Raw genomic sequence first — 57,671 nt, 5'->3', positions numbered from 1 at the left:
GCGCTCTATCCCTCATATACACTTGAGGCACAGTGATATATAAACGTTGTAAGCCAACATCAAATTTTGATGTTGAATCAGCAATCAATGTATTTAAAGGCTGACAAGTGTCCTTAGAGATTGTCTCGACATTTGGAATGGCCAATGTCTTCACACCCATTTTAGCTAACTCACCAAGCGTTAAACATGGCGACAATTCTTTGCTACTCTTATCGATAGTAAAATGAACATCTCGAATCGATAAATATCCATCATTGAGATACACATCAACACGATAAGTGCCTTCAGGTACTTCTTGACCTTGTTCAAAAGCAGACAGGTCAGCAACAGCAGAAGGATCATCAGACAAAAAGCGTGGGTTAAAGTATAATTCTGCCTCAGCCCAAGTAGGGTATAGGCAGACACCAATAAAGAGTGCCAATGGAATTAAGGGAAAATGGCGCTCGGGTAGATTGCCAAAAAACGTTTTCTTCTCCAAAATTAATGGCTCTTTTCCAGATGCCAGATATGACATGTTCCCTCCGACCCGATCTGCTAAATCGCTCAGTAAGTTATTTAATTCAAAGTGATAGTTAGCTATTTTTTATAAGTAAGAAACCCGCTTTTACAGAGTACGCCCCGTCATTTTGGGGGTTAATGCGCCGTAATCATTGATGGTTTGGAAGGAAATCTCACCATTTGCATTAGCCGGTACGGTTACTGACGCGTCACCGAAAGGCGGTACTAGCACATTATCTAGCTTCACCGAGCCGATTTTTAGTTCAGCTACCGTGGCAAAATATGGTGTTGGATTAGTGACAAACAGTGTTCCGGCTTGCCGCTTAAAACGTAATTCTTCAGCCACTTTATCTGGCGCAATCGCCAAATCAGTAGGACGATAATAAAGTTTGATACGGCTGATAATCGCTAATTGCAGGGTATTTTCATTTTGCTTTGACTTATCCATAGCAGGTATCGCTTTGACATTTAACCAAAACAAGCTTTCTCTATCATTAGGCAATTGATTATTGGTTGCATCAATAATTCGTAAGGTATTTTCTTTTTTACCTTGCATAGAAAACAGCGGAGGTGTGATAGCAAATTGATTATCTTTTTGACCGTTAGCATTTTCTACCCATGATTGGATAAGAAAAACGCCCTTTTCATCATTATTGGTGACAGCAAGTTGAACCTGTTTTTGCCCTGCTGGGTAAATAACCCGCGTAGCGCCCAAAGCAACTCCTGCGTATACCTGAGTTGATATACTTGAGCAGAGTAATATAAATAACGCAGTAATTAGTTTACGAGTTGTTCCTGTTCTCATGGTTACATCTGTCCTTCTTTTACTAAAAACATTAAAAATACGCGCAGACATTTTTTTGATCTTTTTATTCATTCATATGTGAGCGAAAACAGTGCTTGAGCATCCGCTTTTCCGCCTGTAATTTGGTCGCTAGTCGCACGATACTTCGCGACAAAATGTAAAGTCATATCACCGTTACTGACTCGCTCTATTTTTCGTGGTGAACTATTTATTGGGATCAACGTATCTTTTGAGTCAAAAATAGCCAGTCCCACACCTGTTGCCGTATTAGGTCCATTATCAATAGCAAAGATCGCTGGGTTTTTATCGTTAGCAATACCCGCAAAAGTGATTGAGACGTATTCACTAGCAACAGCACTACATTCTCGGAGATGAATATCAAAGATCACGGGGTCTGTATCTTGGCCTGATGCATTGAGCATATTGGTGCGCAACTGCCCCATATTCACGATCAAACTTCTATCTGAAGTTTCAACACTACAAGCTTCAGCAATCAGTTCCCCTTGAAAGCGCATTCCTCCGCCTGGAAGTTGGACTTGCCACTTATTTCCAGCTTCCATAAGCGGAGAAACCAAAAGTAGTAGAGCAAGTATCAGCCCTCTCATGAGCTTTCACCTTTTTAGTTTTGTTTATAAAAAGCCGTCCATGGCCTATTGGGTTTTTCACCCTTCATCCATCGCGCAATAATTACTCGTACTGAACCGCAAATGTTGCGTCAGCATTCGCAATACCTGCTGTTGTTGCACCAAGTGCATAGTAACGTGCTTGGAATGGCAGAACGTTATTACCATCATTCAAAGTGATAGCACTACTAAATGTTGCACCATCGAGCTCTAGAGGTACGCTTTTGGAGTCTAAAATTTGAATACCAACGTTAGTCGCAGAACCTGCTGCTGAACCCGCAACAGCTAGAACCGTTGGGTTAGCGGCATTTGCGGCTACGCCTCTAAACGCGACTTTTGCAGACGTTGCAACAGTGGTATCACAATCATTCAATTGAATGTTGAAACCAACTGGAGAGCTGGTGTCACCTGCTTGTGCTAACTTAGCAGTACGGAATTGGCCAAGACGTACAGTTTGTTCTACAGAGTTAGCATCAACAGCACATGCTGCGTTCACCAACTCACCTTTAAAGTGCACAGTACCGCCATTAACTGTTGTCGTTTCTGCAACAGCAGCAACTGAACTTAAAGATAGAGCCGAAACAATAACAAGTGCTAGTGATTTAACTTTCATAAAATTTCCTTATGTTTATTTATTGCAAAAACTTTGACAATAGAGGAGGGTTAGTACCATTTAAATAAAGACACAGTTAAAATGTTCGAATTTAATTAAATTACAAAACTGTAATTCAATTAAATTTAAATATCTGCCATGCCTTATTACTCTCTGCGTGTGTTTTTATATTTATCAGAATCAAAAAAACGCTTTATTTTTTCGAAAAACATTTCAACATCTGCCCCATCCATTTCAAGCGCATTAAAAAGTATAATTAATTTGTCGAATGTTATATTATTAACCCCATTTTCATAACGGGATATTTGTTGCTGACTTACATTAATTTTTTTGGCTAATTCGCTGCCTGTTAATCCGGTTCTTCTACGATAAGACTTCAGCATTCTGCCAATATTATTAGATAACGAATCATATTTTCGCTCTCGCATTCTAAACCTCTCTAACTATTATTAGCGGATTTATTCTATGTATTGTTTATAAGAGAAACATTCGTCAACTCACATTAGGATATAGAATCATTTTTCGAGTTAAAAATTGTTTTTTTCGATCGAATTGTCTAATTTTGATAGTCGAAATCTATTGTATTTTTGTTTTCGATCGGTTTTTTCGATTAAAATAAGAGGGGATCAAAAGAAAAATCCCTTATTAATTAATAATATAAATAAAGTTAGATTTTAATTTAAAATAAAAAGAAATATTTAGGTGAATAATACGATAAATAAATTACATGTAATACATGTAATTTAGAAACAATAATTTACAATAAATAGCTAAAGTAGGCATATATTAAAAAAACAAAAAAATCGCTGAAGTAAAACTAAAAAACACGATCAACAAACAAAATAAAGAAAACAAGAATTTTATTTCAATAAGAATATCAAAAAACGTGACCAAAACATTATCCACTAAGAAAATTTAAAATACTAACCAATACAGAAATTCTATAAATCTAATAATTTTTTCACGTTATTGAAAATAAAAACAGTTAAACACCCACCGTTAAGATAATTAGCCAAAAATTATTTACCCAACAGAATAGTGATTATTTACTCCTGTAATTTCAAACTCAATCTCAAAGAACAAAAAACAATCAAACACATAAGAAATACAAATGAATGATTGAAAACTCAGTATTATTTACACATTATAATAGAATTTACTCGTATTAATTCACCTTCTCCCTCTTCCGCAATAAAAATAAAAAACCAATATTGATCAAAAAAAGATTGATTATAATTGATAATAAACTTTAAAAATAAAATAGGAAACAAATTACTCTAAAAATGATAATGATTAATGTCAACTGAAGTATTATGGTAAGTTTTAGAAAGGATAATGTAGAGAGTTACTATAAACGCCAGTAATCCTCTATTTGACAACTTATTTATAATTGGATCTTTTGCTACTTTCTCAGCGATTTCAACAGATAAGTCAATCTAAGCACAAGGGGCCTAGGTTCCTTTGATTTCATCGCTGCTAAATGTCGCTAAGATAACCTCATTCTAAACTAGGTAGTATAAAAACCTTCACCGTCAACAGCGGTTTTAATCGATTTATCATAAAGCAATGAGAGTGCTTAACCTCACCTATCGCTTCACGTTTCGCGGGGATCATCTACTTGGCATTATCAAAATCAATTTCATCCCAACGGGCAAAGCACAATTCACTAGAACGAATAAAGACTAACAAAGTCAGTGTATAACCTTTCCCGTCCGGTTTAGCTGCACGAACTTTTGTATCGGTTAATACCATATTCTTTGTTCTCTTCACCTCAGAGTGGGTATATACGAGATATCTCAGATGATTTCGCGTTGTCCACATCCCCTAAAATGAGACAGCTATAATTAGATTTTCTGCCCTAAAAATAGCAGAGATCATGATGAAAAAAGTTCGTTTTACTGAGGTAATCCCCCCGTTTTTAACCGAGGTTATAAGTAGAATCAGGTCATTCGTTGTAGATGTTGCATTGGGGTATAGCCATTCAACGCCATGTTCGGTCGTTCGTGATTATAAAACCATTGCCACCGTGTAGCATAGTCTTGTAATTCATCCAGTGATGAAAACAAGTATTGCCCTAACCACTCATAGCGGACTGTCCGATTATAACGCTCAATGTAAGCATTTTGCTGCGGATTACCCGGCTGGATAAAGTTTATTTTGATATCTTGCAGATTAGCCGATGATATCAATATATTACTGGTGTATTCTGGCCCATTATCACAGCGTATGGAAACCGGTTTTCCTTTCCACTCAATAAGTTGCTCTAGTACTCTTACAACCCGACTCGCCGGCAGGGAAAAATCCACTTCAATAGCTAATGCTTCACGATTAAAATCATCGATGATATTCAATAAACGGACTGAGCGTCCATCCGACAGTTGATCATGCATAAAGTCCATTGACCAACATTCATTGCTCGTTTCGGGTACCGTCAGTGGCTCGGGCTTATCCCGTTTTAGGCGTTTCTTCGGCTTTATTCGCATGTTCAGTGACAACGCACAATAAATTCGGTAAACCCTTTTGTGGTTAAATCTTAAGTTTTTTACGTTTCGAAGGTATAAAAAGCACAAGCCAAATCCCCAGTTGCGCTGGCTATCAGTGATGCGTATCAGCCAGTCAGCTATTGCTTCATTTTCTTTACTCAGTTTAGCTTGATAACGATAGCAACTTTCGCTCACTACAAATAACTGGCAGGCAAAACGTACGCTGATATTCCGTATTTTGACAGCTTCTTGCGCCATCCGCTTTCGATGCGATGGCTTCACCACTTTTTTGCCATAGCTTCCTGAATGATCTCAGCTTTCAACCTTTCTTCTGCATACATTTTTTTGAGGCGGCGATTTTCCTCTTCCAGTTCTTTCAAGCGGGTCATCATGGAAGCATCCATCCCACTAAAGCGTGAGCGCCACTTATAAAAACTGGCGTTGCTCATACCATGTTCGCGGCACAGTTCAGAAACAGGCGTTCCCGCCTCAGCTTGCTTAAGGATGGTGATAATTTGGCTATCGGTAAAACGTGCTTTTTTCATAGAGATTTCCTCAGTTCAGATTACAAGAAAATTCTACTTATTAATACACCGATTTTTCGGGGGGATTACCCCTCAAAAAGGAATGACTCATGACACAACTTTTCCATTTTGATAAAGCACTAAAAGCACTTCAAGAGGGGCCGGCTTTGACTGGTAAAGACGGCATCCTGCCACAACTGAGTAAGCAATTTACTGAAGCTGCATTATCCGCTGAATTAGGCTCTCATTTGTTGAATGATGTTGAGGCTCGTCGTCGAAATGGAGCAACCAAAAAGACGATTAAAAAGCCAGAGGTAACGTTGAGCTAGCAACCCCAGGCGACCACAATGGGTCTTTCGAACCGTAGTTTGTGAAAAAACACCATACTACGCTATCGAATGAGATAGAACACAAGATCACACGTCTTTTTACCTTTGGTATAAGTTACTCAGTTGTTAGTCAGGATATTGAAGACCTATATACTTTTAGCATATCAGCCGCCATAATTAGCGCAGTGATCAATAAAGTTATCCCTGAACTTAAGCCGTGGCAACAGCGATCTCTGGATGCGCCTTATTCTTCATCTGGCTAGATGCCATCCACTACAAAGTGAATCAAGACGGTCGCTATGTGAGCAAGACGATTTATACGGTTCTTGTCCTTAATTTAGAGGGTAAAAAAAGATATACTAGGTCTGTATCTTTCTGAAAGCGAAGGGGATAGTTTTTAGCTTAGTGTGTTGACTGACCCGCAAAACTGGGGGGTAGAAGATATATAAATTGCCTGTGTTGATAGGCCAATTGGCTTCCATGATACAATTAACAGTATCTACCTTCAAATTGAGGTTCAGTTGTGTGTTATTGATTAAATTAAGAATTTAATCAAATGCATAGAATCAAGACACCGTAAAGTATTTATGACAGATCTCAAGCTAGTTTACCGTGCAGTTTCAAAGGAAGTGGTAGAAATCGACACACCGGCAGTTCCGCAAACTTACGAAAACCAAAGGGGCATTTCCAAACGAAAAAGCATATAAAAAATACTGTACTCTGTGTTACTTTGTGTGCAGGAAAAGTGGATGATACCAATCCCAAATTGGAACCTAGTCTTATCACATTATCGAGATATTTTGAAAGGGTTCGATAATGTGATGGCTTTGTGTATTTAACCCTATATTTCCAGAAACTTTTTATCACTTATATGAGTTCGACACCGCTTGTACTCTTGCGGAGAACGATAACCGAGAGTACTGTGAGGATACCATTCATTGTAATGCTCGAAGACTGCCGCAAGATTTTTTACTGCCGTTAATCCATTAGGTTTTGGCATTAAACTTATGTAGTCTCGTTTCATGATTTTTACAAAAATTTCTGTAATACCGTTACTTTGGGGACGACCTACCGCCAGATGTTTAGGGGATAAACAAATTTGTTTACCGAACCACTTCGCTTCATGGGATCGATGCGCTGAGACATTGTCGGTCAATCACTCTACTGACTTTGTCGGTAACCAGTTTAGTATGGTGCTGGATCGCCATCCAGATAGCATGGGCATCCATGACGTCGGTTTTATTGTCGATCACGAAGGCTTTGATGAATTTTCCCTGAAGTAACCTGACATTATGCTACATTTTTTCAGCTCCCGCAGCTAATGCAGGGAGTCGCCGCAGGCTTCCATACAGATAAGGTAAGGTTCACAATTGCTGAGGTATTCCAACAGGGCACCGCACTTTATATGTTTATCGATGATTTCACCTGTATATTCATCAATGAAGTAAATCTGCATAAGATGTTTTGAGATATCGATGCCAACGGGGATATATTTCATGTTGTGGATTCTCTAGTTACCAGGGAGCTTTATTCATCCCGTATTGGGTACAATCATGCCAGAAGCTTGCTAGGATCAATACCTCATCTGCCGATCCCCTCACCACTCTCAAATAGTTGAGATGCGTTCAAATCATTTTTTAAGAACTAGTCTAAAAGCTAGTATTAAGAGCCTATCTCAATAGGACTTTATTCCAGACGATCAGACCACAGGTAAAATGCAACATGGCCTCGTAATTTTCGATCTTCTTTTCCCATCGGGTCAGAATTCGGCGAAAACGATTCATCCAACTGTGCATTCTTTCGACGCCCCAATGATGGGCTTTGAAGTCCGTGTTTTTACTGGCGTCAGACTCTTCTTTACGGGACTGGATATACAGCTCGTAACCGCGGTTTTGTAGATAGGTTTTCAGCCAGCCTGCATCGTAACCTTTGTCCAGACAGAGTCTCAGTTTTTGTCCCGGACGCCCCGTCTGAAGGGCATCGAGTGTATCTGCAACCAGTTTGATATCATGCATGTTTGCTGCTGCAACAACCAGCGACAGAGGAAGCCCGTTGGCATCCGTAAGCAGGCTACGTTTTACGCCTTGTTTTCCTCTGTCGGTTGGATTGCGGGCCTGTTTTTTTGTTCCAGACAGTGGTGATTTGGTCATGCAGCCGTCCATTGACAACCATGACCAGTCAATACCGTCCAGATATTCACAGGTAAGCAAACCATTCTGCCAAAAGCGCTCAAAGACACCGGCATCACGCCATTCCTGAAAGCGCCGGTGTGCAGAACTCGAAGAACATATCCCGTGGCATTCAGGGCGTTCCACTGACAGCCAGTTCTGAGTACAAAGAATATGGCATTCATGGCAGCACGGTTATCAACTCGTTTGCGGTGAGTGCCGAGCGGATGATTAGTTTTGTGTTCTGGGATAAGCGGTGCTAATTTTTCCCAGAGTTCATCGCTGATCCGCCATCTGCTACCTGTCATATTTTCACCTTCAGAAATTACCTGTTACGACATTCTGACAATCCCTTTTGGGGTAAGTTTTAGTCTTTCTTACAAAATAATTTATGATAGGATAAGGCCTAATAAAATTAATTAGGTTGGAGCCTATTCCGTGTTTTATATCCATCAGGCCAGCTTCAACCCGTAGAGATGATTGAGTCATTGTGGATGAATAACAGCGTTGAGCGGATCAGTTTAATGTTATTATGCGATGCCAGTCATTACTTGATAAACAGAGTATTAAGACATTGGTTGAATGGGATAAACAAGACGCATGACAAATGATGGTCTGAAACAAACAGTAGTGGCGAAGCCAGATAGGCTTTCGCAGATAGCGCAGTTGCCACAAGCAACCAGGGATCGCATTGCCCACATCGATTTCACCTTATTGTTTAAGGGAGAAGCGGTGCGGGCGGATTTAGTCGATCGCTTCAGCATAGCCGCTGCGCAAGCAACGAAAGACTTCACCATGTACCGAGAGCTTGCACCAGGCAACATTGAGTATGACCAAAAGCTCAAGTTGCATAAACGTGGTGAAGCATTTGAACCCTTGTTCGACTATGACGTTGTTCGAACACTGGCGACCATTAGCCAAGGTTACGGAGATGGCTTTACTGGCAAGGTAAAACCACCCCTTGCTTGTGAAGCGCCTTATCACCTTAACAAGCCAAGTTTATCGATAGTAGCGAAAGTCACCGAGGCCATACACAAAGGCAAAGCCTTGCGTATCACCTATGTGTCGTTATCGAGTGGTGAAACAACGCGTGAAATTGCGCCGCATACGCTGGTGGACAATGGCCTGCGTTGGCATGTTCGTGGTTTTGACCGCAAGCATAATGAGTTCCGTGACTTTGTGTTGACCCGAATTAAAGCAGCGGGTGTGCTTGAGGATTCCACTTTGTCTGAAACGGAGCTCGAAAGCCAGGACAGGCAATGGAACCGATTTGTGGAGCTTGAGTTAGTACCACACCCACGCATAAAGCACAGCGAAGCGATTGAACTGGATTATGGTATGACGGGCGGCGTTCTAAAGCTTGAGATTAGAGCTGCAACGGCAGGCTATTTACTCAGACAATGGAATGTGGATTGTTCTTCCAACGCCACACTAAAAGATGGTGGAGCTCAATTGCATTTAAAGAACAGAGCAACACTTTATGGAGTTAAAAACATCATGCTAGCTCCAGGGATTGAAAAAGAACTTGGTAACTAATGCACAAAAACGAACTTGGCGCAGGGAATAAATTTTGATGAAAATAATCGATAACCTTAACAACCTATTAGGTGACGAGCTTCAACAGACGCTGACACCGAATACAAAGTTAAAGATTGCTGCGTCTTGCTTTTCTATTTATGCGTATGAGGCTCTCAAAAAGGAGTTAGCGAAGATAGACTCACTTGAGTTCATCTTCACATCACCTACTTTTGTCGCAGATGAAGTTACCGATAAATTCAAAAAAGAAAAACGAGAGTTCTTTATCCCCAAAGCTGGGCGTGAACGCAGCCTTTACGGAACTGACTTTGAAATACAGTTAAAGAATAAGCTCACTCAAAAAGCGATCGCTAAAGAGTGTGCAAACTGGATCAGAAAGAAAGCGACATTCAAATCAAACAAAACTGATTCTCCAATGCAGTCGTTTGTTGTGACGGAAGCATCTAGACAGCAAGCAGATGCAATAAGTGCAGTTTTTGCTCCGGTTAGCGGTTTTACGGCGGTTGATCTAGGGTATCAGCGAGGCAATGCTATTTCGAATTTTGTGCAAAAAATCGATGAGCCAAATTTCACAGCGCAGTACTTACAGTTATTCGACCAAATTTGGAAAGATCCTGCGAAGCTTCAAGATGTTACTAAAACCATTTGCGAGCATATAGAATCTGTCTACCAAGAAAACTCGCCCGAAAAAGTCTATTTCATTATTTTGTATAACATTTTTAATGAATTTCTTGATGATATTACAGAGGATGTATTACCAAATGATCGAACAGGCTATCAGGACACCTTGATTTGGAACAAGTTATTTAACTACCAAAAAGATGCCGCGACTGGGATTATCAATAAGTTAGAGACCTATAACGGCTGCATTCTGGCTGATAGTGTTGGTCTTGGTAAAACATTTACAGCGTTAGCCGTCATCAAGTATTACGAGCTCAGAAACAAATCTGTGCTGATTCTATGTCCGAAAAAGTTAGCGGATAACTGGCTCAACTTTAATCGAAACTTAAAGACAAATATCTTTGCTAAAGACCGTTTTAGTTACGATGTTTTGTGTCACACAGATTTGAGCAGAACCTCTGGCGAATCCTTCGGTACTCCGTTGAATAGAATAAACTGGGGTAACTATGACTTGGTCGTCATTGATGAGTCGCATAACTTTAGAAATAATGATGCAGTGAAAGATCGAGAAACTCGATATCAGAAACTGATGAATAAAGTTATTCGGGCTGGCGTGAAAACCAAAGTTCTGATGCTATCAGCGACACCAGTGAATAATAGATTTACTGACCTAAGAAACCAGCTCGCGTTAGCTTATGAAGGCGAGTCGAGCAATCTCACAAAGCATCTTAAAACCACAAAAAGCGTAGAACAGATATTCAACCAAGCACAAGCCGCATTTAACGCTTGGTCCAAACTAGACCCAGAGACGCGAACAGCTAAAGCCATTCTCGATGCCTTGGATTTTGACTTTTTTGAACTGCTTGATAGCGTCACTATCGCTCGCTCACGAAAGCACATCACAACATTCTACGATACGACAGATATTGGCCATTTTCCTGAACGTAACAAGCCAATCTCGTTTCATTGTCCGCTTACTACTCGTTCGGATGTAGTAAGCCTGAATGAGATCTTTGAACAGCTTAAGCTACTCAAGCTATCTGTCTATGCGCCAGTGAGTTATATCCTCCCGAGTAGATTGAAAAAATACGAAGAGATGTATGATACGCAAGTTGAAGGCGGAAAAGGTAAGTTAAAACAAAGCGACCGTGAAAAAAGCTTGGTTGCATTGATGACAACGAATCTGCTGAAGCGTCTTGAGAGTTCTGTATACTCGTTCAGAACTACCTTGCAATCCCTTCATGATAACCATGTTCGTGTTCTTGCAATTATCGACGAGTTTTATAAGCGAGACGGGCAAACCGAAGTGAGCAGTCTGGTTGAAGCGCTTGAGTCTATTGAAGCAGATGAAGACGATATGCCTTCTTATCACGATATGGAAATCGGCAACAAAATCAAAATTAAGCTAATGGATATGGACCTTCCATCCTGGCAGCAGGATTTAGATGGTGATTTGGAACTGATCAAAGGGTTACTAGATTCTGTTCGCAAAATTAAGCCAGAAGAAGATGCTAAGTTGCAGCATCTAAAATCACATATTGCAGCAAAAATAAATAATCCGATAAATCCTGGAAACAGGAAAATTATCGTGTTCACGGCGTTTGCTGACACCGCTCAATATCTGTACGAGCAGTTATCACCTGTGATGTTAAACAAGCATACAATCCATACTGCGATGATCACTGGTGGTGCCAGTTTACCTAAGACCACCTTAAAAACCGGACGAAAAGGTTACGACACACAAGAAGTACTCACCTTGTTTTCTCCAGTTTCCAAATCGAAAGCCAGTGTATTACCTGACGAACCCGCTGAAATCGATTTGTTGATTGCTACAGATTGTATCTCTGAAGGCCAGAACTTACAGGACTGCGATTACTTAATTAACTTTGATATTCACTGGAATCCAGTTCGAATTATCCAACGTTTTGGGCGTGTTGACCGTATTGGTTCACCGAATAAATGCATTCAGTTAGTTAACTACTGGCCTGATATATCGCTGGATGAGTACATCAACTTAAAAGAACGTGTTGAAAGTCGAATGACGATTGTTGACGTGACAGCGACCGGTGATGATAACGTCTTAAGTAGTCAAGCTAACGATGTGTCGTATCGTAAAGAGCAGTTAAAGAAGCTGCAAGAAGAAGTCATTGAACTTGAAGATTTAAAAACGGGGGTTTCTATCACCGATCTAGGTCTAAACGAATTTCGGATGGACCTACTTAATTTAATGAAACTCTACGGCGAACCAAGAAATGCACCAAGTGGCATGCATGCGGTGGTTGAAGCTAAGCCTGAATTAGGGTTATTGCCTGGCGTGGTGTTTGCGCTGAAAAACGTCAATAACAGTATCGATAGAGATCTGCAAAACAGGCTCCACCCTTATTACCTTGTCTATGTATCGAATGAGGGGCACATCGTCGCTAATCATTTTGAGGTAAAGAGACTATTAGATTTAATCCGCAGTAGCTGTAAAGGGCAAACAGAGCCGCTCAGTGAGATTTGTGCGTTATTTAATCGCCTAACACAAGACGGTCGAGATATGCAGCGTTACTCTCACCTTCTAACAGATGCCATAAAAAGCATGGTTGAAGTTAAGGAAGAAAAAGATATTGATAGTTTGTTCAGTGGTGGCGCTACCTCAGCTTTAGTGAATACATTTGCCGGGCTTGATGACTTTGAATTGCTGGCATTTATTGTGATCCAGCAAAAGCATCTGATGGAAAACAGTGATCAGGATGAGGTTAGCTAGTTTATGAACTCACCTTGGATATTTCCTGACAACGCAAAGTTCGGTCGAGTCGTGCCTAAGAACAAAATATATGAGCACAGCGCGGCAAGCACTGGGTTGAAGTCACTTTTTGTAGAGCAAGTAGATCAAATTCTTTGGGCTTACAAGCTATCGCCTAGCACGCTGAATATTCCCCAAACCAGTGAGGTCAGTGAAATACAGGTTTTCAGTGTGAAGCTTAAAGGTGACTCAATAGACGACAGCGTACTAAAAGCGATTGATTTGGCCATACCTTTTCCCATTCTATTTGAGGTATGGGGTGCTAGTGGTGAGCAAGGCCACTACGCCGCTTGCTATAAGCGTAAGGCAGAGAACGATCAGGCCAAATGGGTTTGTAGCCGATATTTGTGCTCAGAAACGTTCTATTTAGGTAATGTATCAACAGTAACTTCTGAAGTTTTGGGTTTGCCTACCGCAATCGATATGGCGGAGCTGTATCAAAAGCTTCTTACACGCTTGTTACCCATATCCAAACGAACTGCCGAGAGTATTGAAGAGGTCATTGAACGCTTGGCAGCAATTCAGGCATTGGAAAAGCAAATCTCGCAATATAAGAAGAAGGTTCATGCTGAGAAACAGTTTAACCGAAAGGTTGAGCTCAATAAGCAGTTAAAGAATTTAAGGTGCGAGCTTGAAGAGTTACTCGCATAAAGAATAAACAATTTCAATAAGTTAAATAGTGCCACATGCTTTTTATGCAAGGCATCACGCAAAAGGTGAACACATGAATAAATTAAAAATGCACAGCCCCGACATGACGCAGCAAAACATAGAGAAAATTCAGGCGTTGTTTCCGAACTGCGTGACGGAATCAAAAGGGGCTAACGGAGAACTAAAGCTAGCCATTGATTTTGACCAACTTAAACAAGAACTATCAAATTCAATCGTTGAAGGCCCGCAAGAGCGCTATCAGCTGAACTGGCCCGGTAAGCGAGAAGCACTACTAACAGCGAATGCACCTATTGCCAAGACCTTAAGACCTTGTCGAGAAGAGAGTGTCAATTTTGACACCACTAAAAACCTGTTTATTGAAGGCGATAATCTCGATGCTCTGAAACTCATGCAGGAGACTTATCTCGGCAAGGTGAAGATGATCTATATCGACCCGCCGTATAACACTGGGAAGGATTTCATTTATGCCGATAACTTTGCTGAATCCACGGAAGAATACCTGTTGGATTCGGGACAGAAAGATGAAGGAGGCAATCGTTTGGTGGCTAACACCGACTCCAATGGCCGCTTCCACTCCGACTGGTTGAGCATGATGTATTCGAGGTTGAAGCTGGCGATAACCCTGCTGAAGGATGCTGGGGTTATTTTTATCAGTATAGATGACAATGAAGTTTCCAATCTTCGGAAAATGTGTGATGAGATTTTTGGGGAAGATAACTTTATTGCAAACATCATTTGGTCAAGAAAAAGGGGGAAGGATAATTCAGCTAAATTTTTCAGTCGCAATCATGAACACTTAATTGTTTATGCAAAAAACATTCGGACTACTGAGTTTGGCAGACTTGATATGCCTGAAGAAACGAGAAAGGCTTATAAAAATCCAGACAATGATTCCCGAGGAGACTACCGATTGCTAGGAGTCTGGGCTAGAGGTTCACAAGGTGGTTCTTTATATGATTTTAAATCTAAAACAGGTGAATATTTTACTGAAAGAAAATGGCTTGTTGGTAAAGGTACTATGGAGGCTTTAGATTCAGATAACAAGTTAAAGTTCAATGGGGATAAGGTATACAGGAAGTTATTTCTCACTGAATATAAAGGAGATATCCCAGAAACTATTTGGCTGGATGCTTCAAATGCTGCCAATGCTGCTGATGAAATAAAAGCGTTATTAGGGACTCAAGTTTTTGATACAGTAAAACCAATTCCATATTTACTAAAAATGATAAAATGCGGCCTTGAAAAAGATGATGTTATTTTAGATTTCTTTGCTGGCTCCGCCACCACCGCCCATGCCACAATGCAGTTAAATGCAGAAGATGGCGGTAACCGAAAATTTGTCATGGTTCAGTTGCCCGAAGAGTGTGATAAAAAGTCAGAAGCCTTCAAAGCTGGCTACAAAAACATTGCTGAGATTTCTAAAGAACGCATTCGCCGAGCTGGCGCAAAAATATTAGAAGGCGAGTGCCACAAAGACTGGAATAAGGACGTTGGCTTCCGAGTACTTAAAGTGGACTCATCCAATATGGCAGATGTTTACTACTCGCCAGATCAGGTTACTCAGGGTTCGTTAGACTTATTGGTAGATAATATTAAAGCAGACCGCACTGATGAAGATTTACTCTTTCAAGTTCTCCTTGATTGGGGCGTCGATTTAACCTTGCCAATTAGAAAAGAAACGATTCAAGGTAAATCGGTATTCTTGGTCGATGATGATGCACTGGTGGCCTGTTTTGATCTGCGCATAAATGAAGCTTTGATTAAAGAGTTAGCTGCAAAAGAACCACTTCGTGTGGTGTTCCGTGACGACGGCTTTGAGTCTGATGCAGTAAAAATTAATGCCGAGCAGATTTTCAAGCAGGTGTCGCCACATACTGAAGTTAAAGCGATATAAGGGGGGAGCATGAAGTTAAAGTTCAAAGTCCAACCTTATCAAACTGTTGCCGTAGAGTCGGTTGTAGATTGCTTTGCGGGGCAACCTAATACCTCCGGCGTAACCTACCGAATCGATCCTGGTGTTGCCAAAGATAAATTTGGTAATGCTGGTTGGGATATGAGCGACCAGGATGGTTTTAAAAATGCTGAACTTGCGATCACTGAATCGCAGTTATTGCAAAATATCCATGGTGTTCAAAGTAGACAGAACCTCCCTGTTTCAGAAGCGTTAGTCAGCAATGCTAGCTCTAAGATTAATCTCGATGTCGAAATGGAAACCGGTACTGGTAAGACATATTGCTACATCAAAACCATCTTTGAGATGAATAAGCGCTATGGCTGGAGCAAATTTATTATCGTTGTGCCTAGCATCGCCATTCGTGAAGGTGTTTACAAGTCGCTGCAAATCACCGGTGAGCATTTTGCTCAGAATTACGACGGTAAAAAGGCTCGGTTCTTTATCTATAACTCGAAACAATTGCACCAGTTAGAGAGTTTTTCTTCTGACAGTGGCATCAATGTGATGGTCATTAATATTCAAGCCTTTAATGCGTCAGGAAAAGACAATCGACGTATTTATGAAGAGTTGGATGACTTTCAGTCTAGGCGTCCTATTGATGTTATTAGTGCAAACCGTCCAATCCTGATTTTGGATGAGCCACAAAAGATGGAAGGTAAGAAGACATTAGATGCCTTAGCCAAATTCAAACCACTGATGGTACTTCGATATTCGGCCACGCATAAGACAACACATAATAAAGTGCATCGCCTGGATGCGCTTGACGCTTATAACAATAAGCTGGTTAAGAAAATTGCCGTTCGTGGTATTTCAGTAAAAGGCTTGGCGGGAACGACAGCCTATCTATATTTGGAATCCATCGAGATCTCGAAAAAAATGCCAGTGGCTCGCATTGAGATCGAAGTTAAACAACAAAATGGCATTAAACGCATACCCAAGAAGGTCACTAAGGGCGATAATCTTTTTGATCTTAGCAATGGTCTGGACCAGTACCGTGACTTTGTAGTTACTGATGTCAATGCGATTAACGACACGGTTGAATTCAAAAATGGCCATGTATTAACCGCGGGCGATGCCACGGGAGACGTGACCGAAGAGACCATTCGCCGAATACAGATCCGCGAGACAATTAAAGCGCACCTTGAAAAAGAAAAAACACTTTTTAGCCAGGGTATAAAGGTTCTCTCTCTCTTTTTTATTGACGAAGTCGCAAAGTATAGGGACTACTCTCAAGCCGATGAAAAAGGTGATTATGCTCGCGTCTTTGAAGAAGAGTATTCCTTGCTTGTACAGGAGTATCTTGATGAGTTGTCCCTTTTGCCAAGTGAGCAGACTGATGCCTATAAAGCCTATCTATCGGCCCTTGAAGGCTCTAGAACGCATAATGGTTACTTCTCAATTGATAAGAAATCAAATCGTCTTCAGAACCCCGGCTTTAAAGTCCGTGGTGAAGATGCCGGCCTATCAGACGATGTAGATGCCTATGATTTGATTTTAAAAGACAAGGAAAAGTTACTCTCTTTTGAAGAGCCTACTCGATTTATCTTTTCACACTCGGCTTTGCGCGAGGGGTGGGATAATCCAAACGTATTTGTCATGTGTATGTTAAAACACAGCGACAACACTATCTCTCGTCGTCAAGAAGTTGGGCGTGGTTTACGTCTGGCCGTCAATAAACATGGTGACAGACAAGACCATCCGGCAACTGTGCATGAAATTAATGTTTTGTCGGTGATTGCAAGTGAAAGCTATAAAGACTTTGTCACGAATCTGCAAAAAGAAATCAGCGAGTCTCTCTCAGCGAGACCTAGAAAAGCAGATGAAGCTTATTTTACGGGTAAGACAATTACAACGGCTGATGGCCCGGTAGAAGTAACACCTGTCATGGCTAAGCAAATTTATAAGTATTTGCTTAAAAATGATTATACCAATGAAGCAGACGATTCAATTGCGCCATCATTCCACCAGGCTAAGGCTAATGGACAGTTGGCCCCAATGCCTGTTGAGTTAGAGCCATACCGAGAACAGATATTAACCCTGATTGACGGTGTTTATAGTGAAGCACAACTTCCTGGTGTTGGTGATGATCGTAAACCTAAAAACAATCCGTTGAATGCTAATTTTGATAAGAAAGAGTTTCAGGAGCTTTGGCACAAAATCAATCGCAAAGCGGTTTATAAGGTTGATTTTGATTCATCTGAGTTGATAAAAAACTGCATTCGGGTTCTCAACAAAGAACTTAAGGTAACGCCTCTTCAGTACACGATTCAAGATGGTGTTCAATTGGATGGTATTACCGACGAGCAACTAAAATCTGGACAAAGTTTCAAGGTGAAAAACACCGAGACCGAAACTCACCAATCGAGCATTCATTCTGCTGTTCGTTATGACTTGGTTGGTAAGTTGGCTGAAAATTGTGTACTGACTCGCAAAACAGTCGCTGAAATTCTGATGGGTATAGAACCTGTTGTATTTGCACAATTTAAGCAGAACCCTGAGCATTTTCTCGCTGAGGCTTCACGCCTTATGAAAGAGCAAAAGGCGTCTGTGATTATCGAGAAGCTATCATATGATCCAACGAACGAATCTTATGATGTTGATATATTCACGGCAGAGCAAAAAATCACTGATATGACAAAAGCCGTTAGTGGCGTTAATAAGCATATTTATGATTATGTTGTCGTTGATTCACAAGGCATTGAACGAGACTTTGTTACCGAGCTTGATACAAGCAAAGAAGTCGTGGTTTATGCAAAACTGCCTCGTGGTTTTCTGATACCAACGCCTGTTGGCGACTACAACCCTGATTGGGCGATTTCTTTCAAAGAAGGAAGTGTTAAACACATTTACTTTATTGCAGAGACTAAAGGAACGATGTCTTCGCTTAAATTACGTGGCATAGAAGATCGCAAGATTGAATGTGCTAGGAAATTCTTTGAAAAAATTAATGCAGAGATCACGAGTGAAAACGTCAAATATGATGTTGTAACGAGTTACTCGAAATTGATGGAAGTAGTAAGCGGCTAGTTGTTTCCGTTTTTATATCGGGCTGTCAGTTCATCTGACTGACAGCTCATTTTTAGTTTCATAACAATAATTGGAAAATTGAGTCAGCAGATTGAGTCTAAATGTCGCTCACTCATGCGGCTATATTTTAAGTATGGTTGTTTACATGACGGAGAAATAGCATGAATCCTGAAAAATACAATAGAAGTATAAGCTTGCTTTGCCCGACTTGTAGCTGTTCAGACTTTTCCTACGAAGACGGTTGCGATGAAACAATACAAGTAATGACTTGTGCATCCTGTGGCCGAGAACTCAATAAAGATGAGCTTATTCAAGAGAATAGCGAAAATATTGACGAACACCTTTCTGAAATCAAGGAAGAAGTTTTAAAAGACGTTCAAGACGAACTACGTAAATCTTTGAAAAAGGCTTTTTCTGGTAGCAAGAATATAAGGATTAGGTAATGCCAGTAACTATTGATGCAGGTGATGTGATAGCTGGATTAGCTTTCCTTTTATCTGGCTACGCAACATGGCAAACGGTCAGCTTTAATAAGAGGCAGAAGTCACTTGTCGAAAGCCAAGAAAAGCTAAACACCATTCTCTTGGAAAAAGAAAATGAAGATGCTCTGAAAGGAAAGCAAGCTGACCTTGGTGCATCAATTATAAAACTTGGCAGCAGTAAGTATCGGCTTAAGGTTTGGAATAAAGGAGCTGCTACTGCAAGAAACGTCAGAATTGAGTTCCCTGAAGGTAACGATTTAGTTATTGAATCAGAAGTGACTGACAAATTTCCGATGGAAAGCCTCGAAAAGTATCAAGCCGTTGAGCTAATAGCCGCTGTTCATATGCAAACGAAACGAAAGCATGTTGTTCGGCTAGTTTGGGAAGATGATGCCCAGTCTTATAATGAAAAGCTCTCTTATCCTACATTGTAATGTAAATATCAACTGTGGAAAGGCTAAGGAAGATGCGAATAAGTCCCTGATGTGAGGTCATAGCTACATAGTAAATCACAGCCATTACCGCCCATGTACCAACAGTTAACTTTTGCCGATAGTGAATTTTCCAGCAAGTGCCACCGGAACAATAGCGTGCTTTTCTTGCTGTGATTGCGCATTGGCCCACTAATGTGGGGCAAAGTATCCAAGCCTATTCTGAACAGCTTAAGGCCCAAATCGTGGCGGTCTGGGGTGGTAACCCTGAAGAGGGCAACCAAAAGCTGAAACTGCAATGTGCGCAAGGCCACCTGATTAACACTCGTCCACTCTACTTACACCAAGGGGTATAGTGCATAGGGTGTTATGTTGAAAACCAATATGTGTCTATCTTGCTTCTACTAGTGCATTTGTCACTATAGGAAGATAAGTATCCATTTAATAGTTTGAATTAAATAAAAAAATACCACAATAGCCATCTTTACGGATATCCGTGAAGATGGCTTAAAATAGAGTTTAGTTTGATTAACGTTCTAGCTTATGGATTTCATTGGGGTACCTCGACATTCTTTATTTCCCGCCTTGAGGGATGAAAGCGGTTTGACTCTCATGTTGTTGTCCTATCTACCCACCCGTATGATAAACATATCCTCCACTGTGAAAAATTCCGCCTTGTTCAAGGCAAACATCACGTCCATAGCGTTCATAGTCAAAGTAATGGGATAAATGACCCAGTTGTGCTAAATCATAACAACCACTTTCTTCTATCCAGTAATAACCTAAGTCATATTCATTATTGACCCCCGCTAATTGCTGGAAAGAATCCAAGTTATCCGCTAAATGAATTAAATCATGGATTGAACTCGCTGAAGAACCGATTTCAATTGCCGCCTGATAAAGGTCAATTTCATCAGGCGATAACATGGCTAGTTGTGTGGCTAACTCGTTCAACTCATCTAAAAGGCTGTATTCTGAAATGTAGGACGAAAGTCCATCAATTGAGGATTCATAGTCGGTCAAGAAATACTCTTCATAGTGAATACCATCAATGCCAATCCGCACTAAACAGTGTTCGATCTCTTTTGAGGTTGCCGGAAGCTCAAGCCACTCACCAACCAGTTCACCTTCGTTATATTTTCCTAAGTTCGTAATAAAAACAGAAATCATCCCCGATTTTAGGCATGGGGAAGCCGTCGCTGTTATGCGCATATTCATGTCCTATTATTGATGTATTGTGATTTAATTAATGGCGATATTTTGATAAAGGGATCTATTTCCCTTTAGAAGATGATATTGATATAAAAAGCCAATCAGCTGAAAAATAGGCAACTCGCTTTAAAAATGATTAATGACGTTTTAGAGCAGGATAATGAGTTGCCTTACAATCCCGATAACATGTTATGCTTTCTATCATGATCTCAATTTGCGCGGGTTAAAACGAAAAAAGCCCCTGTCCATCAGGACAGAAGCTATTGCTTTGGTGGAATATGGGCTACACACTAAAATGCATTATAATAAAGTGATAATCATGATTACGTTTTTAGGCATAAGCTATTCCGAAATCACTTTATTTTGGCTTTCCAAAGAATCCATGTAGCCTGCATATTACCGCATTACTTGACTTCTCGTATTGCAAATGGATCTCCTATATGACATGGCTAAAGTCTTAGTGATTGATTGGATTATTAAACTTGGCAAAATCGAATGGCGAAATAGTTTGTTCACGATTAGCATCCAAATAATCCGCCCACCACTGCACCATCAGTCGCCGTTCCTCTATATGCTCTGCCTTATGAATATAAGCCGCACGCACTGAGTTGCGTTCTTGGTGGCTCATCTGCCTTTCTACAGCATCCTTCGACCATAACCCTGACTCAATCAACGAACTACATGCCATCGTTCTAAAACCATGTCCACACACTTCTGTCATAGTGTCATAGCCCATCACACGTAGTGCATTGTTTACCGTATTTTCACTCATTGGTTTTCTTGGGTTGTGATCGCCGATAAAGATCAGCTCATGAATACCGCTGAATTGATAGATCTGTTTTAAGATCTCAATGGCTTGTCTGCTTAAAGGCACTAAATGAGGGGTTCGCATTTTTGAGCCGCGATGTGAGTGTTTAACCCCTTCTATCGCTTCGCGTTCAGCAGGGATCGTCCACATAGCATTTTCAAAATCGATTTCATCCCAACGAGCAAAGCGCAATTCACTGGAACGAATGAAGACTAACAAGGTAAGTTTGGCTGCAAGTTTAGTTAAAGGTCTTCCCTTATAATCATCGATGCGTTGTAAGAACTCAGGTAGGCGTTTAAGTTCTAAAGCTGCTCTGTGCACTCGTTTCCCCGTGGCAACTGCACCAGCCATATCTTGCGCTGGGTTATAGTCGATTAAACCGCTTTGTACGGCATAGCGCATTATACCTGTCACACGTTGTTGTAAACGAGCCGCCACCAAAAGACGTCCAGACATCTCTACGGCTTTAATCGGTTCGAGTAGATCACGAGTTTTTAGTTCAGCAATATTACGTTTACCAATAGCCGCAAAGATATTGTCTTCAAGACTTTTTAATACTCGATGGCTATGGCCTTATGACCACTTTTTATTGGTCGCGTGCCAATCACGAGCAACTTTCTCAACGGTATTGAATTCCTTTTGCTGCTCTTCCTTTAATTCTTTCTTGTGTTCGCGTGGATAAATACCTAAAGTAACTTGCTTTCTGGCTGCATCTCTTCTTTCTCTGGCATCTGCTAAAGAGATCTCAGGGTATACACCAAAAGCCATCAAATGTTGTTTACCGCCAAAGCGAAAACGGAAACGCCAGTATTTAGAACCATTGGGGTGAATATACAGAAACAAGCCATCACTGTCTGTCAGTATGTAAGCTTTCTCGTCTGGTTTACCTGCACGAACTTTCGTATCAGTTAATGCCATATTCTTTGTTCTCTTCCCCCCCAGACTGGGTATATATACGAGATATCTCAGATGATTTCGCGTTACATAGATAACTACGTGCCTACGCTACAGGATGCGCCTGCATGTACTATCATTAGCAATGCCATCAATAATGCATAATAAATATTATCGAAGCGACAGATATACTCACAAGGAGGCTAATACGGGTTGGCCTGGATTGACATTCATTGACTAAAAATGCGAGGAAAGCCTTGTAACCTTAAGATTCAGGCATAAAAAAAGACGCCTTGAGCGTCTTAATTTTCACTTTAGTGGTGCCGAAGGCCGGACTCGAACCGGCACACCCGAAGGCGGTTGATTTTGAATCAACTGCGTCTACCAATTCCGCCACTCCGGCACGAAGTGATGTGTTTCTTGGAAAACGTGGCTATTATACTTGCCTTGTCTCGACTAGCAACATTTATCTTGATTATTCAGTTTGTTCGATTAAAAAAAAAGCATGTTGCTTAATATCTCCCTGATTGATATACCGTCCTGCCTTCTAAAATTGAATAACTACTCTCTCTATTAGCCATTTAATGCTTTTTGCTTAATGATCAGCCTAGACATATGTTACTTTAGTCAAATATTTGATTTAATCATTTGCTTCATCAAGGCTGCTGGCGACTTCATACGATTTTTGCTAGCGTATGCACATTGTTGAATTAGTAAAGGTATTTATACATGGGTTTTATAGGCTGGATAGCGACTGGCGTAGTTATTGGCATCCTAATAGGTGCATTAATGAAGGTCTTCGCTAAGAAAAAATAACCTTGGTCTGCTCGACCATCTGCAAAATTACCTATCGGCTGGCTCCTAAACATGAAGAGATCGTTTCTAAAAATTCTGTCAGTGTCTGCATTGTCTCTCGCATTAGCAGCTTGCTCAACGACGACAGAAAAACAACCTAAGTTTTTACAAGGCAATAATGACGCTGAGTCGAATGACTGGCGAGTGTTTGAAGGCGATAGAAGAACCTATGAGCGGGTTGCGAAGATTGTCGATCTGTATGCAAATCGCATTTTTAACGAAAGCGATGCTCGGGGCATGGCAATCATTGTTATTGATAATAACCAAACACTATCACGCTATTATGGGGAAACCGCCCCCGGAAATGGTAAAAAACCTGGCCCTCATTCGCTAGTTAGGATTGCCTCTATCACTAAGTTAATGACCAGTGAGATCTTAATTAAGCTGGAGCAGGATAAAAAATTACTGATAACGGATCCTCTACAACAATACAGTTATCATGGCGTCACTGTACCTGATAATAGTAGTGGTCACCCTATCCGTTTATACCATTTAGCAAGCCATACCAGCGGATTACCACGTGAGCAGCCGGGGGGGAAATGGGGTAGACCGGTTTTTATTTGGCCAACGCAGGATAATCGTTGGAACTGGCTAAAAAATGGTAAACTCGATGCGACACCGGGAACCGAAGCTGCTTACTCAAACCTTGCTTATGATCTGCTTGCTGATGCAATGGTTAAAGCATCGGGGCAGTCCTATCCACAGTTGTTCAGTCGTTATGTAACTTCTCCAGCCAAAATGACCGAAACAACCTATACGCCTAACGCCTCTCAATGCGCAAGGTTGATGGAAGGCACTAAGCCAAGCCCATGCCATAACACTTTAGCGGCGGCAGGAAGCGGCGGTGTCTATTCTACGCCAGCGGATATGCAAAAGTGGATGCAGCAATTTTTATCGACGGATAAAAACCTAAGAAAAGCCACAGCAGCACGTGAGCAAGGTATTTACTTCCCAAGAGAAAAATTACTTGATGTCAAAGGCATGGATGTTGCAGGTCATGCGGATGGTATTGGCCTTGGCTGGGTTTATATGAAGCCACAAAATGGTCGGCCGGGGATTTATCAGAAAACGGGTGGTGGAGGTGGGTTTAATAGCTATATAGCTATGATCCCACAACAAAATATCGGCGTTTTTGTGGTGATGACCCGCAAAGACAGCAGTAAGTTTAGTAAGTTAACCGTGGGGGTTAATGATATGGTGGCCGCTCTATCGGCTAACCATGCGTATGGAAAACATTGAAAGCGTACCGCCGACGCAATGAATGCACTGGCGAGTTATGCCCCAACCCTAAGACACTATTTTATTCAACTTGTTGCCCTTAAATTAGCAATAGGTTGATAAATAACCATTTGTTGTCATTGCTAAACAGCAAATTTTCTCAACTGTTACCGAGCGATTTTGGTCGGTAACAGTCCTTGCAGCGCTAAAAGAGCCAGATGCGCTTAACTTTTATCCTTTGTTATCGCCAACCATAATGTATTGAATGCACGGCGAGTGATACTAACTCTAAATGTCCTTAAATTAGCAATAGGTTGATAAATAACTGCGTGTTGTCATTGCCAAACAGCAAATTTTCTCGACTATTACCGAGCAATTTTGGTCGGTAACAGTGCTTACCCGCTTAATTTTTATCCTTTGTGATCACGATAATAACCAGTAAGAACCTATTTAATAGAGTGACAGCACGCATCACGGCACAAATCTTTTTATATTATATTGATGGCTTATTAATACTGTTCTTACTGTATAACTATCAATCATTGGTTTTTGCAAGCACCAAGACATATTCATCGCAATACTAGTGACATAAACAATTCAAGGAGAGAATTTTATGTCATCAATTATTATTAAAACGCATGGTGAGAAAGGGTTGCTGCAAATGCGAGATGGCACTTTTGCGAAAGTGACTAACGCCAATTGCCATGCGCTGCTAGCGGATAAAATTAAAGGCATAAAACAGAGCCCTTCGCTTATAAAACTATGCAGTTGTCATAGTGCTGAAGGGGGGCGATTCTCAAATGCACAAGTCATGGCCAATCAATTAAAACTCCCTGTAATGGGGTTTTATGGCATCACGCACGAGAATATCGTAAAAGCAGCTACTGGCAATAAAAAAGCACACCCTATTTTCCATCCTCAAGAAAATAAATTAAATGCCAAAATAAGTGAGCTAGGTAATCGATTTATTGGTAACTTACTCAAAATTAGAATTTTTATTACTCATCCAACTCTCCCTGAGCCTTTCAAGTATTGATTGGTTTAATACAAATAAATAAGCCACCGCATTACTCAATACGATGGCTTATTGGAATATTATCGATTTTAAAATTGGCTTACTTACGTTTCACCAGTAAGACAATACTGACCCCAAGGAATAGGACGCTTGGTAGTAACGCCGCAATAATAGGTGGTATGGAGTAGACCAAACTCCACTTACCAAACCCTTCATTTAGGACATAAAACAGGAAGCCACCAACAATCCCAGAGACGACACGTACCCCCATCGGTACAGTACGTAATGGACCGAAGATAAATGAAACGGCCATAAACATCATCACTGCTGCGGATAGTGGCGCTAAGATCTTTTTCCACATACTCAATTCATAGACTGCGGCTACCTGCCCACTCTCTTTTAAGTAAGCGATATATTGATAAAGCCCGCGAATCGAAAGGGAGTCTGCACTCAAGGAAACGATACCGAGTTTTTCGGGTGTCAGGTTCGTTTTCCACTCATAAGTTAAGCGCTGGGAGCCCGTAATTTTTTTCTCACTACTTAAAATAGACTCATCAACTTGAGACAGCACCCACAATTGATTGTCTTTGTCATAAGCGCCGCTTGAAGCAAACATCACCGATGTTAACTTATGCTGCTCATTAAAGCGGTAGATAGACACTTCTTGAATCGATGTGGTATCAGAGACGCGTTGAATATGAATAAAATCAGGGCCATCTTTCGCCCACATCCCTTCATCGGTCACAACTAATGAGTTACCCACAATTTTTTCTGCGCGATAATTTCTCGCCCATTGATCTGCGCTTGGGGCAACCCATTCGCCAATCAACATCGCCACAATAACCAGAGGGATCGCTGTTTTCATCACGGACAGTGCAATTTGCAAGCGTGTAAAGCCAGAAGCTTGCATAACCACCAGCTCACTACGTGATGCTAAAGCACCTAACCCTAGTAACGCTCCGAGCAGCGCCGCCATCGGAAAGAAAATATCGATATCTTTTGGGATCGTTAATAACGTAAATACCCCAGCGCCTAGGGTCGTATATTCACCATCACCAACTTTACGTAGTTGCTCGACAAATTTGATGATCCCTGAAAGGGACACCAACATAAACAAGGTCATTAAAATAGAGTTGAGGATGGTTCGTCCAATGTACCTGTCTAAAACACCAAACATCAGGCAGCCCCTCTATTAAATTTGACGCGTAAACGGCGCATTGGCACGGTATTCCATACGTTTAGGATAATCGCTAAAGCCAGATACCCTAAGTTAACTGCCCACATTGCATATTTCGGGTCAACATCCCCTTTTTCTGCGCTATTACGCAATGTACTTTGTAATAGGAAGAAAATAAGATACAGCAACATGGCTGGCAGCATGCTCAATACCCGCCCTTGACGAGGGTTCACTTCACTCAGCGGCACTACCATTAATGCCATCACCACCACCGAGAAGACAATCGTCAAACGCCAATGGAATTCTGCATTGGAATCAAAGTCATTCGCCTTCCATAACTGAAGCATATTTTTTTGTTCGACTCTATCATTGCGGGCATCACTTGGTTTGTGATCAATAACCGCCTGATAATTTTTAAAGTCGGTGATGCGGAAATCACGTAATAATGCCGTTCCTTCGTAGCGAGTTCCTTCATCCAATACCACAATTTGTCGGCCATCGGCATCTTCTCGCATATAGCCACTATCGGCGACCACTACCGATGGGCGCTGTTCATTAGTGGCGCGCAATTGTGCTAAGAAGACATTTTTAAAGTCATTACCTTTGACGTCGCCAATATACAATACGATGTTTCTATCTTTGGTGGTTTTGAATTGCCCTTCCACCATGGCAGCTAGCCCAGGGTTAGCTTTAGCGTCTGCCAGCACCTGTTCTTGATATTGCGACGACCAAGGAAGCATCCACGCAATATTGCCTATTGCGACCAATGCGGTCAACGTTGCAAGCACCAGAGCGGCCTTAACCAGAACGCTTTTCCCGAGTCCGCATGCATGCATCACCGTAATTTCACTTTCGGTGTACAGTTTGCTGTATGTCATCAGTAGCCCAAGAAATAGGCTTAAAGGGAGGATCAATTGCGCCATTTCAGGCACGCCCAATCCCAGTAACGGTAATACTAAATCTGAAGGAATATTTCCCTGAACAGCAGCCCCGAGAATATCGATGGACTTCTGACTAAAAAAAATCAACATTAGCACAAAAAGGATAGCTAGCTGACTTTTCAGGGTCTCCCGTACCAAATATCTAATAATGATCACGCTTATACGCCTGTGAAAACTTGTCTTTTGGGTGGAAAATGGCTAAGTTCGTTCAATATCTACCATTTGTTAACATATACTCTGGCTCATTGTATGACTAGAATGATATAAAAGCATTCTCTATACTGATTACCCAATCAGAACATGCTTAATATTATTGAAATACCAGATATCTGCTCAGTTTAACATAAAGAGTTCATTCTCTATGAGGTAGATTATGCTGTAACGCTAATTTTAGCGGGAGCATGGGCCTTTGTCTTTAAGATTCAGGAGAACGCATGGAGTTTAGTGTAAAAAGTGGTAGCCCGGAAAAACAACGTAGCGCATGTATCGTTGTCGGAGTCTTTGAACCACGCCGTCTGTCCCCTATAGCTGAACAGCTGGACAAAATAAGTGACGGATATATCAGCGCCCTGCTGCGCCGCGGGGAACTTGAAGGTAAAGTAGGGCAATCCCTACTACTCCATCATGTACCAAATATCCTGTCTGAACGTATTCTACTCATCGGCTGTGGTAAAGAACGTGAGCTAGATGAGCGTCAATTCAAACAGATTATTCAGAAAACAATCAGCACATTGAATGAAACTGGTTCAATGGAAGCCGTCTGTTTTTTAACTGAGTTACACGTTAAAGGCCGTAATAATTATTGGAAAGTACGTCAAGCTGTTGAAACGGCAAAAGAGTCGCTCTACGTCTTTGATCAATTGAAAAGCAATAAAACGGAACATCGCCGTCCACTGCGTAAGTTGGTTTTCAATGTGCCAACACGCCGTGAATTAACGAGCGGTGAGCGTGCTATCGCCCATGGACTCGCCATTGCGTCCGGTGTTAAGGCAGCGAAAGATCTCAGCAACATGCCACCAAACATTTGTAATGCGGCATATTTAGCATCACAAGCACGTCAATTAGCTGACATTTCTGAAAATAGGCTGACAACACGTGTTATCGGTGAAGAGCAGATGAAAGAGCTAGGCATGAATGCTTACCTCGCTGTTGGTCAAGGCTCACAAAATGAATCGCTGATGTCTATCATGGAGTACAAAGGTAACCCTGATCCTGAAGCGAAACCTATTGTATTAGTCGGTAAAGGCCTCACATTTGACTCAGGTGGTATTTCTATCAAGCCAGCAGATAGCATGGATGAAATGAAATATGACATGTGCGGTGCTGCAACGGTTTACGGTGTGATGCGTTTTATCACCGAATTGCAGTTGCCAATCAACGTGGTCGGTGTGCTGGCTGGCTGTGAAAATATGCCAGGAGGACGAGCCTATCGTCCAGGTGATATCCTCACCACGATGTCAGGGCAAACGGTTGAAGTACTTAATACTGACGCCGAAGGTCGTTTAGTGCTATGTGATACCCTCACCTATGTCGAGCGTTTTGAGCCGGAATTGGTTATCGATATCGCCACATTGACAGGGGCTTGTGTGATTGCGTTAGGTAGCCATTACACTGGCTTAATGTCAAACCACAACCCGCTAGCTCATGAGTTATTAAACGCTTCTGAGCAAGCGGGTGACCGTGCATGGCGCTTACCGTTAGCTGATGAATACTATGAGCAAATCAGCTCTAATTTTGCTGACTTAGCCAATACAGGTGGTCGTCCTGCGGGTGCAATTACTGCGGGCTGCTTCCTCGCTCGTTTTGCGACCAAATACAATTGGGCGCACTTGGATATTGCTGGTACAGCATGGCGTTCAGGTAAAGCAAAAGGCGCAACAGGCCGTCCTGTGTCATTGTTGTCACAGTTCTTACTGAACCGCGCTGGCCTGAACGGCGACGATTAGTCTTAATTGATGTCCTATAATGACGCGAGTTACAGACCATTGCGTTGTAACTCGCGTCATGGGTCTAGACGCTAAATAGCTCAAGGTGTAGCGAGTCAAATTGGCGTTGCAACTTGAACTATGACGAGTATATAGCACTCAAGAGTGCGATACGCTAAAATAGCCCCATCTTCATTTCAGGGTATTGCCTGTCGCAATACCCTTTTTGCATAACATTTTTCTATTCCATAAAGAAAGAGATGAAAAACGCCACCTTTTATTTGCTTGAACAACCATCGCCGCAAGTGGAGTTAGAAGCCCATGAATGGCTTGCTTGCGAACTTGCGGCGCAAATGTGGCGTGATGGTAAGCGTGTTTTAGTCGCGTGTGAAACCGCTGAGCAAGCAGAAAAACTGGATGAGTCACTTTGGCAAAGAGATCCTCATCAGTTCGTGCCTCATAACCTTGCTGGTGAAGGGCCTCGTTATGGCGCACCGATTGAAATTTGCTGGCCGGGGAAACGTGGAAATGCCCAACGCGATATTCTGATCAATCTTCAGAGCCAGTTTGCAGACTTTGCCACTGCATTCCATGAAGTGATAGACTTTGTGCCTATTGATGAAACTTTAAAACAGTTGGCGCGTGAACGGTATAAAATTTACCGCAGCGTCGGCTTCAATTTGACTATGGCGACGCCGCCAACTAACTGAATACGATATAAAAATGGATAAGAAACCAGATAATGCGATTGCCGAGCCTTCGCTCGATAAAACTTATAATCCCGCTGAGATAGAGCAAGCACGCTATGCTCATTGGGAAAAAAGCGGTTATTTCAAACCAAACGGGGATACTAGCAAAGAGAGTTTCTGTGTCGTTATTCCACCACCAAACGTCACAGGTAGCCTGCATATGGGGCATGCTTTCCAGCAAACGATTATGGATACCATGATCCGTTACCAACGCATGCAAGGTAAAAATACGCTGTGGCAAACAGGTACTGACCATGCTGGTATCGCAACCCAAATGGTTGTTGAACGTAAGATCGCGGCTGAAGAGAACAAAACTCGTCACGATTACGGCCGCGATGCGTTTATTGACAAAATTTGGCAATGGAAAGCAGAGTCTGGTGGCACCATTTCACAACAAATGCGCCGTTTAGGTGACTCTGTTGATTGGGAGCGCGAGCGCTTCACAATGGATGAAGGCCTATCAAAAGCCGTTAAAGAAGCCTTCGTTCGTCTTTATAAAGATAACTTAATTTATCGTGGTAAACGCCTCGTTAACTGGGATCCTAAACTCCACACTGCGATTTCTGATTTGGAAGTCGAAAACCGTGAAATCAAAGGTTCCATGTGGCATTTACGCTATCCACTTGCAGATGGTGCAAAAACAGCCGAAGGTAAAGATTATCTGGTTGTCGCAACCACACGCCCAGAAACTATGCTGGGTGATACTGGTGTGGCGGTTAACCCAGAAGATCCCCGTTATAAAGATTTAATTGGTAAAGAAATTATTCTTCCAATCGTCAATCGCCGTATTCCAATTGTCGGTGACGAACACGCCGACATGGAAAAAGGCACTGGCTGCGTGAAAATTACCCCTGCTCATGACTTTAATGACTATGAAGTCGGTAAACGTCATCAGCTCATTATGATCAACATGATGGATTTAGATGGTAATGTCCGTAGTGAAGCAGAAGTCTTTGATACTCACGGTAACCCATCAACCGCATATAGCAGTGAAATCCCAGAAGCTTACCGTGGTATGGAGCGTTTTGCCGCACGTAAAGCGATTGTCGCGGAATTTGAGCAGTTAGGTTTATTGGTTGAAGTTAAGCCGCATGACTTAACAGTGCCTTATGGTGACCGCGGTGGCGTCGTTATCGAGCCAATGCTAACTGACCAATGGTATGTTCGTACTAAGCCGCTAGCAGAAGATGCCATTAAAGCGGTTGAAGATGGTCGTATTCAATTCGTACCTCGCCAATACGAAAATATGTATTACTCTTGGATGCGTGATATCCAAGATTGGTGTATCTCTCGCCAATTGTGGTGGGGTCATCGTATTCCTGCATGGTATGACGACAAAGGTAATGTCTATGTGGGTCGCGATGAAGATGAAGTTCGTCGTGAAAACAACTTGGGGGCAGAGATTGCACTGCGCCAAGACGAAGACGTATTGGATACTTGGTTCTCTTCCGGTTTATGGACCTTCTCAACATTAGGCTGGCCTGAAAATACCGAAGCACTGAAAACGTTCCATCCTACCGATGTGTTGGTCAGTGGTTTCGACATTATTTTCTTCTGGATAGCCCGCATGATCATGATGACCATGCACTTCATTAAAGATGAGAACGGCGTACCGCAAGTACCGTTCAAAACCGTTTATATGACGGGTTTGATCCGTGATGAAGAAGGCCAAAAAATGTCTAAATCCAAAGGGAACGTTATCGACCCTCTGGACATGATCGACGGAATTTCGTTAGAAGATCTGCTTGAGAAACGTACTGGCAATATGATGCAGCCACAATTGGCTGAAAAAATTGCCAAGCGTACTCGCAAAGAGTATCCAAACGGTATTGAAGCACATGGTACTGACGCACTACGCTTTACCTTAGCGGCGCTTGCCTCAACAGGCCGAGATATCAACTGGGATATGAAACGTCTGTCTGGCTACCGCAACTTCTGTAATAAATTATGGAACGCAAGCCGCTTTGTCCTAATGAACACAGAAAATCAAGACTGTGGTCAGAACGGTGGTGAAATGAGCTTCTCTTTGGCTGATCGCTGGATCATGGCTCAGTTCAACCAAACCATCAAAGCGTACCGTGAAGCCCTCGATACCCATCGTTATGATATTGCCGCGGGTATTTTGTATGACTTCACTTGGAACGAATTCTGTGACTGGTACTTGGAGCTATCAAAACCTGCTGTTCACAAAGGTAATGAAGCGCAAGCTCGTGCAGCACGTTTCACGCTGATCGAAGTATTAGAAGCGCTATTACGTTTAGCACACCCTATTATTCCATTTATCACGGAAACTATCTGGCAACGTGTGAAAGTTGTCAAAGGGATTGATGCAGATACCATCATGCTACAACCATTCCCTGAATTTGATGCAGCTAAAGTGGACGAGCAAGCACTGAGTGATTTGGAATGGATCAAAGAAGCTATCATTGCTGTCCGTAATATTCGTGCCGAAATGAATATTTCGCCGGGTAAACCACTAGATGTGTTACTGCGTGGTGCTTCTGAAGATGCGAAACGTCGCGTTGCAGAAAACCAAAACTTTATTAAATCCATGGCACGCCTTGCAAGTATCACGGTACTGGCAGACGGTGAAGAAGCGCCAGTTTCTGTGACAAAACTGGTTAGCGGTACTGAGCTATTGATCCCAATGGCAGGCCTGATTGATAAAGATGCCGAGTTAGCGCGTTTGGATAAAGAGTTAGAGAAAGTACTCAAAGAGATTGAGTCTATTGAAAGCAAACTCGCTAATGAAGGTTTTGTCAGCCGTGCACCTGCTGCCGTTGTTGAGAAAGAGCGCGAGCGCCTAGCGGCTAACATTGAAGCTAAAGGTAAGTTAGAAGCACAAAAAGTGACCATTGCGTCGCTATAATTTGCCTCTTTCACACTGACTTAAAACCCTTATTGGTTCGCCAATAGGGGTTTTTTATTAGAACACCTATCTAAATAAGTAAATCAATCCCGAACCCTATACCCACGTTAATTAATCGATTATTATGATACGACTGCGTTCGCAGATCTCAGATTGAAGTTCCCTTCTGGTTCTCTCTCACTGAGTAGTACAAAACAATAAATAAAGAGAGTTTCTCATGACAACAAATACAACAACCCACACTATTCGTTTAATCGAACAAAAAGATAATGCGGGGATTGCCGCGGTTATCCGTGAAGTTTCAGCAGAACATGGCTTAACGGCTGATAAAGGTTTTGCGGTAGCCGATCCTATTTTAGATACGCTCTATGAAGTCTATAGCAAGCCTCGTAGTGCTTACTGGGTCGTTGAAATGGACGGTAAAATTGTCGGTGGTGGTGGTATATCACAATTAGCTGGCGGTGATAATGAAACAGCCGAGCTACAAAAAATGTATCTCTCTTCGGTATTAAGAGGTAAAGGGGTCGCTAAGCAGATTGTACTAATGTCATTAGAGTTTGCTAAAACACAAGGTTATACACGCTGCTACCTAGAAACAACCGCAGATTTACAAGCAGCCATTAAACTGTATGAGAAATTAGGCTTTGAATTTATCGATGAGCCACTCGGCAATACAGGCCACAGCGATTGTGAAATCCGTATGCTAAAAGCACTGTAATCACAGTCTCCATAAGGATAGCCAAGCTGCTATCCTTATTACCTATATAGATAGAAAATCGTATAACGTTAAAGATCAAATCTCTTTAGATAATAAGTTTTTTATTATCCCACACTTATGATTGCTATTCATTTCATTGCTATGATCTTGTAAGATAATCAATTCTCTTTCGAGCTTTTTCAGCTTTTCTATATTTTCTCTAATATTAAATAGATGTGAGTTAATCACTCCCTCAACGAGCTCACAATCATCACTATTATTATCCACCAGATCTAATAGTTTTTTTATTTCACGATGAGACATATTAAGACTACGGCAATTTTTTATAAAACGGAGTCGTTCAATATGGTTTTCACTGTAACTGCGATAGTTATTATCATTTCTATTCGGAGGAACGATTAGGCCCTCTTTTTCATAAAACCGTATTGTCTCTCTTGGAATATTGAATAATTTTGATACTTCACCTATTTTCATATTCTTCCACCTAAAAACAGAGATAGGTTATTTTAAATTTTCAATAATGCTAATCCTTACCATTATTGTAAGGTCAAGAAAAACGATGATTTGATTATTTTTCTTATTTAATTTTTTTATTTCAACAAATTAAAAGTAAAACCATCAAAGGTTAACCTATTCAGCTAGCCGCTAGACCAACAATTTTTAGTTTATTGCATTATCTAGCTGGCTAGCTAGGCTTAATACTTTATGACACGATTGTTATCAAAATACGCTATACTACGCATGGTATCTGAGTGCGGTTTCTCTCCTATATTTAGCAGGGGTTACTTTCAATTTACGCTTAAAAGCTCTTGTTAACCCTTGCTGTCCATCAAAACCGTATCTAAAAGCAATATCAATAATCTTGTCATTTGTCTGTTTCAAATCAGATGACACCTTTAATAGCCTATTAATTAAAAGATATTGCCCTAAGCTGACGCCCACGGTATTTTTAAAAATACGTTGAAAATACCATTTTGAATAGCCAGCCCTATGAGAGATTTCCGCAATATTCAGTGGCTTATCCACATTCATATCAATCCATAAAAGAATATCTTGTATCACATTTTCTCTAATGGTGTGATGACTCATCGCTCATCTCCTTATAAAATCAAAGGATTTTATTGATAAAATATAACATGTCCTCGGAGTTTAGTTTCGCCACTTGCTCCAACAATTTTATAACTACTCGCCCCTATCTTTTTTGCCGTTTCCTGAGCTTGCGTTTCTATTGATGATAAACTCGCATCACCAATAAATGTGGCTGAGCTGAGTATTTTTTTATGTATATCTACAGATAAATAATTCTCAGTAACCTTACTTGATGCCTGTTGAGAATATGTTTGATTATTTGCAGCGACGCCTTGATAACTAACTAGGCTTAATACAAATAAAGCGATAATCTTTTTCATCATTAATCCTTATTTATGTCCGTGTTTTAATTAATGATGAATATTAAAAACCTTAAAGTAGATACAAGGTCAATAACTTATTTGGCTTTTGCAAACTTATTTTTATATCTATCTCTAAGATAATCTTATTGAGAGTATTCAATTTATTTAATTAAAAATAAACGTAAACACTGTCCTTCAATATATTCCCACACCTGCTTGCATTAAAACTGTTGACCTTACAACTACTGTAACCTTTACCCTTACACAACATTGGTTATTCAACATTAAAGCTAACAATGAAATCAATTAATTAGGTAAAGTTTATTATGAAGATGAAAATCGGAATATATGCGACATTTGTTGTGGCTATGGGGATAAGCGGCCTCGCTATCGCACAAGATGCTAATAATGATAATAAACCCGAAACGACAAGTTCTACGATGCTCCCTAAAGTGCCTGTCGCGGAAGTGATCCAACGGGAAATGACTCCTTTTTCTGAATTTACAGGCTACTTAGCTTCACCCAAAACGGTTGATTTACGCTCTCGCGTGGGTGGACGGATTAATTCTGTAGACGTTCCTGAAGGGCAACTGGTTAAAAAAGGCGATTTACTCTTCCAAATCGACCCTCATCCATTTCAAATCGCCTTGCTTGAGGCTGAGGGAAAATTAAGCCAAGCAGAAGCCTTAGCGGCTCAAGCTAGTAGAAATTACCAACGCCTCAAAGGATTAGTAAATAAAGGTGCCGTTTCGCGGAAAGATTATGATGATGCCTTATCCACGCTGACCGCAAATAATGCACAAGTAAAATCAGCAAAAGCCGCGGTAGAATCCGCCAAACTCAATTTATCTTATACGCAAATTCGTTCCCCTATTGCAGGCCGAGTCGATAGAGCCTTTATTACTGAAGGGAACCTAGTGACTGGTGGCGACACCAGTAGTGCAACACGTTTAACTACGATTGTTTCAATTGACCCAATATATGCTTATTTTGATATTGATGAAGCCACTTTTCATCAATTAGCGGGGTTACAATCATCAACAATAAGCAATACTAAGGCCACATTACCGCCCGTTACCATACAATTACCGAATGAAAAAAGTACCCACTATTTAGGAAGCCTGAATTTTGTTGGTAACCAAATAGAGCGGACAACAGGCACAGTAAAAGTGCGCGCCGTCGTTGCTAACAAAGAGGGGAAACTGATTCCCGGCGCTTTTATTCGTGCACAACTTCCTACCGGCCCTAAAAAAACCACCATTTTAATTGATGACCAAGCAATCGGCTCTAATCAAGGGCAAAACTATGTCTTGGTTCTTGATAACAATAACCAAGCTGAATATCGCCCTGTCCAGTTAGGTGCCCTAGTTGATGGCCTTAGAGTGATCAATGAGGGTTTAACTGCGGGTGAAAAGGTCATTATTAAAGGCCTTGTTAGACCGGGTATGGCGGTGATGCCTGAATACACCTCAATGGAGCCTTCATCAACAAAAGAGCCTCACCAAACTCAACATCAACCTTCAGATGAAATAGAGGAAAACAGATAATGAATTTTCCCCGTTTCTTTATACAGCGCCCTATCTTTGCCATGGTCTTATCAATATTTATATTGATAGCAGGGATTTTGAGCTTTTATAAATTGCCCCTAAGCGAATATCCATCCGTGACTCCCCCTACGGTTCAGGTTATCGCCAGTTATCCAGGTGCAACACCCAAGGTGATTGCTGATACGGTGGCCTCCCCCATCGAACAAGCGGTTAATGGGGTAGAAGGCATGCTCTATATGAGCTCGCAAATGTCGACCGATGGAAAAATGGTACTGACCATCTCTTTTAGGCAAGATGTCGACCCCGATATTGCACAAATTCAAGTGCAAAACTTAGTTTCGCGCGTCATTCCTCGCTTGCCTCAAGAAGTTCAACAAATTGGCGTCACAACGGAAAAAACGTCACCGGATGTCCTAATGGTCGTCCATATGTACTCACCCAATAATGTCTATGACCCACTGTTTGTCTCTAATTACACTTTACTCAATGTGCGTGATGAAATTGCTAGATTACCCGGTGTTGCCAGCGCATTAGTTTGGGGGGAAGGTGAATATGCGATGCGAGCATGGATTGATCCCACAAAAGTCGCATCATTAGGCTTAACGGCAAATGATATCGTTACGGCTATTCGCGAACAAAATATTCAAGTCGCTACAGGTTCGATTGGGCAGCAGCCGAACTCAACGTCCTCATTTCAAATCAGCGTCAATGCACTTGGTCGACTCACAACCGAAGAGCAATTTGGCAATATTATTATTCAAACAGGCGAAGATGGGCAGTCGACCTATTTAAAAGATGTCGCTCGATTAGAGCTAGGTGCCGATAATTATTCACTTCGCAGCTTACTGAATGAGCAAAACGCGGTTGGCTTACAGATTGTCATGAGCCCCGGAGCAAATGCGTTGGAAGTGGCGGAGTCGGTACGAGAAACCATGGCTCGTTTACAGGCTAACTTTATCGAAGGGATCGACTATAAAATTGCCTACGATCCAACTATTTTTGTCAGCGCCTCACTAAAATCGGTCGCTATCACCTTACTTGAAGCCACCATATTAGTGGTTATTGTCGTGGTGCTCTTTTTACAAAGTTGGCGAGCATCAATCATTCCGTTAGTAGCTGTTCCCGTATCACTCGTGGGAACATTTGCCTTTATGTACCTATTCGGCTTTTCTCTCAATACACTATCGCTATTCGGTTTAGTTATCTCAATAGGGATAGTGGTGGATGACGCGATAGTCGTCGTTGAAAACGTTGAAAGGCATATCACGGAAGGATTAACACCAAAAGAAGCCGCCTTTAAAGCGATGGAAGAGGTCACAGGCCCTATTATTGCCATTACATCAGTATTAGCGGCTGTTTTTATTCCAACCGCATTTTTATCCGGTTTACAAGGTGAGTTTTATCGACAATTTTCATTAACGATCGTGATTTCAACGATTATTTCTGCGATTAACTCATTGACCTTATCTCCTGCTCTCAGTGCTATCTTACTGAAGCCCCATGATAAAAATAGCAAACCAGACTGGTTGACTCGCATTATCAATGCGATATTTAGTCGCTTTTTCGCTAAATTTAATCTCTTTTTCAATGCATTATCCAACAAATACGTTCAGATTGTACGCCGCTGCATACGAGGAAGTTTAATTATTCTTGTGCTATATCTTGGCTTTGTTGGGCTAACCGCACTCGGGTTTAAAGTGGTTCCTAATGGCTTTGTTCCTGCACAGGATAAATATTACTTAATTGGCGTCGCGCAATTGCCTTCGGGTGCTTCTCTCGATAGAACAGAAGCGGTTGTGAAAGAGATGTCACGCCTCGCACTGATGGAGCCTGGTGTTGAAAACGTGGTAGCGTTCCCTGGCCTCTCTGTAAATGGCCCCGTTAACTTACCGAATTCAGCACTCATGTTTGCAATGCTCAAACCGTTTGATGAGCGTACTGATCCTTCACTATCAGCAAATGCCATCGCCGAACGCCTAATGGGTAAATTTAGTCAAATACCGGATGGTTTTGTTGGCATATTCCCTCCACCTCCGGTTCCCGGCTTGGGTTCGATGGGGGGCTTTAAGGTACAAATAGAAGATAGGGCTGATCTTGGCTTTGATGCGTTAGCGCAAGTGCAAGAGCAAGTGTTGATGAAAGCAATGCAAGCCCCCGAATTAACTGGCATGATGGCAAGTTTCCAGACCAATTCGCCACAAATCGATGTGGATATTGATCGCGAAAAAGCCAAAGCGCAAGGTGTTACGCTCACCGATATCTTTGATGCATTACAGATTAATTTGGGATCACTCTACGTCAATGATTTCAATCGTTTTGGTCGAACCTATCGCGTCATTGTGCAAGCAGATACGCCCTTTAGAATGGATCCTAAAGATATTGAACTCATCAAGGTACGTAATAAGCATGGGGAGATGATCCCTCTGAGTAGCTTAGTGACGATTACCCGTACAAATGGCCCTGATCGCGTGATCCACTATAACGGTTACCCTTCTGTCGATATCACCGGCAACGCGGCTCCTGGCTTTACTTCAGGACAAGCCACTGATGCGATGGAGAAGATCTTACGTGAAACATTGCCCGAGGGCATGAGCTTTGAATGGACAGATCTAACCTATCAAGAGCAGTTAGCGGGTAATTCAGCACTCTATATTTTCCCATTAGCAGTGCTATTTGCTTTCTTGATCTTGGCTGCTCAATATAACAGTTGGTCATTACCATTCTCTGTACTATTAATCGCGCCAATGGCTCTACTTTCTGCTATTGCCGGCGTATGGTTGCTCAATGGAGATAATAATATCTTCACACAAATCGCTTTCATTGTGCTGGTCGGCCTTGCTGCAAAAAATGCGATTTTGATTGTTGAATTTGCGATCGCCCAAGAGAAACAAGGAAAAGATCCTTTAGCCGCCGTATCAGAAGCCGCTCATCTACGATTACGCCCTATTTTGATGACATCCTTTGCCTTTATTGCTGGCGTGATCCCGCTTGTTTTAGCGACGGGAGCGGGTTCAGAGATGAGACAAGCCGTGGGGGTTGCGGTGTTCTTCGGCATGCTAGGTGTAACGCTATTTGGTTTACTATTAACCCCTGTTTTCTACATGATGATACGTAAATTAGCGGGTAAAAAATCCCCATAATCGACCTCAAAAACAGTTCGCTAAACAACGATAGTTTAGCGAACTCATAATACAAACCTATTATATTGCATATAAAACAAAGAGATAGTTACATTTGACTGTGGCTATCTCTTTTTTGAACATAATAATAAAAAAAATGCTTGACCTTCCCCTTAAGGTAAACGTTAGGCTTTACGCATGATGATACTTAAGAGGGTAAATCAATGACTACGAATCTATCTCAATCTTCAGCCAATAGGCTGAGTTTACCAGTCGAAGGAATGACCTGTGCATCCTGTGTAGGCCGTGTCGAACGTGCCTTAAAAGCGGTCGATAATATTGATACCGCCGTCGTGAACTTAGCAACTGAACGTGCAGACATTACATTTAAAGAGCATGTTGATGTAGACGCCGCGATCCGTGCGATTGAAAGTTCAGGCTATAAAGTCAGAGAAGAAATCACAGAATTAGCCATTGAAGAGATGACGTGTGCATCTTGTGTTGGTCGTGTTGAAAAAGCACTTACTCAAATACCCGGTGTTATTGAAGCGAGTGTCAATTTAGCCACCGAGCGCGCTCGCATTCGCCATTTGTCTGGAGCCGTCACCGTCGCTGACTTAGAAGCTGCCGTTGTTCAAGCCGGTTATAAGCCTCGTCGCTTATCCGATGCCAGCACCAATGTGAATGAGCAAGCGGATGAACGTCGTGAACAAGAGGAGCGTTCACTGCGCCGTTCACTATTTACTGCCGCAATATTTACGCTACCAGTATTTATTATTGAAATGGGCTCTCACTTTATTCCGGGTATTCATCATTGGGTTGCAAATACTCTCGGTCAGCAACTCAATTGGTATATCCAATTTGTGTTAGCCACTCTCGTTTTATTCGGCCCAGGCTTGCGCTTTTTCCAAAAAGGGGTTCCCGCGTTGCTGCGTGCTGCACCGGATATGAACTCACTGGTTGCAGTCGGTACGGCAGCCGCTTACGGCTATTCCGTTGTTGCCACCTTTATGCCACAAATTCTGCCCGTTGGCACTGCGAATGTGTATTTCGAAGCCGCGGTCGTTATCGTGACATTAATTCTGCTTGGTCGCACATTGGAGGCGCGAGCAAAAGGGAAGACGTCTCAAGCCATTAAACGCCTTGTTGGCTTACAAGCCAAAACAGCGCGAGTGGAACGTGATGGCAAAATGATCGAAATTCCACTCGATGAAGTCGCCACCGACGACATTGTTTTCGTTCGTCCGGGTGAAAAAATTCCTGTTGATGGTGTTGTTATCGAAGGGGCTTCTTATGTCGATGAAAGCATGATCACCGGTGAACCGGTTCCTGTCTCAAAAGAAATAGGCTCTGAGGTTGTCGGCGGTACTATCAATAAAACAGGGGCATTCAGTTTCCGTGTGACCCAAATTGGTTCAAACACCGTATTAGCACAAATTATTCGCTTAGTTGAAGAAGCGCAAGGATCCAAACTACCAATCCAAGCATTAGTGGATAAAGTCACGATGTGGTTTGTGCCAGCGGTCATGGCAGGTGCGGTTATCACATTCTTTATTTGGTTGATTTTTGGCCCAGATCCTGCGCTCACCTTTGCTCTGATCAACGCCGTTGCGGTATTGATTATTGCATGTCCGTGTGCGATGGGCCTTGCGACACCAACATCTATTATGGTCGGTACTGGTCGTGCAGCGGAATTAGGTGTTCTTTTCCGTAAAGGTGAAGCCTTACAAGCTCTGCGTGATGTCAGTGTCGTCGCTCTGGATAAAACCGGTACGTTAACAAAAGGTCGCCCTGAATTAACCGATCTCGTTCCAGCAGAAGGATTTGAATATGATGAAGTTTTAGCCTTAGTTGCTGCGATTGAAACCCGCTCCGAGCATCCGATAGCCGAAGCCATTGTGGCTGCCGCAAAAGAAAAAGGGATTTCATTTGCCGCAATCGAAGAGTTTGAAGCTGTACCTGGGTTTGGTGTTTCAGCGAAAGTAGGAGGCCGTTCAGTTTCTGTCGGGGCTGATCGCTTTATGAAACAACTCGGCTTAGAAGTGAGCCATTTCCAACCAACCGCATTACGTTTAGGCGAACAAGGCAAAAGCCCGCTGTATGCGGCAATTGATGGGCGTTTAGCAGCAATTATTGCCGTTGCTGACCCAATAAAAGAGACCACCCCAGAAGCGATTAAAGCCTTACATTCATTAGGCTTAAAAGTGGCGATGATCACCGGTGATAATGCGGCAACGGCTGCTGCAATCGCTAAGCAACTCGGTATTGATGAAGTGGCTGCCGAAGTACTGCCTGACGGCAAAGTCGCAGCACTAAAACAGTTCCGTAGTAATGGCAATAAAGTCGCCTTTGTGGGAGATGGTATTAACGATGCTCCTGCACTTGCCGAAGCCGATGTTGGGTTGGCTATCGGTACGGGAACAGACGTCGCCATTGAAGCGGCAGATGTGGTCTTGATGTCAGGTGATTTGCGTGGTGTTGTCGATGCAATTGCCTTAAGCCAAGCGACTATCCGTAATATAAAACAAAACCTATTTTGGGCGTTCGCTTATAACGCGCTCTTGATCCCAGTGGCAGCAGGCTTACTGTACCCAATTAATGGCACTTTGCTTTCACCGATTTTAGCGGCGGCGGCAATGGCTCTTTCTAGCGTCTTTGTATTAGGTAACGCCTTACGTCTTAAACGCTTCCAAGCACCGATGAAAGAAGGCATCACTCAATAAACAATCGACAAGCCAGGCCTTGCTCAGGTCTGGCTATACCAATCGAAAGGAGAACATGATGGCGCTGACATCTCAACCTAAAATTACAATTTACACCACCCCCACCTGCCCCGATTGCCAATTGCTCAAAGAGTGGTTGGTTAAAGAGCAACTTACATTTGACGAGCGGGATCTGACCGACCCACAAATTATGGCCGAGGCGAAGGCGCGTACTGGCGTACGTGTCGCGCCAATTACCCTAATTGGAGAGCATCTATTTTACGGCACTTTTGCCTCACAAAAACCAAACATTATCGCCGCTCTTAAACGGGCAAAAGAGAAGTCATAAGCACCTTGTTTCAAGGGGTATCATACTGTTGGAGAGGTAAAATTATGAATATTGGTCAAGCAGCCAAACTTTCTGGTATCTCAGCAAAAATGATCCGTTATTATGAACAAACAGGTTTGCTCCCCAAGGCTAAGCGTACCGATGCAGGATACCGTTATTACAATCAATCCGATGTCGATAGCTTTAATCTTATCCGCCGCGCTCGAGCACTCGGTTTTTCCACTGAACAAATTTCTGTTTTACTGTACTTATGGCGGGATAGAGAACGCACTAGCGCCGATGTTAAGGCGATGGCACTCACCCATCTTTCCGAGCTAAAAAGAAAAATCAATGAACTACAAGCTATCGCTAAAACATTAGAAACACTGACTCAACATTGCCATGGCGACAATAAACCTGATTGTCCGATCATTGAAAATTTAGTGAACCCAACAAAGCGCGATGAGACGCCGCCAGCTAAAAATCGTCGATTCGATAATTTCTCAATGCGTATGGTAAAAAATTGATTGACCTTCCAATAGGGGGAAGCTTTATATTGATTAACGTATTGATAATAGGAGTATAAAAATGATTAATTTAACTATCCCAAAAATGGCTTGTGATGGCTGCGCGAAATCAATCAAAAAAGTGGTATTAGATATTGATGCGCAAGCACAGGTTGAAGCAGACCCTGCGACGAAAAAAGTGCAGATCAACAGCCGTATTGATGAAAGTATTTTCCGTACCGCACTCAGTACAGCAGGGTACCCAGCAGATCCAGCTTAAGAAAGGTTTATTGATAGCTGGCTGACTAAGATAGATATGCCATGTTAGCCAGTTATTTAGGATATGGATTGAATCGTTAACTATTTTTCGGTCATCATGTGCCTGCTTTGTTGTTAGGATCAACATATCAAAAGCAGGCAATTACACGGTTTAAATTACAGCCTTTGCCGAATTAATGGAAACGTTCTCCACCTTCTTCGCCGTCTTCGTCTTCGTCATCATATTCAGCATCAGGGTCTTCAAAGTAAGTTCCCCAACCATCATAGTTGATACCTAATTTTTCAGCTAACTTCATCAACTGTTCAACTTGCGCATCGATCAACTCTGCATTAAGTGCACTTTCGCTGATCACATCACAACACATTAGCGTCACACCATTTTCGACTTCCAGCTCTTCCGCATCAGTGACTTCATAGCCTAATTTAAAGGCTTCTACCGCTGCTTTTTCTAGTAGTTCAAAATTGTCTGCTGAGAAATGGTGTTCAATTGCATACAATGCATCAGGATCACTGCCATCTTCCAGTAACTCTTCAATAATTAGACGCGTTTCTTCGTATTGTGCCTCTAACTCAGCTTTATCCACCATATCCACACCTCTTTTTTCATTATCGCTAGTCTCTAGGCCATTCTCCCATAGGGCTGCCAGTGACACCATACCTGAATGAATAATTTCTTTTCTATTGGGGGTTGATTTTGAATTTTTATGAATATAAATTGAATATTAATTCAAATAAAAAAGGCTGAATTTTATGAACCCCTTCTATAAAAAGCATTTTCTTAGGTTACTTGATTTTACACCTAACGAAATTCATTCATTATTGAAACTGTCAGCATGGCTGAAAGCACAGAAGAAAGCTGGCCTCGAAAAACCGCTACTCGCGGGTAAAAATATTGCCCTTATCTTTGAAAAAGACTCTACACGCACACGCTGCGCCTTTGAAGTTGGAGCGTTTGATCAAGGAGCTAGAGTGACTTACCTTGGCCCTTCCGGTAGTCAAATCGGGCATAAAGAGACCATGAAAGATACCGCGAGAGTGCTTGGTCGGATGTATGATGGTATTCAATATCGGGGGTTTAGTCAGTCAACGGTTGAAACCTTAGCAACACATTCGGGAGTGCCTGTATGGAATGGATTAACGAATGAATTCCATCCCACACAGTTATTAGCCGACTTACTCACTATCCGAGAACATCAACCGAACAAGCCTCTATCCGAAATTAAATTTGCTTATTTAGGCGATGCGCGTAACAACATGGGGAATTCCATGCTAGAAGCCGCCGCACTGACGGGGATGGACGTGCGTTTAGTTGCACCCAAAAGTTGCTGGCCGGAAGCTGAATTAGTTGAAATTTGCCAAAAAGCGGCACTGAAAACGGGAGGGAAAATCACGCTCACTGAGGATGTCGCTGAAGGGGTCAAAGGTGCAGATTTCCTGTATACCGACGTTTGGGTGTCAATGGGTGAAGCAAAAGCAGTCTGGGCTGAACGAATTCATTTACTTAAGCCATATCAAGTGAATATGGATGTCATTAAGCTCACTGGTAACCCAGATGTCAAATTCCTACATTGTTTACCTGCATTTCATAATGAAGATACTACCCTTGGCGCACAACTCGCTAAAGAGTTTGATATGTGGGGAGGTTTGGAAGTCACGGAAGAGGTTTTTGAATCCCCTTACAGCATTGTGTTCGATGAAGCAGAAAACCGTTTACACACAATCAAAGCGGTAATGGTTGCAACATTAGCACCTGAATTACCTCGTGGTGTTATTTAATTGAGTGGCTTAGGTCGGTGGTGCCTACTCATAAAAGTTGAGGTAATAGGCACCACAATATCGCACAGACTCGAACTCAGCCTAATTGAAATCAGCGATACGGTGACTTAAGGTCTTTCGCCATTAGCCAGTCGAATATTTATCTTCTCTATAAGATCAGGTAGCTCAGCTAATGTACCTATCACATAATGCGCCCCCGCAGTAAATAATTTATTAGCTGCTTGCTGGCGTAATTGTGTGGTGTCATCGGCTGACATGCTTTGATATTCATCCCATGTTTTACCAAACTCATTACCTGATAAAGCAAGACCAACACTCCACATGCCCGCATTACGCCCTTCTTCAATACCCGGTGCCGCATCATCAACCTTAATGCAATGGGCAACTGAATCGATACCCAATTCAATGACATTTTGTAGCGCCATCCATGAGCCAAGGCGACCACCCGCCGCTAAATCATCACTCGCAATCCAATAGTATCCGACCGAACGGCAACCAAAAACTTTAAATACAGGTAAGCTGTAACGGTCAACTAAAAATGGAGACTACCTTAGCCATTCTCAACGACCTAAAATAGTCTCCAAATGTCACTTGCTTATTTTTATTTGGTAAGTCATCCACTTTTTATCTTGGCTATTCAACTTCAGTTCATATTGATTATTCCATAAGAACGTCGCTGACTTGTCTGTGTAATGCGGTAATACTAAATGCATTTGTACTGGTAAGTCAGAAATTATGCGATAATTATTTTTAGGTTTAGAATATTCATGGTGTGAGGAAATATATTTACTGAAAATATCAATATTTCTTTCATTTCCAATATCTAAATAAGGGCTATCTTTATTATTTTGAAAAAAAGGCGCATATTTACTAGCAACAATAATAAAGGAATCTTCGTCCGTTATTTCTATACCATTATAACGAATATTAGATATCCTTCCTTTTTTCACCTGTTCATTCCGCTTACCAGACAAGTCGTATAACGGCTGATTGCTAATATTTACATCATATGTCAACCCTATTATTGGGTAAAATAGAAAACTATGAAACTGATTATTTATCAAAGGAGTAGAGTCACCATCAGGGGAGTTGTATATATTTGAGCTCATTTCTAACCATTCAATTATCTGCTGTTTATTTACTCTTAAGGCGGATAAATAAGCAGGGTAGAAAATTTGATTTAAGTCTCTATTCGTAAGCTTTCTATCCTGTATATCAATGATATAATTATCGTCATTTAATGAAAAAGAAGGTGAAATAGAAACAAGCAGCTTATCATTTTCATTTGTGTAATTTTTCATATAATCATGAATTGAATCAACAAGGAGTGTTGTTAAACTTTCATTTCCTATTAAATTAAAATTATTATCAATTTTAAATTGATCAAGACTGACCTCCTTATCTAAATCTTTTTTTAAGTCTATTTCTGTATCATTTATACATGATAATACACTTTTAATAGTATTTTCCGCAGCAGGCACATCACTTTTTTCTAACTGATAACCTTTACTACTTTTTATAAGCCATTGCCCATTCTTTTTTTCAAGGTTAAAGGTTATTGCAGATACTGACTCCCCCCATTTCCCTGGTTGTGCGGCTGGCTTATCAAATATTTTTCCTGATTCAATATTAATATTTTCATGCGCTATCGTTTTTTTAGAAGGAAATATTTCATGAGTATGACCAAATAAAACACCATCAATATTTGGATTTCTTGCAAGATAATATGCTACATTCTCCATTCCATATTCAATTGGTGATACATCAATCCCTGAATGGGATAAAGCAATTACAAGATCTGCACCATCCTTTCTAGCCTTATCTGCTGCGCTATTGGCAGATTCTAGCATATCAAAAAATATAATTTTATTTTCCAGTTTACTTTTATTAAAAAGCATTGTTTGCGGAGGAACCAAGCCTATGTAAGCAATTTTCAATAAGTGATTTTTACCTACGTCATCGATTACATTTTTTTCTTTTATAATATACTCAGGATAAAGGCTTTCCTGTTTTTCTTTATCAATAACATTACTTAAAACCACAGGAAAGTTTGCACCTGAATAAGACTTCTTTAAAAAATCAACGCCATTATCAAAATCATGATTACCTGGAGTTGCGACATCATAATTTAGGGCATTCAAGCTGCATATAATAGGAGAAATATTATAATAGACATCATTCTGATTATAACGTTTAATGACATGATTACCGATTGGGTTTCCTGATAAAAGATCGCCAGTATCAACTAAATAAGTATTTTTATGGTCACGTCTAAACTTTTCAATAGTGCCTATCCATGATATCAAACCATAATTTTCGCTTTTAGTATTACTGTAATAGTTATCATCACTAATAAAAGAATGGATATCTGATGTACTGAGTATATTAACCTCAACTAAATTATCAGCATACGATGATGAGATTAAAACGCTTATTAATAATGAACCAAGCAATATTCTCTTCATATTATTATCTCAAAATTAATTTATTATAATAATTGTTTTGCACTAAACATTAATGTTTATTAAGTCATTACGCCTTGACTCAAATTAATGCGTGATCCAATTATCACAGGCGAGTTGCGCCACTTTCATTTCTATATCAAAAGGAACTGGTTGTGGGATATTTTTTAATGTTTTACTACTGAGTGCTATTTTTTCTAAGCTTAATGTTTGTAGCGCCAGCCCTAAATCCATCACTTCAATAGGATTACCATTACCTGCGGATAAATTGACTAAATTTGCATCAGACATTAAAAATATATTTTTACCTGTTTTCAGTTGGTATCTGTTGATATTAGGCGTGACGTCTTCGCAACTAGATGTGATGGAATTCAGCGCTTTTATATCAACTTCACGTTGAAAGTGCCCTGCATTTGCCACAATGACATTATCTTTCATTGCCGTAAAATGCTTCGAGGTCAGTATGTTATCTCGTCCCACTACACTGACAACAAAATCAGCATCACACAAAGTATCCAAAAGTTCCGCGGTCTGAAAACCTTCTAAATGTGCCTCCAACCGAGTCAGTGGATTTGTGTCAACAACAGTAACATGAGCCCCCATTCCTCTGAAGCGCTGCGCTACACCAGAACCACAATATCCATATCCGATAACGACAACCTTTTTACCGTGTATCATCACATTAGTCGCATGAGCAATACTTTCAACAACTGATGAACCGACGCCATATCTGTTTTCTATAATTCGCTTAGACTGAGTATCATTAATAATGAGTGTTGGCCAAAGTTGAGAAACAAAGTTTTCTCGTAAACGATTTGCCCCTGTTGTTGTCTCTTCAGTTGCACCAATAATTGTCTTTTGTAACGACTTAAATTTAGGATCAGTCAGGACTAGTTCATGCAAATCAGCGCCATTATCAGCAATGATGCAAGGGTTCATTTCTAATACCTTTTTACAATAGGTAATATGATCCTCAAATGACTCGTTTCTTCTCGCAAAAACACTGACATTCATATACTTAACCAATGCTGCGGCTGTTTCATCCTGTGTCGAACCAGGAGAGCCTGTAATGGCAATTCTTGCGCCACCTTTTGTTAAAGCTTCAAGCCATACTCCTGTTTTCGCTTCAACATGCAAACAAATGCCAATAGTCATTCCTTTAAAAGGCTGTTCCTGTTCAAGTCTTTTTATTAAATGCTTCATAATAGGCATATGTGTTTTTGCCCAATTAATACGCTTCATCCCAAGTTCTGCCAAACTCATATCTTGAATAGAGTACTGATCGATATCTAACATAATATATACCTCAAAAATTTTACATTTTTATTAAACATGAATTTTTTTAACATTGTTTTTTGTAAAAATCAGATAGACCACATAAGCTAGTGTAAATACAAGCGTATAACTAGTGAATATAATCCAGAACATTTTCCAATCAACAACACCATTCGTTGTATTAAGGTCTAATACCCAACCACTCAGTATTGCCCCTAAAAAAGTACCAAAACCATTAACCAATGTAGTAAATACACCTTGCGCGGTAGATCGAAATTCCGGGGTTATTTCTTTTTCCAAAAATAAAGAACCAGATATATTAAAAAAATCAAATGCACAACCATAAATTATCATAGAAAGAAATAACACCATGGTTCCTATATATGTAAAATCGCCATAAGCAAATAATCCAAAACGTAATATCCACGCAATCATACTTAGTAATAAAATTTTCTCTATTTTTATGTGCCTTAATAACAATGGGAGTAGCAATATAAACAAGACCTCAGAAAATTGCGATATTGATAAGAATATTGTCGGATGCGCTGAAAAAATTGAATTTTTGGCTTCAGGTAATTCAGAAAGGTCTTGTAAAAAAGGTACGCCTAATGTATTTGTGATCTGTAAAACAGATCCTAAGAGCATAGAAAAAAACAGAAAAACAACCACTTGAGGCTTTCCAAATAGAATTTTTAAGTCGCTAAATTCAAAAGCATGAGGAGCATCTATTACAGATTTACTGTGATTATTTATTGAGATAAAAACAATAGAATAAATACTCAAAATAACAGAAGCAATTGCAGCAATGTACAGTTGATAATAGCTAGTTTCTAATTCCAATAAACTAATTATCCACATTGCGGATATAAACCCAACCGTCCCATACACTCTAATTTTAGGAAAATATTCTTCTGAATTTAATTTTTCCTTACCAATAGTTTCAAAAATTATGCTATTGCATATCGACATTGTTGGCATATAAAAAAGAAGATGAAACAATGTCATTAAAAAAAGTAAGCTAAATGAAGAACTATGCGCCATTAGAATTAGAAAAAATGCTGATATCAAATGAGTTGTGACATAAACTAATTTTCTATTGTTGATTTTATCTGCTATTAGACCGATTAAAATAGGTGAGCATAATGATGCTATTCCTAGTGTGCTAAATATTAACCCTACATCCCCACCTTTAAAATGAAGGGTATTGAGCATATATGATGCAAAGGTAACTAACCAAGAGCCCCATATGAAAAACTGTAAAAATGAAACTATTTTTAATCGAGTGATTATACTCATGATAGTCTTTTTACCTCACGAAATAATATATAAATACACTTATTTATTATGGGAGCCGAGGCATTGCACTTAAAAATATTTTTTAACTTAAATTAATCACAGTCTATCCCATAAACGCTTATCATGTTCAATTAATATACTCACTAACTAGTAAGAATAAAGTGATGTACTTCACAATAGGTTATACGTATGACTTGATGGTGATCATATCATTGAAGAATACTGATAAATTAGTAGGCTCAAATAGGTTTTATCCCTTAGTATTAATACATGCGGTCATTACCTATTTGATATAAGAATATATTATTATTTATCTATTGATTATGTTTTTTATTGTTGGAGAGGAAATGTCTACGGTTAATAGCAAAGATGTCGCCCGTTTAGCGAATGTATCACAATCAACAGTATCTCTCGTATTCAGTGGTCGTTATCATGGCAGAGTATCTGATAAAACGCGCGAAAAAATTCTCAGCGTTGCAAAAGAACTTGGTTATCATCCCAATATTAATGCGCAAGTTTTACGCAGTGGGAATTCTAAGACTATCGCCTTTATTGTCCCAGATATTCAGCAACCTTATTTTGCAAAAGTTGTTCACGCAGCAGAAATTTTCGCAACCAAATCTGGTTATTCTTTAATTCTTTTAGATAGTTATGCTAACAAACAATGGCATGAGCATCTAATATCATTATTTCAAAGTAAGCTTATCAGTGGCGGTATAATTTACTCATGTGACAAGAAAAACATCGAATTATTAAGATATTACCGAGAAAAACTGATATTTATTGAGTCTGATGACGAAAAAAACAACGATATTTGCTTAGAGGTAAAAAAAGCGATCGAATCTATATTTTACATTGCAAGTAAAATGAAACGATTCAGAGTTGGTTCTTTTAGAATTGATCTTCCAAGGCAACACTTCTTAACGCGGCATGAACTTTTTGATCAGCAATTCAATTCATTAGAAAATCCAGAAAAATCTAAACATATCGTGTATTCATCATTCAATCTCGCGCAATCAACTGAGAATGCAGAGATATTACTGCAGCAAAAACCCAATATTGTTTTTTGTGATGACGATATTTTAGCAGGCGCTATCTATCGGGCAGCAAAACACCTGAACATTCATATTCCTAACGATGTGGCAGTAATAGGATTCAATGACACAGATCTTTGCAGCTATTTGAACCCAGAATTATCTACCGTACAAATTCCGACTCAATACATAGGGGAAATCGCTATCAAAATGCTATTGGAAAAAATATCAAATAATCCACAAATCATAGAAAAACAGTTCGTTACGTTAAAAGTTGTTACTAGAGGGTCGACACAAGCTTAATCCTCGAATAAATATCAAGAAACTTGATTTTAAGTGAAAGGAGACGGTCGAGTATTTGATGCGTTGATTATAGGATAAACTGCACTTTTTGTGGGCTTGTTGCAAAAATTGTCGAAGTGAACGACATTAAGGTCATTGCTCGCTTCTTTAGGAAAAGTCATGTCACTAAAGTCAGTGATATGCTGGCCAAACACGGTATGTCGGTTCATCGCTCGACAAATTATCGTTGGTTTATTGAATATGCACCGATACTCCATAAAAACTCAAAAAATATCAATTTATTCGAGCTGTCTCTTCTTGGCAGCTCTTGGGGAGCATTCGATGCCGATGGAATTAGTGCTGGGCATGAGTGCTATGCGCATAATGTCGGTGTTAGCGCAATCTCCAGCACCTCTGCAACTCTTACCTTCTCCGAAATATAATCATGGTCAGCCGTGATTGCGGATAGAAAAAGGCAGTCCTAATGGAGTGACGGATTTATTGCTACCCCAACAGGGTGATCCGTTTAACGAAATTTACCTCAAAGAAAAAGCATGGTGGCAGATGTATGAGCCTGATATTTTAGATAAAGGTCAGGGTGTTATTGATGGTTAAATTAGAACGACTCGCTAAGCGACTCAGTCAATGACAAATATCTCTCTGATTTGACTGTTTTTATACAAAATAACTGGAAACGTAAGTGGACTTAGACGCAAAAAAATCTATTTTTCTGTATGCAAACGCTTGCGTCATGAAAAGACACGCGTATAATGCGCCACAATTTGCCGGGAGAAAACATGAACGCTGTTGCTCTATTTGTTTCAAAGAACACCTCCACTGCACTGCCTTCTGGCGGTCTGGACAGCCTGTTTTTCCCCTCCGTATTTCAAGAAAAGCCCCTCATTGAGGGGCTTTTTTTTGGCCTTTCACCTTATACGTCTTGCTGACACAGGAGAACAACGATGCCGAACCCTCTATACCTACGCGACATAATCTCAATTAATGATTTAGATCGCACCGACCTTGAACTTGTGCTCAAAGTGGCTGCCTCCCTAAAACAGCAACCTCAGCCAGAATTTTTAAAACATAAAGTCATCGCCAGTTGTTTCTTCGAAGCGTCGACTCGCACACGTTTATCCTTTGAGACCGCAATTCACCGCCTAGGAGCATCTGTTGTGGGGTTTTCTGACAGCACCAACACGTCACTGGGGAAAAAAGGTGAAACACTCGCAGATACCATTTCGGTGATCAGCCAATATGTCGATGCTATCGTGATGCGCCACCCACAAGAAGGTGCTGCACGCTTAGCCAGCCAATTTGCGGGGGAAATTCCCATTATCAATGCTGGTGATGGTTCAAACCAACATCCAACACAAACACTACTCGACCTCTTTACTATCCAAGAAACCCAAGGTCGTCTTGAAAACCTACAAGTCGCAATGGTGGGTGATTTAAAATACGGCAGAACAGTCCATTCACTGACACAAGCCCTCTCTAAATTTGAAGGCAATCACTTTTATTTTATTGCGCCAGAAGCGCTATCTATGCCAATCCATATCCTGCATCTTCTTGAAGAAAAAGGCTCCACATACAGCTTACATAACAATATTGATGAAGTGCTGCCTGAGTTGGATATCCTTTATATGACACGAGTACAGAAAGAACGTTTAGACCCGTCTGAATATGCCAATGTCAAAGCGCAATTTGTACTCCGTGCCACAGATTTACAAGATGCCAAACCCAATCTTAAAGTTTTACATCCATTACCGCGCGTTGATGAAATCACTGTTGATGTTGATAAGACCCCTTACGCCTACTATTTCCAACAAGCGGGTAACGGCATTTTCGCAAGGCAAGCTTTGTTGTCTCTGGTTTTAAATAAAGAATTGGCCATCTGAGGAGAAACACATCATGACACACGATCATAAATTACAAGTTGAAGCAATTAGTTGTGGCACTGTCATCGACCATATTCCTGCTCAAATTGGTTTTAAGCTATTGAGTCTATTTAAACTCACCTTAACAGATGAGCGCATTACCATCGGTTTAAATTTACCCTCGAATAACTTGGGGAAAAAAGATTTAATCAAAATCGAAAATACTTTTTTGACACCAGAGCAAGCCAACCAATTAGCGATGTATGCACCAGAAGCAACCGTTAATCGTATCGAAGACTACCAAGTGGTTGAAAAATTAGAGTTACGATTACCTGAATATATCGACAATGTATTGATTTGCCCAAATAGTAACTGTATTAGCCATAATGAGCCAGTGTCTAGTAGCTTTAAGGTGAAAAAAATGGGCAAAGAAGTGGCGCTAACCTGTAAATTTTGTGAAAAAGAGTTCGACAGAGACGCCGTTATTAATAACCAATAAATGAGATTCGTGTGACCACGGCTTTGTATGTGAGCTTCAAAGCTTTATACTGAACTTCTATAAGCGAAAGTTACCACTTTTTTACCTGATTAAACGGAGTATTTATGTCATACGAAATCAGTACAGAAAACGCACCGGCAGCTATTGGCCCTTATGTTCAAGGTGTTGACTTAGGCAGTATGGTCATTACATCTGGCCAGATCCCTGTTGATCCAAAAACAGGTGAAGTGCCTGAAGATATCGCGGCACAAACTCGTCAATCACTCGCAAACGTGGCAGCTATCTTAGAAAAAGCAGGCCTTAGCGCTGCCAATATCGTGAAAACCACGGTATTTGTGAAAGATTTGAACGATTTCGCAACCGTAAATGCAACTTATGAAGAGTTTTTCAAGCAGCATAATGCACCATTCCCAGCACGCTCTTGCGTTGAAGTTGCCCGTTTACCGAAAGATGTAAAAATCGAGATCGAAGCGATCGCTGTTCGTAAATAATTTATCTATCATTGGAAAACCTGCTAAATAAAATTGGCAGGTTTTTTTATCAATGCCCCAATGTATTTCCTACCAGCACAATAAAATATTTTGTGCACTATCTTGTTATTTCATCACCATTCCGGCATATTTGAGCCGCATTTTAAATTGCCAATTCGGCTATGCCATCAATTTCACTAAGGGGGTTACCATGCGTAAAAACAATCTAAATAAATTCACTGCATATTCTATTCATTCATAATTTAGAGAAGGTTTACTTCTCTAAAAAGGAGAAGTTAATGGTAACACTTGTTGAGCTGAATCAAGATAACTGGGAAGATTGTGCTGATTTGCAAGTATCAGAGGAACAATCACAATTTATTGCTTCCAATTTATATTCAATTGCCGAAGTCCAATTCTTACCACGGTTTATCGTTAAAGGGATCCAGCATCAAGAAACACTCGTTGGGTTAGTCATGTATGGCATTGACCCTGACGATGGGAATTATTGGATTTATCGCTTTATGATAGATGAATCTCATCAGCGTCAAGGCTATGGTTTGCAGGCCATGCTTTTATTAATTGATGAGATAAAGTCATCAAATAAGGATAATATTCCTGCCATTATGATTGGCTATCACACCGATAACGTGGGTGCACACCACTTTTATCAGAGTGTCGGGTTTGAATTTCAAGGCCTAGCTGATTGGGGGGAGTATTTAGCTAAGTTTGATTTAATCAAACAATAACCCTTTTGATTTAAAGGCGTGACTTGAAGTGGCCTCCAATAACTGGGCAACCAATTATTGGGGGTCTTTTTGTATTCAATGGGATTGGCAATTAAAGCCATCACAAAGGATAATAAGTATTGCTCAAATAATATGCTATTGAGGTTTATCTTTAGAGTCACCCTTGATTATCTCAAAACAATTCACTTATATATCAATGCATTAAAATATAGTCGAGCATTAGAAAATATCTATTAGCGATATTAATTACAATGCTAACAACAACCCCTTTGACTTCTCCTTCGGACCACTTATTGGTTTAGGATTATGAATTGATATTATTAATGTTGTTTTCACTCGTACAGAAACTAGAGAAAAATGGCGTAAGTTCTGTCTGCATATGGAAGAAAAAGAGGAATCACGCAATAAGCCAGACTTGAATGGCTATACAAGGCCTTTTCATTGAAGCTCGGCTCTTAGACAGCGGATTAAAACTAACTTTTGATAATGAAATGAAGCTCACTTCTAAATTAGAAGGGGAATTTAGTGGCAGTATTAACTTTAGGTTAGTGGTGGATAAAAATAGGATCGGTTTAACCGTAACTTAAATTCAATTATAAATTTGAGGTTAAAGCTGGTATAGTGGGAAATGAACAAGTCAATTAACAGGTTCTACTACCAATAAATTTAAATGAGAATTTCTCCCAGAAGATATAGTTCTCGCTCCTAAGGCTGAAGGTACGATACCTATTTATCATTTTAACGGGTAAATTATGATTAAGAAAATACTATTATTAATGTTGATCTTCATTTCATCTAATGTTGCTGCCACAAAAATGCATGATAATGAACTAAAAAAATATGACTATAAAATAGGTATTGATTTAAATCAATGTGGGATAGAACTATATATTAATGATGTAAAGCTAATATATAATGTTGATATGAATAAATTTAACACTACATTTGGTATTGGTTCTTTTCTTAAAGAAAAAAATAATAAAATCAGAATTGTATTATTTTCACTAAATAAAAATTCCGAAATTTTCACTACAGGTGCTGAGTGTAATTTTGAGTTTCTAGCTAGAGATAGATTTGAAAGTGATAAGTTAAACCATATTTCACTTATTAGTTACAGACCAAACGAAGATATTGATTTTAAAATAAAAAAAGCATCTCACTATAAAAATTCGAACATTAGCTGGGGAGAACTAGTGGATGATTTAAAGGTTGAATTCATTGGTAACGATGATAATTATTATAGAATGACTCAACAATTTAATATCAGAGAAGATTTTCCAGCTTGGAAGTGGACTACATCATACCAATTTAATGATAACATCGAGTTTGTTAATGACCTCCCTCTTGATCAGCAAGCTAAATTAAAAGAGATTTACACCGAAATATGGGATGCTTTTAACCGACAAGATGAGAAAAAAATAAAACTATTGTTTAATGAGATGTTAGAAGAATCAAGTTCCGCAGATGGAGGGAGCGTTGAATCATATTATAACTCCCTTGGTTTTTCTATGCTTTTCGACAAAGAGCAGTATCAGTTAAAACCACTCAATATTTCTAGTAATAGTGAGATCTCTAAATACCTTGATAATCGTGTTATTTCAGTTTTTAAGTCACCAATCGCTTTTAAAGATTTAGAGTCTGGTCAGTCTATTGGTATTAATCCGAAATTACGCTTTGATGGTGAAAAATTTATTATTTCTAGATAATAATACTTTAAACATCAATAATCCTCATTAGTAATTCAAACTCGGGCCATGTTAAACATGGCCCTACACAAATGATGATAGAGCCATGTCCACTCTCTCCCCATTAATGAAGAATAGACATTATTAGCAGAGCAAGAGACAACTGTTAAAGAGGGTTAGTTTAAATCCAATGCTAAAAATAGCAAAATTCAAAAAGAATTAATCAGTAATACACAGTTGTAGGAAGCTATTAATTATTGATAACCCATTGTTCTTTCTAGACTAAAACTATCACCAAGTTAAATATTGCATTTTATAATTATAAAAATATGCAGATGGTGAAATCTTTACAACAACGCCTTATCTATCCATTATTGATGGTAAAGTTACAATAGTTAAATAGTACTCTTGATGAATTGGCAATTAACAGCCAGTGATGACTGGCTATTAATTAGCGCT

Annotated in this window: 48 protein-coding genes, 1 tRNA gene and 5 pseudogenes (1 of these 54 cut by a window edge); 31 read left to right on the top strand and 23 right to left on the bottom strand. The window is 40.5% G+C overall.

The features are described from left to right. The 7 genes from PR699_RS03025 to PR699_RS02995 all read right to left on the bottom strand — a co-directional run. Positions 1-514, bottom strand: the 5' portion of a protein-coding gene (locus PR699_RS03025) for a fimbrial biogenesis usher protein (protein ID WP_014657380.1). 2,123 nt of this gene lie to the left of the window's left edge; only the first 514 of its 2,637 coding nucleotides appear in the window; its start codon is at positions 512-514; its stop codon lies beyond the left edge, outside the window. 90 nt (positions 515-604) lie between these two features. Further along, positions 605-1,303, bottom strand: a complete 699-nt coding sequence (locus PR699_RS03020) for a fimbria/pilus periplasmic chaperone (protein WP_036944095.1) — start codon at positions 1,301-1,303, stop codon at positions 605-607. Positions 1,304-1,371: 68 nt separating this feature from the next. Beyond that, positions 1,372-1,908, bottom strand: coding sequence for a fimbrial protein (locus tag PR699_RS03015; protein WP_014657377.1), 537 nt, complete (start codon positions 1,906-1,908; stop codon positions 1,372-1,374). Between the two features lie 82 nt (positions 1,909-1,990). Then, positions 1,991-2,539, bottom strand: a complete 549-nt coding sequence (gene fimA / locus PR699_RS03010) for a type 1 fimbrial major subunit FimA (RefSeq protein ID WP_014657376.1) — start codon at positions 2,537-2,539, stop codon at positions 1,991-1,993. A 146-nt stretch (positions 2,540-2,685) separates the two neighbouring features. Continuing rightward, complete coding sequence (locus PR699_RS03005; RefSeq protein ID WP_014657375.1) at positions 2,686-2,967, bottom strand: helix-turn-helix domain-containing protein; 282 nt, start codon at positions 2,965-2,967, stop codon at positions 2,686-2,688. Between the two features lie 1,186 nt (positions 2,968-4,153). After that, positions 4,154-4,291 (bottom strand): prophage integrase, encoded by a 138-nt coding sequence (locus tag PR699_RS03000; RefSeq protein ID WP_014657374.1) that lies wholly within the window; start codon positions 4,289-4,291, stop codon positions 4,154-4,156. A gap of 188 nt (positions 4,292-4,479) precedes the next feature. Beyond that, positions 4,480-5,567 (bottom strand): IS3 family transposase gene (locus PR699_RS02995; protein ID WP_148271204.1). Its coding sequence is split into 2 segments (ribosomal slippage): positions 4,480-5,315 and positions 5,315-5,567, totalling 1,089 coding nucleotides; the frame shifts between segments, so codons are not numbered across the junction. Positions 5,568-5,656: 89 nt separating this feature from the next. Between PR699_RS02995 and PR699_RS02990 the strand changes: the two are divergent. Beyond that, positions 5,657-6,714: pseudogene (locus PR699_RS02990) on the top strand (transposase). 2 nt (positions 6,715-6,716) lie between these two features. Here PR699_RS02990 and PR699_RS02985 read toward each other — a convergent pair. The 3 genes and pseudogenes from PR699_RS02985 to PR699_RS02975 all read right to left on the bottom strand — a co-directional run. After that, a pseudogene (locus PR699_RS02985) lies at positions 6,717-7,061 on the bottom strand (integrase core domain-containing protein); the annotation flags it as partial. Between the two features lie 10 nt (positions 7,062-7,071). Then, a pseudogene (locus PR699_RS02980) lies at positions 7,072-7,373 on the bottom strand (IS110 family transposase); the annotation flags it as partial. A gap of 172 nt (positions 7,374-7,545) precedes the next feature. Continuing rightward, a protein-coding gene (locus tag PR699_RS02975; protein ID WP_148271203.1) for an IS5 family transposase occupies positions 7,546-8,351 on the bottom strand; the annotation gives its coding sequence in 2 pieces (ribosomal slippage) (positions 7,546-8,165 and positions 8,165-8,351; 807 coding nt in all). Between the two features lie 292 nt (positions 8,352-8,643). Here PR699_RS02975 and PR699_RS02970 point away from each other — a divergent pair. The 8 genes from PR699_RS02970 to PR699_RS02935 all read left to right on the top strand — a co-directional run bounded on the left by PR699_RS02970 (position 8,644) and on the right by PR699_RS02935 (position 19,910). Continuing rightward, positions 8,644-9,579, top strand: coding sequence for a WYL domain-containing protein (locus PR699_RS02970; RefSeq protein WP_014657367.1), 936 nt, complete (start codon positions 8,644-8,646; stop codon positions 9,577-9,579). A 37-nt stretch (positions 9,580-9,616) separates the two neighbouring features. Beyond that, positions 9,617-12,949, top strand: a complete 3,333-nt coding sequence (locus tag PR699_RS02965; protein WP_014657366.1) for an SNF2-related protein — start codon at positions 9,617-9,619, stop codon at positions 12,947-12,949. A gap of 3 nt (positions 12,950-12,952) precedes the next feature. Continuing rightward, entirely contained in the window at positions 12,953-13,639 is a 687-nt protein-coding gene (locus tag PR699_RS02960; RefSeq protein ID WP_014657365.1) for a DUF4391 domain-containing protein, read from the top strand. A 73-nt stretch (positions 13,640-13,712) separates the two neighbouring features. Further along, positions 13,713-15,554 (top strand): site-specific DNA-methyltransferase, encoded by a 1,842-nt coding sequence (locus tag PR699_RS02955; RefSeq protein WP_014657364.1) that lies wholly within the window; start codon positions 13,713-13,715, stop codon positions 15,552-15,554. Positions 15,555-15,563: 9 nt separating this feature from the next. Further along, complete coding sequence (locus tag PR699_RS02950; protein ID WP_272572946.1) at positions 15,564-18,641, top strand: type III restriction-modification system endonuclease; 3,078 nt, start codon at positions 15,564-15,566, stop codon at positions 18,639-18,641. A 161-nt stretch (positions 18,642-18,802) separates the two neighbouring features. After that, complete coding sequence (locus PR699_RS02945; RefSeq protein WP_014657362.1) at positions 18,803-19,084, top strand: hypothetical protein; 282 nt, start codon at positions 18,803-18,805, stop codon at positions 19,082-19,084. Continuing rightward, the gene (locus tag PR699_RS02940; protein ID WP_001145412.1) at positions 19,084-19,557 is read left to right on the top strand and encodes a hypothetical protein; all 474 of its coding nucleotides are present in this window, start codon (positions 19,084-19,086) and stop codon (positions 19,555-19,557) included. The genes PR699_RS02945 and PR699_RS02940 overlap by 1 nt, the downstream gene beginning before the upstream one ends. A 194-nt stretch (positions 19,558-19,751) precedes the next feature. After that, entirely contained in the window at positions 19,752-19,910 is a 159-nt protein-coding gene (locus tag PR699_RS02935) for a hypothetical protein (RefSeq protein WP_162470586.1), read from the top strand. 271 nt (positions 19,911-20,181) lie between these two features. Here the strand turns inward: PR699_RS02935 and PR699_RS02930 are convergent, their stop codons facing one another. From PR699_RS02930 to PR699_RS02920, 3 genes and pseudogenes are all read right to left on the bottom strand, one after another. Beyond that, complete coding sequence (locus tag PR699_RS02930; protein WP_014657360.1) at positions 20,182-20,766, bottom strand: antirestriction protein ArdA; 585 nt, start codon at positions 20,764-20,766, stop codon at positions 20,182-20,184. A 457-nt stretch (positions 20,767-21,223) separates the two neighbouring features. Beyond that, a pseudogene (locus PR699_RS02925) lies at positions 21,224-22,492 on the bottom strand (tyrosine-type recombinase/integrase). Between the two features lie 294 nt (positions 22,493-22,786). Continuing rightward, positions 22,787-22,871 (bottom strand) — tRNA-Leu (locus PR699_RS02920). 464 nt (positions 22,872-23,335) lie between these two features. Here PR699_RS02920 and ampH point away from each other — a divergent pair. Continuing rightward, the gene (gene ampH, locus PR699_RS02915) at positions 23,336-24,562 is read left to right on the top strand and encodes a D-alanyl-D-alanine-carboxypeptidase/endopeptidase AmpH (RefSeq protein WP_041705155.1); all 1,227 of its coding nucleotides are present in this window, start codon (positions 23,336-23,338) and stop codon (positions 24,560-24,562) included. A 592-nt stretch (positions 24,563-25,154) separates the two neighbouring features. Beyond that, positions 25,155-25,577: a hypothetical protein gene (locus PR699_RS02910; protein WP_004915963.1), complete on the top strand. Its 423-nt coding sequence runs from the start codon at positions 25,155-25,157 to the stop codon at positions 25,575-25,577. A gap of 79 nt (positions 25,578-25,656) precedes the next feature. Here the strand turns inward: PR699_RS02910 and lptG are convergent, their stop codons facing one another. Both lptG and lptF read right to left on the bottom strand, forming a co-directional pair. Beyond that, a complete protein-coding gene (lptG, locus tag PR699_RS02905) occupies positions 25,657-26,733 on the bottom strand; it encodes an LPS export ABC transporter permease LptG (protein WP_004915962.1) in 1,077 nt (358 codons plus the stop codon). Continuing rightward, positions 26,733-27,830, bottom strand: coding sequence for an LPS export ABC transporter permease LptF (lptF, locus tag PR699_RS02900; RefSeq protein ID WP_004915961.1), 1,098 nt, complete (start codon positions 27,828-27,830; stop codon positions 26,733-26,735). Before lptF ends, lptG begins: the two co-directional genes overlap by 1 nt. 278 nt (positions 27,831-28,108) lie before the next feature. On the opposite strand from lptF, the gene pepA reads away from it, so the two are divergent. The 4 genes from pepA (at position 28,109) to PR699_RS02880 (ending at position 33,935) form a co-directional block, all read left to right on the top strand. Next, entirely contained in the window at positions 28,109-29,620 is a 1,512-nt protein-coding gene (gene pepA, locus PR699_RS02895; RefSeq protein ID WP_004915960.1) for a leucyl aminopeptidase, read from the top strand. Positions 29,621-29,859: 239 nt separating this feature from the next. After that, the gene (locus PR699_RS02890; protein ID WP_004915959.1) at positions 29,860-30,309 is read left to right on the top strand and encodes a DNA polymerase III subunit chi; all 450 of its coding nucleotides are present in this window, start codon (positions 29,860-29,862) and stop codon (positions 30,307-30,309) included. Positions 30,310-30,322: 13 nt separating this feature from the next. Beyond that, positions 30,323-33,217: a valine--tRNA ligase gene (locus PR699_RS02885; protein ID WP_004915958.1), complete on the top strand. Its 2,895-nt coding sequence runs from the start codon at positions 30,323-30,325 to the stop codon at positions 33,215-33,217. A gap of 217 nt (positions 33,218-33,434) precedes the next feature. Further along, complete coding sequence (locus PR699_RS02880; RefSeq protein WP_014657356.1) at positions 33,435-33,935, top strand: GNAT family N-acetyltransferase; 501 nt, start codon at positions 33,435-33,437, stop codon at positions 33,933-33,935. Positions 33,936-34,010: 75 nt separating this feature from the next. Here the strand turns inward: PR699_RS02880 and PR699_RS02875 are convergent, their stop codons facing one another. From PR699_RS02875 to PR699_RS02865, 3 genes are all read right to left on the bottom strand, one after another. After that, on the bottom strand, positions 34,011-34,409 hold the full coding sequence (locus PR699_RS02875; protein WP_004915954.1) for a MerR family transcriptional regulator: 399 nt from the start codon (positions 34,407-34,409) through the stop codon (positions 34,011-34,013). Between the two features lie 261 nt (positions 34,410-34,670). Next, positions 34,671-35,024: a helix-turn-helix domain-containing protein gene (locus PR699_RS02870; protein ID WP_004915952.1), complete on the bottom strand. Its 354-nt coding sequence runs from the start codon at positions 35,022-35,024 to the stop codon at positions 34,671-34,673. Positions 35,025-35,053: 29 nt separating this feature from the next. Further along, complete coding sequence (locus tag PR699_RS02865; protein ID WP_014657355.1) at positions 35,054-35,344, bottom strand: YdgH/BhsA/McbA-like domain containing protein; 291 nt, start codon at positions 35,342-35,344, stop codon at positions 35,054-35,056. Between the two features lie 308 nt (positions 35,345-35,652). Between PR699_RS02865 and PR699_RS02860 the strand changes: the two genes are divergently transcribed. The 6 genes from PR699_RS02860 (at position 35,653) to PR699_RS02835 (ending at position 43,808) form a co-directional block, all read left to right on the top strand. Further along, on the top strand, positions 35,653-36,873 hold the full coding sequence (locus tag PR699_RS02860) for an efflux RND transporter periplasmic adaptor subunit (RefSeq protein WP_004915947.1): 1,221 nt from the start codon (positions 35,653-35,655) through the stop codon (positions 36,871-36,873). Beyond that, positions 36,873-40,013 (top strand): efflux RND transporter permease subunit, encoded by a 3,141-nt coding sequence (locus PR699_RS02855; protein ID WP_014657354.1) that lies wholly within the window; start codon positions 36,873-36,875, stop codon positions 40,011-40,013. Before PR699_RS02860 ends, PR699_RS02855 begins: the two co-directional genes overlap by 1 nt. 203 nt (positions 40,014-40,216) lie before the next feature. Continuing rightward, a complete protein-coding gene (locus PR699_RS02850; RefSeq protein WP_004915943.1) occupies positions 40,217-42,715 on the top strand; it encodes a heavy metal translocating P-type ATPase in 2,499 nt (832 codons plus the stop codon). Between the two features lie 55 nt (positions 42,716-42,770). Beyond that, positions 42,771-43,043: a glutaredoxin family protein gene (locus PR699_RS02845; protein WP_004915940.1), complete on the top strand. Its 273-nt coding sequence runs from the start codon at positions 42,771-42,773 to the stop codon at positions 43,041-43,043. Between the two features lie 44 nt (positions 43,044-43,087). Continuing rightward, on the top strand, positions 43,088-43,549 hold the full coding sequence (cueR, locus tag PR699_RS02840; RefSeq protein WP_014657352.1) for a Cu(I)-responsive transcriptional regulator: 462 nt from the start codon (positions 43,088-43,090) through the stop codon (positions 43,547-43,549). Positions 43,550-43,610: 61 nt separating this feature from the next. Further along, positions 43,611-43,808 (top strand): heavy-metal-associated domain-containing protein, encoded by a 198-nt coding sequence (locus PR699_RS02835; protein ID WP_004915936.1) that lies wholly within the window; start codon positions 43,611-43,613, stop codon positions 43,806-43,808. 172 nt (positions 43,809-43,980) lie between these two features. Here PR699_RS02835 and rraB read toward each other — a convergent pair whose 3' ends face one another. After that, entirely contained in the window at positions 43,981-44,394 is a 414-nt protein-coding gene (rraB, locus tag PR699_RS02830; RefSeq protein ID WP_036944087.1) for a ribonuclease E inhibitor RraB, read from the bottom strand. Between the two features lie 163 nt (positions 44,395-44,557). Here rraB and argF point away from each other — a divergent pair, with 163 nt between their 5' ends. Beyond that, complete coding sequence (gene argF, locus PR699_RS02825; protein WP_014657351.1) at positions 44,558-45,583, top strand: ornithine carbamoyltransferase; 1,026 nt, start codon at positions 44,558-44,560, stop codon at positions 45,581-45,583. Positions 45,584-45,690: 107 nt separating this feature from the next. On the opposite strand, the pseudogene PR699_RS02820 reads toward argF, so the two are convergent. The 4 genes and pseudogenes from PR699_RS02820 to PR699_RS02805 form a co-directional block, all read right to left on the bottom strand. Continuing rightward, positions 45,691-46,059: pseudogene (locus tag PR699_RS02820) on the bottom strand (HAD-IA family hydrolase); the annotation flags it as partial. Positions 46,060-46,170: 111 nt separating this feature from the next. After that, positions 46,171-48,048, bottom strand: coding sequence for a metallophosphoesterase (locus PR699_RS02815; protein ID WP_041705150.1), 1,878 nt, complete (start codon positions 48,046-48,048; stop codon positions 46,171-46,173). 84 nt (positions 48,049-48,132) lie between these two features. Beyond that, positions 48,133-49,341, bottom strand: a complete 1,209-nt coding sequence (locus PR699_RS02810) for an adenosylhomocysteinase (protein WP_004915914.1) — start codon at positions 49,339-49,341, stop codon at positions 48,133-48,135. A 30-nt stretch (positions 49,342-49,371) separates the two neighbouring features. Continuing rightward, the gene (locus tag PR699_RS02805) at positions 49,372-50,616 is read right to left on the bottom strand and encodes an MFS transporter (protein WP_014657348.1); all 1,245 of its coding nucleotides are present in this window, start codon (positions 50,614-50,616) and stop codon (positions 49,372-49,374) included. A 347-nt stretch (positions 50,617-50,963) separates the two neighbouring features. Between PR699_RS02805 and PR699_RS02800 the strand changes: the two genes are divergently transcribed. The 9 genes from PR699_RS02800 to PR699_RS02760 all read left to right on the top strand — a co-directional run bounded on the left by PR699_RS02800 (position 50,964) and on the right by PR699_RS02760 (position 57,233). Beyond that, a complete protein-coding gene (locus PR699_RS02800; protein ID WP_014657347.1) occupies positions 50,964-51,953 on the top strand; it encodes a LacI family DNA-binding transcriptional regulator in 990 nt (329 codons plus the stop codon). Positions 51,954-52,069: 116 nt separating this feature from the next. Then, positions 52,070-52,375, top strand: coding sequence for a hypothetical protein (locus tag PR699_RS02795; protein WP_041705148.1), 306 nt, complete (start codon positions 52,070-52,072; stop codon positions 52,373-52,375). A gap of 354 nt (positions 52,376-52,729) precedes the next feature. Continuing rightward, the gene (locus PR699_RS02790) at positions 52,730-52,879 is read left to right on the top strand and encodes a hypothetical protein (RefSeq protein WP_004915905.1); all 150 of its coding nucleotides are present in this window, start codon (positions 52,730-52,732) and stop codon (positions 52,877-52,879) included. A 15-nt stretch (positions 52,880-52,894) separates the two neighbouring features. Next, positions 52,895-53,830 carry an aspartate carbamoyltransferase gene (pyrB, locus tag PR699_RS02785; protein ID WP_014657345.1) on the top strand — a complete coding sequence of 312 codons (936 nt, stop codon included), beginning with the start codon at positions 52,895-52,897 and terminating at the stop codon, positions 53,828-53,830. A 13-nt stretch (positions 53,831-53,843) separates the two neighbouring features. Then, positions 53,844-54,308 carry an aspartate carbamoyltransferase regulatory subunit gene (gene pyrI / locus PR699_RS02780; RefSeq protein WP_004915901.1) on the top strand — a complete coding sequence of 155 codons (465 nt, stop codon included), beginning with the start codon at positions 53,844-53,846 and terminating at the stop codon, positions 54,306-54,308. 104 nt (positions 54,309-54,412) lie between these two features. Beyond that, complete coding sequence (gene ridA / locus PR699_RS02775; RefSeq protein ID WP_004915899.1) at positions 54,413-54,799, top strand: 2-iminobutanoate/2-iminopropanoate deaminase; 387 nt, start codon at positions 54,413-54,415, stop codon at positions 54,797-54,799. Positions 54,800-55,077: 278 nt separating this feature from the next. Next, positions 55,078-55,527, top strand: a complete 450-nt coding sequence (locus tag PR699_RS02770) for a GNAT family N-acetyltransferase (protein WP_004915894.1) — start codon at positions 55,078-55,080, stop codon at positions 55,525-55,527. A 419-nt stretch (positions 55,528-55,946) separates the two neighbouring features. Then, positions 55,947-56,114: a hypothetical protein gene (locus tag PR699_RS02765; RefSeq protein ID WP_004915890.1), complete on the top strand. Its 168-nt coding sequence runs from the start codon at positions 55,947-55,949 to the stop codon at positions 56,112-56,114. Between the two features lie 165 nt (positions 56,115-56,279). Continuing rightward, the gene (locus PR699_RS02760) at positions 56,280-57,233 is read left to right on the top strand and encodes a hypothetical protein (RefSeq protein WP_014657344.1); all 954 of its coding nucleotides are present in this window, start codon (positions 56,280-56,282) and stop codon (positions 57,231-57,233) included. Positions 57,234-57,671 lie beyond the last annotated feature (438 nt).

It is taken from the genome of Providencia sp. PROV268, from assembly GCF_028477805.1.
In the GTDB taxonomy this organism is placed as follows: domain Bacteria; phylum Pseudomonadota; class Gammaproteobacteria; order Enterobacterales; family Enterobacteriaceae; genus Providencia; species Providencia stuartii.
This window is presented reverse-complemented; position numbering and strand designations above follow the sequence as displayed.

Coding starts and splice junctions, on each gene's coding strand:
- PR699_RS02815 (WP_041705150.1), bottom strand. CDS start 48,048: ATGAAGAGAATATTGCTTGGTTCATTATTAATAAGCGTTTTAATCTCA.
- rraB (WP_036944087.1), bottom strand. CDS start 44,394: ATGGTGGATAAAGCTGAGTTAGAGGCACAATACGAAGAAACGCGTCTA.
- PR699_RS02770 (WP_004915894.1), top strand. CDS start 55,078: ATGGTAACACTTGTTGAGCTGAATCAAGATAACTGGGAAGATTGTGCT.
- fimA (WP_014657376.1), bottom strand. CDS start 2,539: ATGAAAGTTAAATCACTAGCACTTGTTATTGTTTCGGCTCTATCTTTA.
- pyrB (WP_014657345.1), top strand. CDS start 52,895: ATGCCGAACCCTCTATACCTACGCGACATAATCTCAATTAATGATTTA.
- PR699_RS02860 (WP_004915947.1), top strand. CDS start 35,653: ATGAAGATGAAAATCGGAATATATGCGACATTTGTTGTGGCTATGGGG.
- PR699_RS02885 (WP_004915958.1), top strand. CDS start 30,323: ATGGATAAGAAACCAGATAATGCGATTGCCGAGCCTTCGCTCGATAAA.
- PR699_RS02950 (WP_272572946.1), top strand. CDS start 15,564: ATGAAGTTAAAGTTCAAAGTCCAACCTTATCAAACTGTTGCCGTAGAG.
- PR699_RS02890 (WP_004915959.1), top strand. CDS start 29,860: ATGAAAAACGCCACCTTTTATTTGCTTGAACAACCATCGCCGCAAGTG.
- PR699_RS03020 (WP_036944095.1), bottom strand. CDS start 1,303: ATGAGAACAGGAACAACTCGTAAACTAATTACTGCGTTATTTATATTA.
- PR699_RS02945 (WP_014657362.1), top strand. CDS start 18,803: ATGAATCCTGAAAAATACAATAGAAGTATAAGCTTGCTTTGCCCGACT.
- PR699_RS02955 (WP_014657364.1), top strand. CDS start 13,713: ATGAATAAATTAAAAATGCACAGCCCCGACATGACGCAGCAAAACATA.
- pepA (WP_004915960.1), top strand. CDS start 28,109: ATGGAGTTTAGTGTAAAAAGTGGTAGCCCGGAAAAACAACGTAGCGCA.
- argF (WP_014657351.1), top strand. CDS start 44,558: ATGAACCCCTTCTATAAAAAGCATTTTCTTAGGTTACTTGATTTTACA.
- PR699_RS02880 (WP_014657356.1), top strand. CDS start 33,435: ATGACAACAAATACAACAACCCACACTATTCGTTTAATCGAACAAAAA.
- PR699_RS02760 (WP_014657344.1), top strand. CDS start 56,280: ATGATTAAGAAAATACTATTATTAATGTTGATCTTCATTTCATCTAAT.
- PR699_RS02835 (WP_004915936.1), top strand. CDS start 43,611: ATGATTAATTTAACTATCCCAAAAATGGCTTGTGATGGCTGCGCGAAA.
- PR699_RS02805 (WP_014657348.1), bottom strand. CDS start 50,616: ATGAGTATAATCACTCGATTAAAAATAGTTTCATTTTTACAGTTTTTC.
- PR699_RS02965 (WP_014657366.1), top strand. CDS start 9,617: ATGAAAATAATCGATAACCTTAACAACCTATTAGGTGACGAGCTTCAA.
- PR699_RS02855 (WP_014657354.1), top strand. CDS start 36,873: ATGAATTTTCCCCGTTTCTTTATACAGCGCCCTATCTTTGCCATGGTC.
- PR699_RS03015 (WP_014657377.1), bottom strand. CDS start 1,908: ATGAGAGGGCTGATACTTGCTCTACTACTTTTGGTTTCTCCGCTTATG.
- PR699_RS02960 (WP_014657365.1), top strand. CDS start 12,953: ATGAACTCACCTTGGATATTTCCTGACAACGCAAAGTTCGGTCGAGTC.
- PR699_RS02800 (WP_014657347.1), top strand. CDS start 50,964: ATGTCTACGGTTAATAGCAAAGATGTCGCCCGTTTAGCGAATGTATCA.
- ridA (WP_004915899.1), top strand. CDS start 54,413: ATGTCATACGAAATCAGTACAGAAAACGCACCGGCAGCTATTGGCCCT.
- PR699_RS02940 (WP_001145412.1), top strand. CDS start 19,084: ATGCCAGTAACTATTGATGCAGGTGATGTGATAGCTGGATTAGCTTTC.
- PR699_RS02875 (WP_004915954.1), bottom strand. CDS start 34,409: ATGAAAATAGGTGAAGTATCAAAATTATTCAATATTCCAAGAGAGACA.
- PR699_RS03000 (WP_014657374.1), bottom strand. CDS start 4,291: ATGGTATTAACCGATACAAAAGTTCGTGCAGCTAAACCGGACGGGAAA.
- PR699_RS02930 (WP_014657360.1), bottom strand. CDS start 20,766: ATGCGCATAACAGCGACGGCTTCCCCATGCCTAAAATCGGGGATGATT.
- PR699_RS02845 (WP_004915940.1), top strand. CDS start 42,771: ATGATGGCGCTGACATCTCAACCTAAAATTACAATTTACACCACCCCC.
- PR699_RS02810 (WP_004915914.1), bottom strand. CDS start 49,341: ATGTTAGATATCGATCAGTACTCTATTCAAGATATGAGTTTGGCAGAA.
- PR699_RS02970 (WP_014657367.1), top strand. CDS start 8,644: ATGACAAATGATGGTCTGAAACAAACAGTAGTGGCGAAGCCAGATAGG.
- PR699_RS02910 (WP_004915963.1), top strand. CDS start 25,155: ATGTCATCAATTATTATTAAAACGCATGGTGAGAAAGGGTTGCTGCAA.
- lptG (WP_004915962.1), bottom strand. CDS start 26,733: ATGTTTGGTGTTTTAGACAGGTACATTGGACGAACCATCCTCAACTCT.
- PR699_RS02870 (WP_004915952.1), bottom strand. CDS start 35,024: ATGAGTCATCACACCATTAGAGAAAATGTGATACAAGATATTCTTTTA.
- PR699_RS02865 (WP_014657355.1), bottom strand. CDS start 35,344: ATGAAAAAGATTATCGCTTTATTTGTATTAAGCCTAGTTAGTTATCAA.
- cueR (WP_014657352.1), top strand. CDS start 43,088: ATGAATATTGGTCAAGCAGCCAAACTTTCTGGTATCTCAGCAAAAATG.
- PR699_RS03005 (WP_014657375.1), bottom strand. CDS start 2,967: ATGCGAGAGCGAAAATATGATTCGTTATCTAATAATATTGGCAGAATG.
- PR699_RS02790 (WP_004915905.1), top strand. CDS start 52,730: ATGAACGCTGTTGCTCTATTTGTTTCAAAGAACACCTCCACTGCACTG.
- ampH (WP_041705155.1), top strand. CDS start 23,336: ATGAAGAGATCGTTTCTAAAAATTCTGTCAGTGTCTGCATTGTCTCTC.
- pyrI (WP_004915901.1), top strand. CDS start 53,844: ATGACACACGATCATAAATTACAAGTTGAAGCAATTAGTTGTGGCACT.
- PR699_RS02765 (WP_004915890.1), top strand. CDS start 55,947: ATGGCTATACAAGGCCTTTTCATTGAAGCTCGGCTCTTAGACAGCGGA.
- PR699_RS02850 (WP_004915943.1), top strand. CDS start 40,217: ATGACTACGAATCTATCTCAATCTTCAGCCAATAGGCTGAGTTTACCA.